Here is a 42,474-nt window from a genome sequence, read left to right as displayed (position 1 = left end):
GTGGTTTGGAGAGGGGGGTAACTGTCCTGGGAAAAAACCCCCTGGGGGGGGGAGGAACAGAATAAGCAGGCGGGGGGGGGGGGGGGGGGGTGCCCCGGGGGGAGGGCGCGGGGGCCACACCAGGGCACGTCAGAAGATGGTCTTGTACGCCTGCCAGCCGCCGCCGAGCAGCTTGGAGGAGCCGAACGAGCCCGCCCCGTTGCCGTCGTTGCGCCAGAGGTTGCCCGACGTGTCGCGGGAGACCAGATCGGCCTTGCCGTCACCCGAGAGATCGCCGATGCCGACGATCGTGTCGCGGTTGGCGCCCCAGTCCTTGAAGACCAGGACACGGCTCTTGAACGTGCCGTTGTTGCGGCCGTCGAGACGCCACAGCTCGTTCGAGCCGTCCTGCAGGAGCAGGTCCCCGTTGCCGTCACCGTTCAGATCGCCCACGCCGACGACCTTCTTGTACGCCGACCAGTTGGTGCCGATCTTCACCCCGGACTTCAGCCGGCCGTCCGCCTTGCCCGCGTACAGCCACATGTCACCCGTCGACGCCGCACGCGCGACCAGGTCGGGCAGCCCGTCACCGGTGATGTCACCCGGTGTGGTGAGCACGCTGTGGACGTTCCAGCCGGTGCCGAGCGAGGTGTACGAGGAGCCCGACTGCAGGGCGCTCATCTCGCAGCCGCCCTCGTAGCGGCGGAGCTCGCCGGCCGAGGTGCGCATCAGGACGTCGTTGCAGCCGTTGTCCGTCGGGTCGCCGAACGCCACCTGTGCGGTGATGTTCTTCCATGCCTGTCAGCCGATCCCGAACACGACCGTGCTCCGGAACGAGTCCTTGCAGTCACCAGGTCCGTGCCCTGAGGCCGGTGGGGCGGTCCGACCGGACCGCCCCACCGGAACGCGGAACTAGTAGATGCCGGAGAAGCGCTGCCATCCGGTGCCGAGAACGACTGTCTTGCCGAACGAGCCTGCGCCGTTGCCGCTGTTGCGCATCAGCTCGCCCGTCGTCCTGCGGGAAAGCAGGTCCGGCTTGCCGTCTCCAGTGATGTCACCGATCCCGATGATCACGTTCCGGTACGCCCCCCAGTTGTTGCCGAACACCAGCACCCGGGGCTTCAGCGTCCCGTTCGGCCGTCCGTCGTACCGCCACAGCTGGTTGGACTTGTCGACGGCCAGGACGTCGCCGATACCGTCTCCGGTGATGTCCCCGGCCCCCAGGACCTTCGGGTACGCCAGCCAGCCCGTACCGATCCTGACCCGGGGCTTGAACGACGACTTCCCCGTGGCGACGTACAGCCACATGTCGCCCTTGGTGTCGCGGGCCAGCAGGTCCGTGTGTCCGTCCAGGGTCACGTCACCGGGCACCAGGAAGTCCTTGTACACGTTCCAGCCGGTGCCGATCAGCACGGACTTGTTCTGCGCCTTGCTGAAATAGACCTGCCCGAAGCTGAGATACGCCCGCAGTGCACCCGTGCTGTCGCGAACCAGCAGATCGTTGTCGCCATCGGCGTCGATGTCGCCGAACGGCACGAGCCGCGACGTCGTCGGCCAGTCCGCGATGTAGCCGTAGTCGGTGAAGGTGCCCGACGGCGTGCCCTCGATCGAGTGCAGCTTCCCGTCGGACTTGAGACCGAGCAGATCGGGGTAGCCGTCGCAGTCGAGCGAATGGAGCACCGCCGTACCGCAGGACACGTCGAACTCGCCCGAGCCGGCGGCGACCTGGGCCGTACCGTCGTAGGTCTTGGCCGTGAGCTTCCATACGTAGCGACCGCTCGGTGCCGGAGCACCACCGGCTACGCGTCCGTCCCAGCGCGCGTCCGAGTACTCCCGCTCGGCACCGCCGGTGAAGGAGGCCACCTGACGGCCACTGCCCTTGTGAGCGACGGCAACCGTCCACGACTCGACCGGCCTGCTCCAGAAGAAGCGGGAGGACCACGGGTTGTCCGTCCTCCTCGGGGACACCGAGTCGTCCCGGTGCAGGACCAGTGCGGCGGCCGGCGATCCGGCGACGCCGATGCCACGTACCCGCACCGACTGGTCGGCAGCCACGAACGCCAGGTGCCCCGCGTGTTTGTCGACGGTCCAGGTGATGCCGCGCTCGTCCGCCACCGGTCCGGCCGGCAGATCGGCGACCTTCCGCTCGGTCGCGGCGGTGCCGGTGCGGACATCGGTGAGCAGCAGCTGACCCGACGTGCGGTCGTGCCGCACGACGAATCCGTCGCCGAGCAGAGCCTGACCTGACGGGACCGCGACCGAGGTCCCCTTGCGCAGGTCCAGCACCCCGGACGGGTGGCCTGCCCCACAGGACCAGTACAGCCAGCGCTCCGTGGCCTGGAGCTCGGTCGGGGCGCACTTCGTGCCGGTCTTCAGCGTGCGCACCGTCTTCCGCGTGTCCAGGTCGTACGCGTTCAGCGTGCCGGGCTCGATCCCGGTGCCGACCGACGTGCTCCACAAGGTGTGGTACCAGAGCGCCGCGCCCCGCACCGACTGGACGAGCGCGGTCGAGTTCCTTCCGAGTTCGAGCACGTACTGCTGCGCGGGGGTACCGCTCTCGACGATCACATGGCTGAGGGACGCGTCGACGATCCGCCCGCCGTCCGTCGGCAGGTCCTGTTCATCGTGGGAGGTGTTCGGCTCGATGCGGGTCTGGACCTGGACGTGGTCCCCCTGGTCGACCAGATACGCGACACCGTAGCTGTTGCCGTCCACCATCCTCACGCAGTCACTGCCGGTCTGGCAGCGGACGGTGGCCGTCTCGATGGCCATCGGCCCCGAGGCCGCACCTGCCTGCGGCACCGCGGAAGCACCCACGTCGTGGTTGAAGACGACGAGGCTCTCGGACCCGTCCGAGCGCCGGGACGACTCCGCCCTGCGCAGCAGCCCGCGGGTAAGGGTCAGGCCCACGACTTTCGAGGGCAGCTTGGGCAGTGGGAGCACGGTCGCGGCGTCGCCCGACGACGAACCGCCGAGGCGCCGGACACCCCAGTGGGCCGCGTCGTCGCCTCCCACGGCCAGCACGGTGCCGCCGGGCCCTTGCAGGAGATCCGGAACGGCCGGCCCCGCGCTGTGTGCCAGCACCTCGGCCCCGGCCTCGGTGCCGGCGGGCAGGCGGAACACGAACTCGCCGTAGCCGGCTTCCGATTCCTTCAGGGTCGCGAGCACCCGGTCACCCGCAAAGGCAAGCCGGTATGTCCAGGCGTCGGGAAGGCGGTGCTTCACCGGTGCGGCGGCGAGGTCGGCGCGCGGGAGCACGCTGACGTCCGTGCCTCGAAACGGAACCCAGCCGATCCGGTCCTCGGAGAGCAGAAACGTGCTCTCCAGCCCCTTCGGACCGGGCACAGGAGTCAGGTCCCCGGACGCCAGATCGATCAGGCCGAATCCCACGCTGCCGCCATACGTCTTGTAGGCCATGACCACCGACTTGGCGTCACCCGCGTAAGCGCGGCGCAGGAGGTACGTGCCTTGGGGCAGGCCGGTGACCACGACCGGTTCGGCAGACGCGTCAGCGATGTCCAGCAGCAGTACCCGACTGGTGGACGGGCTGTCCGGATTCTCCACCACGACGAGCTTGGAGCCGAACACGCCCGAGAACGCGGCGCCGGCGGGCAGGGCCCGTTCCGTGACCGTTCCCGTGGCGTGGTTGTAGAGGGCGACCGTGCCCGTGCCGGCGGTGGGACTGGGGTGGACAGCGATCGTGTCCGTTCCCGTTCCCGTGACGGCCTCGGCCTTCGTGGCCGCGGGGATGGGCGACACCGCACTGCGCGTGCCGTCGTACGTCGTCCACGTATAGCCGGTGGTGCCCTCCTGCTGGTGCAGGAACCCGGTCGCACCCGCGGCGAGGAGGGCGTCGGAGCGCGGCGTCACCCGCCCCATGGCAGGAATGGCGGCCTCGGGCGCCTCGGCGGCCTGTGCCGCCCCGGGGAGGAGGGGACTCACTCCCACGGCCATGCAGACGGACACTGCGATCGCGGCTGCCGTGCGGGCACGGCGGCCGCTCAACGCGAAGCGAGACAAGAAGGCCCCTTCCCTGGAACCGAAGCCTGGGTGCAGGGGGCCAAATGAGGCGGCGACGCACTTCGACGACCACGCGGTCGTCGAATGCCTTTGAGCGACGCAGCACCGAAACCGTGGCGTCTACAGTCGTTTCCTTGCCGTAGCCCCCCACCGCAAGTGGACGGATCGTAACAGCAACCTCACCTGCAACGTAAGACACTTTCGAACCCGTTCAAAGCCGCAGCGCGGCCTCGCCGCACCTGAGTGCCGCAGAGGCCGCGCTGGTCACGGAAGCTCAGTAGAGCCCCTTGTACCCCTGCCAGCCGGTCCCGATCCTCGCCGTCGCCCCGAAGGACCCGGCCCCGTTCCCGCTGTTGCGCAGCAGATCACCGGCGGTGTTACGGGACACCAGGTCGGGCTTCCCGTCACCGGTGAGGTCCCCGACGCCGACGAAGGCGTTGCGGTTCATGCCCCAGTTGTTGCCGAACACCAGCACCCTGGGCTTCACCGTGCCCGCCGCCGTGCCGTCGTACCGCCACAGCGAGTTGGCGCCGTCCACCGCCAGCAGGTCGCCGATGCCGTCGCCGTTGAGGTCCCCGGCCCCGAAGATCGCCCGGAAAAGCTTCCAGTTCGTGCCGATACGGACCCGCGACTTCAGCTTGCCGGCGCCGTCGTCGGCGTACAGGTACATGTCCCCGGTCGTCGTCTGCCGTGCGACGAGATCCGGACGTCCGTCACCGGTCAGGTCGCCGGGCGACGTCAGCACGTTGTACTGGCTCCAGCCGGTGCCGATGGAGGTGTACGACGTCGTCGGCTTCAGCGCCGCGCCGCACTTCGGCTTGTACGCTCGCAGTTCGGACCCGAGCCGGACGAGCAGGTCGCTGCACCGGTCGCCGTTCAGGTCGCCGACGGGCACCGGAACGGCGGAGGTGGACCAGCCACTGCCCGAGAGCTTGCCGGAGAGGCCCTGCGAATCGAACTCCGTGGCGAAATGCACCGACAGCGTGCCCGAGGAGCTGAGCGTCAGCAGGTCACCGACGCCGTCGGGACGCCCTGGGTCACCGAAGTAGTCGCGGTGCACCGCCGCGCCGTCGCCGAGCGTGCCGCGGCCCGAGGCGAGCGTCACGGCGCTCGTGCCGCCGCCCGCCGGGACCGCGGCCAGGGACCAGCTGAACCGGCCGTTGGGCGCGTACGCGCCCGAGTCCGTGCGGCCGTTCCAGGACGCGGAGATCTCGGCGTGCGCATCGGTGCCGGTCAGCTTGCGCAGCACCTTCCCGGCCGTGTTCCTGATGGTCAGGGTCCACGAGGCGGCGGGACGCGAGAGCGTCCAGGACCCGTCCCACGTGGTGTAGCCGGTCACGCGGAGCCACAGCCCGTCCTCCACGTCCGAGTGGATCACGGTCGGCGGCGTCGACGGGCGGACGACGGCACCGATGACGTGTACCTGCTCCAGCGCGCCGGCATAGGCCACCATTCCGGTGTACTCGTCCACGGCCCAGCGGTAGCGGCGGTCCATGGTGAGGGCGGTGGCAGGCAGGGTGGCCAGGGCACGGGTGACGGCCGTACCGGACGTCACGTCGTTCAGCAGCAATGCGCCGGAGGCGTGGTCGTGCCGCACGGTGAAGCCGTCGCCGAGCAGCACATCGCCCGCAGCCACCGCGACCGACGTCTTCTTCACCGTGTCGTACACACCGGCGGGACCGGCACTTCCGCAGCTCCAGTAGAGCCACTTGCCCGCGGCCTGCAGTTCCTTGGGCACGCACGAGGCGCCGCCCACGGTCACCGTGCTCGTGGTCTTCGACGTGCGCAGGTCGTACGAGGTGAGCTGTCCCGCCGTGGTCGTCGGGCGCCACAGCACGGGGCCGGCGAGCGCTGCCGCCCGAACGGTACCGGTCAGCTGGACGGTCCGGCCGAGCTCGCCCACGTACTGCTTGGGGGCGGAGCCGCCGGAGTTGTAGACGACGTAGCCGTCCGACACGTCGACGATCCTGCCGTCGGCGGTGCCCGCGGGGAATTCGAGCCCGCCGCCGGACGACCCGTCGTCGTCCATGGGGGCCGCCCAGTCCAGGTTCTCCTCGTACCGGTGCTCCAGCTTGACGTCGCCGCCGGTCGCGTAGTTGCCCCAGATCTCCCGGCACTTGAGAGTGCCGACCGGGCATTTGGAGGCTGCCCCGGGTCCGGCGACCGGGACCTTGGGCACGGGCTTGCCCGTCGTGCCCAGGTTCCAGGAGTTGGTCTTGAGCGAGCTCCCGGACTCGTAACCGACGCGCAGGTGGCCCCGGCTGAAGGCGAGGGAGCCCTTGGCGGTCTCGTACGGCGCGAGCTTCAGCAGTTTGGTGAGGCCGAGCGAGCCGTCGCCGCCCTGCCTGATGCGCCAGGCCCACCAGTTCGTCGCGCTCGTGCCGCCGGTGACCAGGGCAGAGCCGTCGGGCGCGGGCTGGACGCCCTGGCCGGACCGGGCCAGCAGGGTCTTCGCGGGACCGCCGTCGAGTGGCAGGGCCGTCACCGGGTCACCGGCGTCCGCCTCCGTACTCTTCGCGGCGAGTACGAGCCAGTCGTCGACGAGCGCCGCGTCGGAGCCGTACGCGGCGCTTCCGGCAAGGGCATGCGTCGCCGCCGGGGCGGTCAGCGCCGTCCGCTGCTTGAGGTGCAGGGTGGAGGCGGCGGTGTCGTACCAGCCGATGCGTCCGTCGTCGAGCACCGTCTCGGGCGGCTCTCCGTCGTACTGATCAAGGTCGCCGAGGCCGGCGAACGCCTCGGTCATGGTCGCGGTGGCGAAGTCCACGTAACCGAGCCGGTAGTCGCCCTCGGCGACGGCGTACAGAACGACGACTCCGTCGCGGTCACCTGTGGTCACGGAGATGTAGCCGGATCCGTCGCCGGCGTCCGGGAAGCCGGTGACGGGACGGGTCCGCTCTTCCCCCTCCACGATGTCCATCAGGGAGAACGAGTCCCGGTGGTAGCCGGCGACGACCACGGACCCGAAGGTTCCCTGGTAGGCGAGATCGTAACTGTCGAGCTGCCGGGTCGCTCCGGTCGACATGTCCCGCAGTGTGACGGGGAAATCGCCGGCCGAGGGATCCCCGGGCATGGCGACGGTGTCGCCCCCACGGCCGAACTCACCGTCGCGGCAGGAGCTGTAGATGTCGTAGCAGTCGGACCCCGCCCAGGGCCCCTTGTGGATGGCGCCGCTGTCGTCGCGGACGGAGACCGTGGTGGAGCCGTCGTACGTGCTCCACAGCATGCCCTCGCTGTCCCGCCCGCCCTGGCGGTAGAGGAAGCCGGTGTCGCCTGCCGCCAGGAGCTGTGCCGTGGTTCTGCTCGGATTGTCCAGCACCACTTCTGGTGTGACGGTCTCCGCCGCGGCTGTACCGACGGCCGCCGGCAGCAGGCCGGCCGCGACACAGGTGGTGATGAGTACGGAAGCGAGCGCACGACGGCGCACGCGAAGTCTCGCCAGGAAAAGACCCCCCAAGGTCCCCGGAAAATCCCCGACTGTCCCCGAAAGGGGAGCGGGAAGGCGCCCGACCCCCCAGTCGTCGCCGATCGTCGCCGATCACCCGCACAAGTGCGCGGATCATAACAACGGGCCCGGACACCACCGCTCTCGCGGTGCTGTCCGGGCCCATGAGTCCGGTTACGCGTCAGCCGTTGCGCTTCCAGCGCGGCTTGTCGTCACGGCGACCGCCGAACGAGCCGGTGCCGGAGCCCGAGCCACGGTGGTCGTCGCGGCGGCCGTACGGGCGGTCGTGGCCGGAGCGGAAGCCGCCGCCCGAGGGGCGGTCGTCGCGGCGGTCGCGGTTGAACGGGCGGTCGCTGCCACCGCGGTGGTCACGGCGCTCGATGCCACGGTCGTTGTCGCGGCGCTGGAAGCCGCCCGAGGGGCGGTCGTCCCGGCGGAAGCCGCCACGGTCGTTGTCACGGCGCTCGAAGGAACGGCCACCGCGGTCGTCGCGACGGTCGTTGTCCCGGCGGAAACCGCCCGAGGGACGGTCGCCGTCCCGACGGTCGTCACGACGGTCGTTGTCCCGGCGGAAACCACCCGAGGGGCGGTCGTCGCGGCGGAAGCCGCCACGGTCGCCGCCACGGTCGCCGTCCCGACGGTCGTCACGACGGTCGTTGTCCCGGCGGAAACCGCCCGAGGGACGGTCGTTGTCACGGCGGTCGTCACGACGGTCGTTGTCGCGGCGGAAACCACCGGACGGACGGTCGTTGTCACGGCGGAAGCCGCCACGGTCGCCGTCACGGCGGTCGTCGCGACGGTAGCCACCGCGGTCACCACCACGGTCGCCACCGCGGTCGCGGCGCTCGTAGTTGCCCCGCTCGTCGCGGTACGCCGGCCGCTCCTCGCGGGTCTCGCGCACCGGCTCCGCCACGACCGCAGCCGCGGCCGCAGCCTCGACCTCCGCCTCGGCCGCCTCCGTCACCTCGGCGACCGCGGCCTCCGGGTCCTCGCCCCGCTCGCGCGCGGCGCGGGCGATCAGGCGGTCGGCCTCCTCGCGGAGTTCGGCGGCACGGCGCTGGACGCGCTCCAGCTCCTTGGTGAGCTGGGCGACCTCGCGCTCGGCCTGCTTGGCGGCGTTGTTCGCGGAGTCGGCCTGGACCTCGGTCAGCGAGCGGGCGCCGGTGATCTCGGCGACCTCCGGGTCGAACGCGCCGGCGCCGCCGACGATGTGGCGCGAGGCGTCGACGCCCGCGTCCTCCATCAGGCGGAAGATCTGGCGGCGCTGGTGGGGAAGGGCGAGGGACACCACCGTGCCGGACTGGCCGGCACGGGCCGTGCGGCCGGAACGGTGCAGGTAGTCCTTGTGGTCACCGGCCGGGTCCACGTTCAGGACCAGGTCGATGCCGTCGACGTGGATACCGCGGGCGGCGACGTCGGTCGCGACGAGCGCGTTGACGTAACCGTCCTTGAAGTCGGCGAGGACCCGGGTACGGGCACCCTGCGTCATGCCGCCGTGCAGCGCGTCTGCCTTCACGCCCGCCTCGACGAGCTGCTCGGCGATACGGTCGGCGCCCAGCTGCGTACGGACGAAGATGATCGTGCGGCCCTTGCGGGCGGCGATCGCGGCCGTGACGGGCGCCTTGTCCTTCGGCTTCACGACGAGGACGTGGTGCGTCATGGTCGTGACGTTGCCCTGGGCACTGTCGACCTCGTGGCTGACCGGGTTGTTCAGGTAGCGCCTGACCAGCGTGCCGATCTCGTTCTCCATGGTGGCGGAGAAGAGCATGCGCTGGCCGCCCTCGGGCACCTGGTCGAGCAGCTCGGTGACCTCGGGCAGGAAGCCCAGGTCGGACATCTGGTCGGCCTCGTCGAGGACCGCGACCTGGACGTTCTCGAGGGAGCAGGCGCCGCGGTTGATGATGTCGCGCAGTCGGCCCGGGGTGGCGACGAGGATGTCGACGCCGCGCTCGAGCGCGTAGATCTGGTTGCCCATGGACGTACCGCCGCAGACGACCTTGATCTTCAGACCGAGGACATCGCCGTACGGCTGGAGCGCGTCCGCGACCTGCATCGCGAGCTCACGGGTCGGGGTGAGGATGACGGCGCGGGGCTTCTTCTTCTCGGTGTGGCCGCCGGCCAGCGTGGCCAGGGTCGGCAGACCGAAGGAGAGGGTCTTGCCGGAGCCGGTACGGCCACGGCCGAGGATGTCCTTGCCGGCCAGGGCGTCCGGGATGGTCGCGGCCTGGATCGGGAACGGGACGGTGACACCGTTCTGGGCGAGCTTGCGGACGACGCCCTCGGGGAGGCCCAGGTCGCCGAAGGTCACCTCGGGAGCCTCGGCCTCAGCGGCCTCGGCCTCGGTGGCCTCGGCCTCGACAGCCGTGTCGGCCGTGTCGGCCTCGACAGCGTCGACGATCTCGTCGTTCTCGGGCAGGACGGCACGGTCAGAACTGGAAATGGACATGCGAAATGCGAAACCTTCCGGAGTCTCGGCACGCGCCCAAACTCCGTGAATTCGCAATTCGACCGCCTCAATGCGGTCAGCCACGGCTAGGGAGAGTACGCGCCACGCGGCGCTCTTCTGTGTCGGCGCCGGGCAATGGGATCAAACGATCTACCACCATACGCACCCGGACCCACCGGAGGCAAACCACCACACTGCGGCACTCGTCACACCCGCCCTCTTCCCGACAGGCCCCGAGGCTCGTCGGGCACCCCTCACGCGGGCCCCATCTGCGGCGACGCCGTCGGCTCCGCGCGCATGCCCTGCCCGTCGTCGTCGGCCGCCCGCATCGCGCCCATCTGGGTGTCGGCCGCCGGCGACGCGGACGGCGGGTCGGTCGGCTCCTCCGTCGGGCCCGGGCCCGGGTCCGACGGCGTCGGCTCCACGGTCGGGGTGGGTTCACCGGGCGGAGACGTGGGCTGCCCCGGCGGGGTCGGCTCACCGGGGGGCGGCGTGGGCCCCTGCGGATCGACGGGCTTCACGCCTCCGCCGCCCCCGCCGCCGCTGGGCAGCCGCACGGACGGCGCAGTGGACACGCTCGGGCTCGCCCCGGCCCCCGCGTCCTCGCCCCCACCCTTGCCCGCGGCCCCGCCTGACCGCGCCGCTCCGCCCATGCCCGTACGCCCCTGTCCGCCCGCACCGCCCGGCGCGGCTCCGCCGCCGTCGGGCTCGGCCGCGGCCCCTTTGCGCTGCGGGGACTTCGCGGGCTCCCGCCCGCCGTCGTCGTCGCCGACGCTCATACAGCCTGCGGAGGCCGCGACCGCCAGTGCGGTGGCGATCCATACGGCACAACGGCCGGGAACGGACAACTGGCGCACGAGCGGCACCTCCGGGGCACGGGACGCGGGTTTCCCTGCCCAACTCCCTTCGCCCCATGGGGGACACGCCCGGAGCCCGCCGGGCGTGCCTCAGCGCGAGGACCGGCTCATCCGTACCCCAGGGCGTGCAACCGCTCGTCGTCGATCCCGAAGTGATGGGCGATCTCATGGACCACCGTGATCTCGGTCTCGACGACGACGTCCTCCCGGGACTCGCACATCCGCAGCGTCGGTCCCCGGTAGATCGTGATCCGGTCCGGCAGCACCCCCGCGTACCACTCACCGCGGTCGGTCAGCGGAGTCCCCTCGTAGAGGCCGAGCAGCTCGGGATCGTCGGCGGTGGGTTCGTCCTCGACGAACACCGCGACGTTGTCCATCAGCCGCGTCAGCTCCGGCGGGATCCTGTCCAGCGCCTCGGCGACCAGTTCCTCGAACTCCTCGCGCGTCATCTCCAGCACGGGGCCATTGTCACGCACACACGTCCAGGGGCGCGGGCATAGCCCGCCCCGAGCCTGGGCATACGGGACCAATGGCCCGCGCTCGTGAACGGTTCCGTGCCCTCCTCACCGGCATCACGCGCCGATACCACCGGGCTCGGTCGCACGACCACCGGTCGCACCACCAGCGACCGAGCCCCACCCAGCCCCTCGCCGACACCTCCGCCCTCGCCCCCGCCCACCCCGCCCACCCCTCGCACCCCTACGCCCGCGCACTCGCACTGCTCGCCGTCGTCCTGACGGGTGCCTGGCTCGGCCTCCTCGTCGTGGGGGCCGTCCGTACGCCCGTGGGGCCGATGGACACGACCATGACGCTGCGCCCGTCCCTCACCGGCGGCACGAAGATCAACGTCTCCCCGCTGGGCGCCCTCGAACTGGACTCCCATGTGGCGCCCATCCGTCTCGACGTCGATGTCGACCGGCTCGACCCGGTCCGCTCCCAGGCCCTCGTCGAGCACCCCGAGCGCCTCTCCGGCCTCCAGGACGAGGTCACCCACGACGTCGCGGCCGGCACCCGCGAGCTGGCGTGGCGCTCGTGCGTCGCCGTCGTCTCCGGCGCCACCGCGCTCGGCCTCGCCGTCTACCGCCGCCCGCGCCGCGCCCTCGCCGCGGGCGGCCTCGCGCTCGTCCTCCTCGCGGCCTCCGGCATCAGCGCGTACGCCACCTGGAACCCGAAGTCCGTACTGGAACCGAAGTTCTCCGGACTCCTGTCCTCGGCCCCCTCCGTCGTCGGCAACGCGCGCTCGATCGTCACCGAATTCGACGTCTACCAGAAGGAGTTGGCGCGCCTGGTCACCAACGTCACCAAGCTGTACGACGCGACGTCCACGCTCCCCGCCTACCAGCCGGACCCCGGCACGATGCGCGTCCTGCACGTCTCCGACATCCACCTCAACCCGGCGGCGTGGCACATCATCGGCTCGCTCGTGGAGCAGTACGAGATCGACGTCGTCATCGACTCCGGCGACACCATGGACCACGGCACCGCCGCCGAGAACACCTTCCTCGACCCGATCCCCGACCTCGGCGCGCCCTACGTCTGGGTCCGCGGCAACCACGACTCGCTCACCACCCAGCGGCACCTGGAACGCCTCAGGAACGTCCACGTCCTCGACGACGGCCGCGCGGTCACCGTCGCGGGCCTGCGGGTGGCCGGCACGGGCGACCCCCAGTTCACCCCGGACCGCACGACCCGGCCCCAGGGCGACCCCGCCGAACGCATGGCCGGCATCCGGCTCGCCTCCGCCCTCCGCGACCAGCACCGCGCGGGCACCCCCGTCGACATCGCGGTCGCCCACAACCCCGTCGCCGCCCGTGAGACCGACGGCGAGGTCCCCCTCGTCCTCGCCGGCCACGTCCACCACCGCGAGACGGAACTCCTCCCCCTCGGCACGCGCCTCAAGATCGAGGGCTCCACGGGCGGCGGCGGCCTGCGCGCGGTCCAGAACGACGAACCCGAGAAGGTCCGCGCCTCCGTCCTCTACCTCGACCGCGACACCCGCCGCCTCCAGGCCTGGGACGAGATCACCCTGGGCGGCCTGGGCCTCACCACGGCCGAGGTCAGCCGCCACCTGGCCGGCCCCGAACCCTCCGGCGGGTCGTCGCCCGCGTCCCCCTCGGGGACGCCACCCGAGTGATCTCGGCCGTGTCTTTCCGCAGGCGTCCCCCGGCCCCCGCGGTACGTGTCGAGGGGGCGCCCCCCGGATCCCCGCTGCGCCTGCCCGGGGGGCGCCCCCGGACCTCCCCGAAAAGCGTTTTGGCGATAGCTCCCCGCATCCCATATGCTTCTCACGTCCCCGACGCGCTGAGAAGCGCCCAGGTGGGCCCTTAGCCCTCATCGTCTAGTGGCCCAGGACGCCGCCCTTTCAAGGCGGTAGCACGGGTTCGAATCCCGTTGGGGGCACGCATCACTGTGTGCGAGACTATGTCTCGCACAATGCATCACCTCTGGTCCTGTGGAGCAGTTTGGAGTGCTCGCCACCCTGTCAAGGTGGAGGCCGCGGGTTCAAATCCCGTCAGGACCGCCGCAGCTCGCAAGAGCTGCGTGGCTGGGTAGCTCAGTTGGTACGAGCGTCCGCCTGAAAAGCGGAAGGTCGCCGGTTCGACCCCGGCCCCAGCCACCGCCCCTGAAAAGGGAAAACGCCCGCCCCGAGGCTTCTCGGAGCGGGCGTTCTGCTGTTCGCGCCAACAGTCCGGGCCCTGTGGCTACGATCCGGTGCCGCCGGTCGGGTGCCGGCCGCTCGGGGTGACAAGGGGTGCACGGTGGGTGCGGGGCGATGGAGCACGCGGCGGCGGGTGACGGCCGCGATCCTGGCGGTGCCGGCCGCCCTGTTGGGCTGGGGGATGTTCGAGACCCTCGTATGGGGGTGGGACGGGCGCGGCGAGATCAGCTGCGCGTCCGCTCTGAAGTTCGCCCACGGCACGCTTCCTGACAGCGCGACGGACCAGGCCTGCGAATCCGTCTACTGGCAGGAGCAGGCGGCAACGGCACGTTCCGCATGGACCGGTCCGAGGTCGCGCCCTGGCTGAAGGCCGCGTATCCGGAGTTGGAGCCGGAGCAGGAGCAGGAGTGTGCCGAGGACCTGTGCCTGCGCCACAGCTTCGGAACGTCCGTGATGGCGGACGGCGTCCAGCTCTCCTTCCGGTACGAGGCCGGCGGCACCGCCCTTGTGACTCTCCACGCGATGCAGAGCTGAAGACCCACCCGGGCGGCGGGTGAGGGATCCGCACCCGCGGGCCCCTCACCACCGGCGTCAGACCCGCTCGCGGCGGCGCCATCCTCGTACCGCCAGCCCGATCGCGGTGACCGCGACGACAAGGATGAGCAGGGCCGGGTCCGGGACCGCGCGGCCCAGGCCGGCGGCCCATTCCTCGGCGGCGAACGAAGCGTCGGCGGAGAGCAGACCCGGGAGGGCCGTGGTGCCGTCGAAGGCGAGGAAGAGGGTGCCCAGGGTGATGAAGAACAGCCCCGACAGGGCGGATGTCGTGTGGAGCTCGAAGCGGCCCGCGACGCGGACGGTGCGGCCGCGCAGCCATGGGCGCGCGCCCAGGTCGTAGCGCTCCCACAGGAGCGCGAGGGCGAAGAGCGGTACGGCCATGCCGAGGGCGTAGACAGCGAGGAGGAGTCCGCCGTAGGCCGGGCTGCCGCTCAGGGCCGCCACGGTCAGGACGCTGCCGAGGATCGGGCCCGCGCAGAAGCCGGCCAGGCCGTAGACCATGCCCAGGGCGTAGACCGAGACCGCGGTGGTGGGGCGGATCCGGCCGCTGACCTCGGCGAGGCGGCGGGACGCGAAGCCCAGGCCCGCGATCTGGGCCAGGCCGAGGGCGATGATCAGCCAGCCGCCGGCGGTGACCAGCAGATCGCGGTGGCCGTAGAAGAGCCGTCCGGCGTACGAACCGGCGGCGCCCAGCGGGACCAGGGTGGTCGCGAGGCCCGCGTAGAAGATGCCCGTCCGGGCCACGAGCCTGGCCGCGGCGTCGATCGAGTACGCGAAGAACGCGGGGAGCAGCAGGGCGCTGCACGGGCTGAGCAGCGCGAGCAGGCCGCCGAGGAAGGCGGCCAGGTAGCCGATGTCCGTCATCGCCGGGCCGCCGCCTCGATCGCCTCGGTGAAGGTCCGCGCCGGCTGCGCGCCCGCGATCGGGCGGCCGTTGACCAGGAACGACGGCGTGGACGTCGCGCCCAGTCCGTACCCCTCCTCCCGGTCCCGCTCCACCGCCTCGCGTGCCGCGTCGCTGTCGGCGTCGTGCGCGAAGCGGTCCAGGTCCCGGACCCCCGCCTGCTCGGCGAGCTCGCGCAGCCGCTGCCCGCCGAAGCCCTTCTCCTTCGCTCCGTCCGCGTACGCGGCCTCGTGGAACTGCCAGAAGCGGCCCTGCTGCCCGGCCGCCCACGCAGCGCGGGCCGCGGCCTCGGACTCCTCGCCGAAGATCGGGAAGTTGCGCCACTCGATGCGCAGGGTGCCGTTGTCGACGTACTTCTTCACCAGCGCTGGCTCGGTGTCGCGCGCGAACGTGCCGCAGTAGCCGCACGCGAAGTCGGCGTACTCGACCATCACGACGGGCGCGTCCGCGCGGCCCAGGGCGAGCGGGTCCTTCGCGTCGCGCCGGGCGAGCTTCTCCAGCTCGGGGTGGACCCCGGCCTGCGGGTCGGCCGGCACCGCGGCGACCGCGCCGCCGGCGGCCGCCGCGGGCTCGGCGGGCTGGGTGGGCCTGGTTGCGGTGTACGAGACGACGCCGAGCAGCACGGCCGCGGCGGCGACTCCTGCGCCGAGCGCGAAGGGCTTCATCTGCGTGCGGGAACGGGACATGGGCATGACTGTGGGTTCTCTCCGGGCGCGAAAAGGCGAGCAGGACGTAGGCAGTACGGCCGTGCCCCGCCTATACGCGCAGGACGGAGAGGTCTGTCGGGCTCGGTGCGACGACGGGCGGCGGTCCGCGCTCCGGCGCGACCTCCAGCACGATGTCGTCCACCGTCCGGCAGCCGGAGGCAGAGGTGGCGTGGGCGGTATGGAGAGCCGGGAGCAGTTCGTACGAGGACGAACCGCGCGGCGGGACGGCGGGCCTCGGCCCGCCGTCGTCCTGGGAGCCGTTGTCGCATCCGGGCGGCCCGTGCTCACCGGCCGGGGCGGCCACGACCACCGATGGGGGGACATCCGCCACCACCTGCGTGGCAACATCCGCCACCACCGGCTCGGGAGCACCCGCGACCGCCGACGCGGAAACGCCGGCCGCCACCCACGACGCGACACCATGCGCAGCCGCGCCGCTCGTCCCCGTACCCAGCAGGACCCCGAACAGCACCGCCGCCGACGCGACCATGACCGCGAAGGCGTCACGGCCCCGGCGGCTGCGCGCACTGGGCATGGGCGGGCGGTCTCCTGGTCGTCGGTGTGCCGCAATCGTAAGGGCCCCTGGACCCCCGGACCCGGGCCGCCGGGCCGCGGTCGGTACTGGGGCCGGCGCCGGGGCCGGCCGGGGGACCCCGCCCCGCCCACCGGAAATGGGTTCGCCAGTCCGCTCGCGCGGGTGCGATCCTGGGTTCCGTATGTCTACTTCCTTCGCCGATCTCCAGACCCAGCTGGCCGAGCTCTCGCTGCGCGACGCGCACCGGCTCGGCCGGCGGCTCGAAGGCACCCGCCGGATCCGTAAGCCCGAGGCGCGGCAGGCCGTGCTGGACGAGATCGCGGCCGAGGCCGCCAAGGCCGCCGGCCGCACCGCCGAGCGCGCGGCGCGGGTGCCCGAGGTCACATACCCCGCGCAGCTGCCGGTCAGTCAGAAGAAGGACGAGATCCTCGCGGCGATACGGGACCACCAGGTCGTGATCGTCGCGGGTGAGACCGGCTCGGGCAAGACCACGCAGATCCCCAAGATCTGTCTGGAGCTGGGCCGGGGCGTGCGCGGCATGGTCGGGCACACCCAGCCCCGCCGGATCGCCGCCCGCACGGTCGCCGAGCGCGTCGCCGAGGAGCTGCGCACCCCGCTCGGCGAGGCCGTCGGCTGGAAGGTCCGCTTCACCGACCAGGTGGGGCAGGACACGTTCGTCAAGCTCATGACGGACGGCATCCTGCTCGCGGAGATCCAGACGGACCGCGAGCTGCGCGCGTACGACACGCTGATCATCGACGAGGCCCACGAGCGCAGCCTCAACATCGACTTCCTGCTCGGCTATCTGGCCCAGCTGCTGCCGAAGCGGCCGGACCTCAAGGTCGTCATCACCTCCGCGACGATCGACCCCGAGCGCTTCTCGCGCCACTTCGGCGACGCGCCGATCGTCGAGGTCAGCGGGCGTACGTACCCCGTGGAGGTCCGCTACCGGCCGCTCCTGGAGGAGGACGGCGAGGAGTCCGACCGCGACCAGATCACCGCCATCTGCGACGCGGTCGACGAGCTCCGGTCCGAGGGCCCCGGCGACGTGCTGGTCTTCCTCTCCGGTGAGCGCGAGATCCGCGACACCGCGGACGCGCTCAACAAGAAGAACCTCCGCAACACCGAGGTCCTCCCCCTCTACGCCCGCCTCTCGCACGCCGAGCAGCACCGCGTCTTCCAGCCGCACACCGGCCGCCGCATCGTCCTCGCGACGAACGTCGCCGAGACGTCGCTGACGGTCCCCGGCATCAAGTACGTCATCGACCCGGGCACCGCCCGTATCTCCCGCTACAGCCATCGCACCAAGGTCCAGCGCCTCCCCATCGAGGCCATCAGCCAGGCCAGCGCCAACCAGCGCAAGGGCCGCTGCGGCCGTACGTCCGACGGCATCTGCATCCGGCTGTACAGCGAGGAGGACTTCCTCTCCCGGCCCGAGTTCACGGACGCGGAGATCCTCCGTACGAACCTGGCCTCCGTCATCCTGCAGATGACCGCGGCCGGCCTCGGCGACATCGACAAGTTCCCCTTCATCGACCCGCCGGACCACCGCAACATCCGCGACGGCGTGCAGCTCCTCCAGGAGCTGGGCGCGCTCGACCCGGCGCAGAAGGACCCGAAGAAGCGGCTCACGCAGATGGGCCGCAAGCTGGCCCAGCTGCCCGTCGACCCCCGCCTGGCCCGGATGGTGATCGAGGCCGACAAGAACGGCTGCGTCCGCGAGGTCATGGTCATCGCCGCCGCGCTCTCCATCCAGGACCCGCGCGAGCGCCCCGCCGACAAGCAGGCGCAGGCCGACCAGCAGCACGCCCGCTTCAAGGACGAGACGAGCGACTTCCTCGCCTTCCTCAACCTGTGGCGGTACATCCGCGAGCAGCAGAAGGAGCGCGGCTCCTCCAGCTTCCGCCGGATGTGCAAGCAGGAGTACCTGAACTTCCTGCGCATCCGCGAGTGGCAGGACATCTACGCGCAGCTGCGCACGGTCGCCAAGCAGATGGGCATGCACCTCGAGGAGCCTTCGGCGGGCACTGACGCGCCCGACCAGTCCGTGCACATCTCGCTGCTCGCCGGCCTGCTGTCCCACATCGGCATGAAGGACATCAAGGAAGGCGCGAAGAACGAGTACCTGGGCGCACGCAGCGCGAAGTTCGCCGTCTTCCCCGGGTCCGCCCTCTTCAAGAAGCCCCCGCGCTTCGTCATGTCCGCCGAGCTCGTCGAGACGTCCCGCCTCTGGGCCCGGGTCAACGCGAAGATCGAGCCGGAGTGGATCGAGCCCCTCGCCGGGCATCTGATCAAGCGCACGTACAGCGAGCCGCACTGGGAGAAGGACCAGGCGGCCGTGATGGCGTACGAGAAGGTCACCCTGTACGGCGTCCCGATCGTCGCCCAGCGCAAGGTCAACTACGGGCGGATCGACCCGGAGACGAGCCGCGAGCTGTTCATCCGCAACGCGCTCGTCGAGGGCGACTGGCGCACGCACCACAAGTTCTTCGCGGACAACCGCAAACTCCTCACCGAGGTCGAGGAGTTGGAGCACCGCGCCCGGCGCCGCGACATCCTCGTCGACGACGAGACGCTGTTCGACTTCTACGACCAGCGGGTGCCCGAGCACGTCGTGTCCGGGGCGCACTTCGACTCGTGGTGGAAGCACAAGCGCCACGAGGAGCCCGAGCTCCTCGACTTCGAGCGCGAGATGCTCATCAACGAGAAGGCCGGGGCGGTCACCAAGGACGACTACCCCGACTCGTGGCGGCAGGGACAGCTGAAGTTCCGGGTCACGTACCAGTTCGAGCCGGGCGCGGACGCGGACGGCGTCACCGTCCACATCCCGCTCCAGGTCCTCAACCAGGTCACGGACGAGGGCTTCGACTGGCAGATCCCGGGGCTGCGGGAAGAGGTCGTCACGGAACTGATCCGCTCCCTCCCGAAGCCGATCCGCCGCCACTACGTGCCCGCGCCGAATTACGCGAAGGCGTTCCTCGAGCGGGCCGTGCCGCTGCAGGAGCCGCTGCCGGTCACACTGGCGCGTGAGCTGAAGCGCATGGTCGGCGTGCCGGTCACGGGCGACGACTTCGATCTCTCGAAGGTCCCGGACCACCTGAAGATCACGTTCCGGATCATCGACGAGCGTCGGCGCAAGCTTGCAGAGGCCAAGGACCTGGAGGCGCTCCGGCTCCAGCTGAAGCCCAAGGCCCGCCAGGCCCTCTCCGAGGCCGCCGCGGCCACCGCCGAGCGCCCGGGCGGGACGGCCGTCGAGCGCACGGGCCTCACCGACTGGACGATCGGCACGCTGACGAAGGTCTTCGAGACCCGGCGCGCGGGCCAGCCCGTCAAGGCGTACCCGGCCCTCGTCGACCAGGGCGAGACCGTCGCCGTACGCCTCTTCGACACCGAGGCGGAGCAGGCGCAGGCGATGTGGCAGGGCACGCGGAAGCTGATCCTTCTGAACATCCCCGTCAACCCGGCGAAGTTCGCGTCCGAACGGATGACGAACCAGCAGAAGCTCGCCCTCTCGCGCAATCCGCACGGCTCCGTCCAGGCGCTCTTCGACGACTGCGCGACCGCGGCGGCGGACAAGCTGATCGCCGACCACGGCGGTCCCGCGTGGGATGAGGAATCGTTCCGGAAGCTGTACGACAAGGTCCGCGCGGACCTCGTGGACACGACCGTACGGACCGTGGACCAGGTCGGGCAGATCCTGGCCGCCTGGCAGGCCTGTGAGCGCCGTCTCAAGGCCACGAACAGCCTGGCCCTCATCAACAACGTCCAGGACGTACGGGAGCAGCTGGCGGCCCTCGTGCCGGCCGGCTTCGTGACGCGGACGGGCCTGCGGCGGCTGCCCGACCTGATGCGCTACCTGATCGCGGTGGACCGCAGGCTGCAGCAGATGCCGACGGCCGTCCAGCGCGACACGACGCGCATGGAGAAGGTCCACGAGATGCAGGACGAGTACGCCTGGCTCCTGGAGCAGCTGCCCAAGGGGCGGCCGGTGCCGCAGGAGGCCCTGGACATCCGCTGGATGATCGAGGAGCTGCGGGTGAGCTACTTCGCCCACGCCCTGGGCACGGCGTACCCCGTATCGGACAAGCGCATCGTCAAGGCGATCGACGCGGCGGCGCCGTGAACGGCCGTGACGCGGCCGTCGCCTTGAGTGAGTTCGACCGGACCGTCTGACCTGCTGTACAGTCTCTTTCGCAGCCGAGGAAGTACGGAGCTGCGAAACCTGGTCCTGTGGAGCAGTTTGGAGTGCTCGCCACCCTGTCAAGGTGGAGGCCGCGGGTTCAAATCCCGTCAGGACCGCAGTAAGGAAGGCCCCCGCACCGTCTGGTGCGGGGGCCTTCGGCATGCGGGACCTCGTGCCGGCCAGGCTGCCGCGCCCGCGGCGGAGCCGCAATCGACACGGCAAATCCCGTCAGGACCGCAGCAACGAAGGCCCCCGCATCATCGGGTGCGGGCCTTCGGCAGGCCGGCCCTGGCGCCCGCCAGGCGGCCGAACAGATGTGGAAGGCCCCGAACCGCTTGGTGCGGGGCCTTCTGGCGTATTGACGGGGCCACTTGCCGCCGGTACCCAGTCAAGACAGGGGTAGGGGGCCCCCGACCGCGGAGGTGGCGCATGGCGGCATCCACAGCGAGGCACGAGACCAGGGCGCTGCTGCGCGCCCATCTGGCGGCCGTCTCCGGCTATCGGCATCTCACCCAGCACTGTCCGGTCTGCCATCGGCTGCTGCGCCTCGCCATGAACACCGTGGACACCGTGGATGCCATGGACGCCGTGGACCCGATGGACTCCCTGGAACCCACCGAGCGGGAGGAGCGGGACGAGCGCGAGGAGACGACCGCCGAGGACGCCCCCTCGACCCGGCCCCCGGGCATGTGACGGGAGTCACTCAACGAGTTTTCAGAACGGCGGAACTTACACACCCCCTACAACCACCCAATTTAATATGTGCAATTGCACCTGCCTGGGAGGGGTTTTCGCCACTCCGCGCAACCCCTTGGCCAACGTATCGCCGCCCCGCACCGCCGGCCGCGCGCGCACAAAAAAGATCGCGCTGGACCCGGCGGAGTCCAGCGCGATCGACGACGAAACCTGTTGGGGCAGGCGCCCGCCGTGTCGAGCTCTGTTCGGGCTTGCGGGGTTGGGGGACCCGGCTATGCCCTGCTATCGGGGTGTCAGGCCTCGCTGCGCTGCTGCGGAATACCCGCAAGCAGTGCGCGGACCTCTGCCTCGCGGTACCGGCGGTGTCCACCGAGCGTACGGATGGACGTGAGCTTGCCAGCCTTGGCCCAGCGAGTGACCGTCTTCGGGTCCACGCGGAACATCGTGGCAACCTCAGCCGGGGTCAGCAGCGGCTCGGCATCAGGGGTGCGAGCGGTCATGAGCGGCCTCCTCGGGAGAACCGAACCTTCTCGGTTCTTTCCTCTAAATTCTGCACCTTGACCCGCGTTGCCCGAAATGGCAGACGCGGGCCGAGTCGGTTATAGGACGAACGGCTTGTCCTCGGCACTACAACTACACCATCTGTCCAGCCACGTCGGCCAAACCGATGGAATTGCCCTCTCAGGTGTTCATCAGCGGCGGAAGCCGATGGACCATGCCATAACGGACAGTCACGTCACAGTGACGATCAGTCACAGAGCGATCAGGAGTCATCAGACCCCCCATAGAGTGCAATGCTGAGCAATCCACCTTTTATGTAGGCGGAAGGAACCCTCCCCGGACTCCTTGTCCTATTTTGGCACGAGGGTGGGTGATGGACGCAAGGAGCGACTTAGTGCTGTCCGTCACCCTTGAGCCAAAGGCCCGGATCGGGACCTACGTCCCGTCATTGCCCGTTCAGCAGTTCGCCGCCGGGGCGTCAGTTCGCGAACTGACGATCCCGCACCGCCCTCCACCGCTCGCTCAGCCGCCCGTATGCCTCGCCCGCGACGTCGCCGTCGCCGGCCCTGAGCGCCGCGATCCCCTCGGCGAGATCCGCCGCCGAGCGGTCGTCGGCGAGCTCCTCCGGGGAGAGGGCGTGGACGAGCCCGCCGTAGTCGAGCTCGACCAGTGAGCGGGGGTGGAATTCCTCCATCCACTTGCCCACATCTACCAGGCCCTCGGTCAGCGGCCCCTCGTCGATCGTGTCCCGCAGCGTCTTCAGCGCCCGCGCGAGCCTGCGTCTGGCCTGCACCATCGGCGTCCGGTAGCGCAGCGTGGGCGGCACCCCGGCCACGTCCCCCGGCTCGTACTCGCGCTCCTCGTCCGCGAAGAGCGCGAACCAGCGCACCGGCACCTGCCACACCGCCGTCCTGATCCACGGCCTGGCATCGGGGTTGCGCTCGCGCCACGCCTCGTAGTCCGCCGCGGCCTGCCCGCGCACCACCGGCGGCAGCACCGCGTCCAGCACCGGAGACGGCAGCAGGGTGCCCAGCTCCTCCAGCGCCAGCCAGCCGCGCAGCCGGGTGCGCCAAGGGCACACGCAGACCACCCCGTCCACCTCCGTGACGAAGGCGTCCGCGCTCTCGTGGACCGGCACCGGCACGGGAGGGGTCGGCAGCAAGTCCGCCAGCGAACGTCGGAGTTCATCCTGCGCCGTGGGCGTACGGCCTTCGCGGACGTAGCGGGCCCAGTGACCCCGCTCCGACTCGGGAAACGCGGCCAGCGGCTCGTACACCCGCAGGTAGGACGCATAAGGGACGAGCACAGAAGTGACGGCCGGCATGTCGCAAATCCTTCCACGCACGTACTCCGGGAGGGGGTGATCCTGGGCACCGGGTCGGATCTACGCACCCGTAGGACTTACTCTCTTGCCCACCGGGTCCCTCCCCACCCGCAGGAGGGTCCACAAATCGCCGCTTCGTACTTGGGAGTCACCACCGTGACCGATGTGACCGACGGCGTCCTGCACACCCTGTTCCACTCGGACCAGGGGGGCCACGAACAAGTCGTGCTGTGCCAGGACCGCGCCAGTGGCCTGAAGGCCGTCATCGCCATCCACTCGACCGCCCTGGGCCCCGCCCTCGGCGGCACGCGCTTCTACCCCTACGCCTCCGAGGAAGCGGCCGTCGCCGACGCGCTGAACCTCTCGCGCGGGATGTCGTACAAGAACGCCATGGCCGGTCTCGACCACGGCGGCGGCAAGGCCGTGATCATCGGGGATCCGGAACTGATCAAGACCGAGGAGCTGCTGCTGGCCTACGGCCGGTTCGTGGCCTCGCTCGGCGGCCGGTACGTCACGGCCTGTGACGTCGGCACGTACGTCGCCGACATGGACGTCGTCGCGCGCGAGAACCGCTGGACCACGGGACGGTCCCCCGAGAACGGCGGCGCGGGCGACTCCTCCGTCCTCACCGCGTACGGCGTCTTCCAGGGCATGCGCGCCTCCGCGCAGCACGAGTGGGGCGACCCGACGCTGCGCGGCCGCAAGGTCGGTGTCGCCGGCGTCGGCAAGGTCGGCCACTACCTGGTCGAGCACCTGCTGGAGGACGGCGCCGAGGTCGTCATCACGGACGTGCGGGAAGAGTCGGTGCGTCGCATCACCGAGAAGTTCCCGCAGGTCCAGGTCGCCGAGGACACGGACGCGCTGATCCGCACCGAGGGCCTGGACATCTATGCCCCGTGCGCGCTCGGCGGCGCGCTGAACGACGCCACCGTGCCCGTGCTGACCGCGCGGATCGTCTGCGGCGCGGCCAACAACCAGCTCGCGCACCCCGGTGTCGAGAAGGACCTCGCCGACCGCCACATCCTCTACGCACCGGACTACGTCGTGAACGCGGGCGGCGTCATCCAGGTCGCCGACGAGCTCCACGGGTTCGACTTCGACCGGTGCAAGGCGAAGGCGTCGAAGATCTTCGACACCACCCTGGCCATATTCGCACGTGCGAAGGCGGACGGTATTCCGCCGGCCGCCGCGGCCGACCGGATCGCCGAGCAGCGGATGGCCGAGGCGCGCGGCCGCTGAGCCGACGGCCTTGGGCACGGCTGCGACACGGCCATGACACGGTCGGGGAACAGCCGGGGGACGGGTCACCGCCGACCGGGGAGACAAGACTCACGCCGGTCGGCGGGTCGACCGTCCAGAAGAGGTTAAAATCGCAGTTGACCAGCGAGGACAGGGCACCTTGCCGGTTCTGCGAGGTGGCACGTCATGCGGGCGGCGTACCGTATGGCCGCGGAAGCAGGTACCGTTGAAGCTCTACGGACCGGTCTCTCCGAGGAGAGCCCGTTCCGAATCATGAACGCGTGTCAAGACTCTGGGGCCGTCGAGCCCCGTCACCGAGGGGGTCGAGCCATGGGGCGCGGCCGGGCCAAGGCCAAGCAGACGAAGGTCGCCCGCCAGCTGAAGTACAACAGCGGCGGGACTGACCTGTCGCGTCTGGCCAACGAGCTGGGCGCATCGACTTCGAGTCCGATTTCGAGCCAGCCGCCGAACGCTGAGCCGTTCGAGGACGACGAGGAAGACGACCCGTACGCCCGCTACGCGGAGCTGTACAACGATGACGAGGACGACGAGGAGGACGACGAGTCCTCGCCCTCGCAGCGTCGCGGCGCTTGACGCCAGCACACCTTGAAACCCGGTCCGGGGCCTCACCCCGGACCGGGTTTAGTGCTGTTCAGCTCGCGACGGCACTAATGTGAATACGTCCCGACCAGGGCCGCGCCGGTGGTGTGCTCGCCACGCTCCGTGATCTCGCCGGCGACCCAGGCGTCGACGCCACGGTCGGCGAGGGTCGTCAGCGCGACGTCGACCGACTCCTCCGGAACGACGGCGATCATGCCGACGCCCATGTTGAGGGTCTTCTCCAGCTCCAGCCGCTCGACCTGGCCGGCCGAGCCGACGAGGTCGAAGACCGCGCCCGGCGCCCAGGTGGACCGGTCGACGACCGCGTGCAGGCCGTCGGGGACGACGCGGGCCAGGTTCGCCGCGAGCCCGCCGCCGGTGATGTGGCTGAAGGCGTGCACCTCGGTGGTGCGGGTCAGCGCCAGGCAGTCCAGCGAGTAGATCTTGGTCGGCTCCAGCAGCTCCTCGCCGAGGGTGCGGCCGAACTCCGGAATCTCGCGGTCGAGCGTCCAGCCGGCGCGGTCGAAGACCACGTGGCGGACGAGCGAGTACCCGTTCGAGTGAAGGCCGGAGGACGCCATCGCGATGACCGCGTCCCCCGTACGGATACGATCCGCGCCCAGCAGCCGGTCGGCCTCCACCACGCCCGTACCGGCGCCCGCGACATCGAAGTCGTCCGGACCCAGCAGGCCCGGGTGCTCGGCGGTCTCACCGCCCACGAGGGCCGTTCCGGCCAGCACGCAGCCCTCGGCGATGCCCTTCACGATGGCGGCGACGCGCTCGGGATGGACCTTGCCGACGCAGATGTAGTCGGTCATGAAGAGCGGCTCGGCGCCGCACACGACGATGTCGTCCATGACCATCGCGACGAGGTCATGGCCGATCGTGTCGTAGACGCCCATCTGGCGGGCCAGATCGACCTTCGTGCCGACGCCGTCGGTGGCGGAGGCGAGCAGCGGACGCTCGTAGCGCTTGAGGGCGGAGGCGTCGAAGAGGCCGGCGAAGCCGCCGATGCCGCCGAGGACCTCGGGGCGCTGCGCCTTCTTCACCCACTCCTTCATGAGCTCGACTGCGCGGTCGCCCGCTTCGATGTCGACGCCCGCGGCCGCGTAGGAAGCACCTGTCTCAGACATTGCCTGGGATCTTTCGTGTGGAGATACGGGGCTTGATCACGGACGACGGAGCGCGTCGGCGGCGTCCGCGCCGCCCGCAAGCTCGGTCTCCAGCAGCTGCTTGCCCAGCAGCTCGGGGTCGGGCAGCTCCATCGGGTACTCGCCGTCGAAGCAGGCACGGCACAGGTTCGGCTTGGCGATGGTGGTCGCCTCGATCATGCCGTCGATGGAGATGTACGACAGGGAGTCGGCGCCGAGCGAGGTGCCGATCTCCTCGATGGTCATGCCGTTGGCGATGAGCTCGGCCCGGGTGGCGAAGTCGATGCCGAAGAAGCACGGCCACTTGACGGGCGGGGACGAGATCCGGATGTGGACCTCGGCCGCGCCGGCCTCACGGAGCATCCTGACCAGCGCGCGCTGGGTGTTGCCGCGGACGATCGAGTCGTCGACGACCACCAGGCGCTTGCCCTTGATGACTTCCTTGAGCGGGTTCAGCTTGAGGCGGATGCCGAGCTGGCGGATGGTCTGCGAGGGCTGGATGAAGGTCCGGCCGACGTACGCGTTCTTGACCAGTCCCGCGCCGTAGGGGATCCCGGAAGCCTCCGCGTAGCCGATCGCCGCGGGGGTGCCGGACTCCGGAGTCGCTATGACCAGGTCGGCCTCGACGGGCGCTTCCTTCGCCAGGCGGCGGCCCATCTCCACACGGGAGAGGTAGACGTTCCGGCCGGCGATGTCGGTGTCGGGACGCGCGAGGTACACGTACTCGAAGACACAGCCCTTGGGCTTCGCTTCTGCGAATCGAGAGGTGCGCAGACCGTTCTCGTCGATGGCGATGAGCTCGCCCGGCTCGATCTCGCGGACGAAGCTCGCACCGCAGATGTCGAGGGCGGCGGTCTCGGACGCGACCACCCAGCCGCGCTCCAGCCGGCCGAGGACCAGCGGGCGGATGCCCTGCGGGTCACGGGCGGCGTAGAGCGTGTGCTCGTCCATGAAGACGAGCGAGAAGGCGCCCCTGACCTCGGGCAGGACCTTGGTGGCCGCCTCCTCGATGGTCAGCGGCTTGCCGTCGGCGTCGGTCTGCCCGGCGAGCAGGGCGGTGACGAGATCGGTGTCGTTGGTGGCGGCGACCTGGGTGGCCCGGCCGTCCTTACGAGGCAGGTCGGCGACCATCTCGGCGAGCTGCGCCGTGTTGACCAGGTTGCCGTTGTGGCCGAGCGCGATCGAGCCGTGGGCCGTGGCCCGGAAGGTCGGCTGAGCGTTCTCCCACACGGAGGCACCCGTGGTCGAGTAGCGGGCGTGACCGACCGCGATATGACCCTGGAGGGAGCCGAGGGAAGTCTCGTCGAAGACCTGGGACACAAGGCCCATGTCCTTGAAGACGAGGATCTGGGAGCCGTTGCTGACCGCGATACCCGCGGATTCCTGGCCCCGGTGTTGGAGGGCGTAGAGCCCGAAGTACGTGAGCTTGGCGACCTCTTCGCCCGGAGCCCAGACACCGAAGACGCCGCAAGCGTCCTGGGGGCCCTTCTCGCCGGGGAGCAGGTCGTGGTTGAGTCGTCCGTCACCACGTGGCACGCCACCGAGTGTAGGCGAGATCGACCACTGGTCCGAATTGGGGACGGGCGGCGGGAGGCGGCCACCACGGTCGGATGTTCGTCCAAAAGCCGCGTAATGAAGCCTTTGGGGGGTCCTACGGGCGAGTAAGAGGGTTCTGGGGGCGTGCCGCACATCACTCTCCGCACGGTCCTTGCGGGCGTGCACACTCCGGGAACAGTCGTTGACAGGTTCACGCGACCTCGACAAGGCCCCCGCCCCATGCGCCCCTCGGTGACCACACGGTCACGCTCGTGCAGCGCCGCCACGTCGACCTCGTCCGTGTCGCGAGCGCCATCTGTCGCTGCGCGTAGGGGTGGCTTCACGGCGGCGCCCGGGCCACGACGTACGCGAGCAGGCGGACCGGGCCGCAGCCGAGCCCGCGCTGCTCGCCGAGCTGCGGGCCTCGTGGGAGCGGACGGACGCGGGACTGCTCCCGTACGCGCGGGACACGTACGCGTAGGCAGGCAGGCGACCCCCGGCCCTTCCGGGCCGTGCCCCGGCTCAGCCCGCCGTCGCCGCCAGTCCCTCGCCGCTCTTTGCAGTGAGGGACAGGCCGCGGTGCTGCTGCTCGTACGTCACCGTGCCCCGCAGGACTTTGGCCACGGCCCGCTCCAGGGTCATCTCCGGGCCCGGGCACATCCTGCGCGTGGTGGCCAGCCGGCCGAAGGTGATCTCGGATCCGGAGATCTTCGCGGTGCCGCTGAAGCTGTTGCAGCCGAGGCTGCCGCGTACGAAGCCGTCCTCGCCGAAGACGAAGTGCGCCTTCTTCTCCGTGCCGGCGGGCAGCGAGGCCGCGGTGTCGCCCGTCACCAGGGACGTGACCGTCCATTCGGTGCCGACGAGCGGGGCGTCGGTCTGCCTGGTCAGGGCGATGGAATCACCGTTCGCCGCCGTCAGCGTGAGGTCCTTGTCCGCCCGCTTCAGCGTGAGCTTGCCGGAGAACGCCTTGGTCATCGCCTTCTCGAAGGCCTCCAGGTCCTTCGGGCAGCCGATGAGGGTCGTATCGGCCGGTTCGACGGTGATCGTGTCACCCTCGACGGCGACGTCGGCGCCGAAGTGGTTGCAGCCGAAGTTGCCTGTGGCCCTGCCCTTGGCGCCGATCTCGATATGGGCACCTTCGGGGGCTGCCGTCTTCTTCCCCTCGACGGTGACGCTCTCGACGGTCCAGTGGATGCCGGTGACGGGCACCTCGGGTCCTACGGAACCGCCCGCGCCGTCCGAGCCCGCACCGGACCCCGAGCCGGACTCCGAGCCACAGGCGGTGAGCGTGAGGACGGCGGTCACGGCGGCCGCGACAGGGACGATCAGCTTGGTTCGCATGTCGGTCTGACGGTACGGCTGAGACACCGGTTCCCTCCTCAGCCCAGCAGCGGGAGCAGCCCGGACAGATCGGCGCGCTCCCCGCTCGCGCTCACCTGCGCCGCGCCGAGCGCCTCGCCCCATTCCGTACGCCCCGTCGCCAGCCGGATCCAGGTCAGGGGGTCGGTCTCGACGACGTTCGGCGGGGTGCCACGCGTGTGCCTGGGCCCCTCGACACACTGCACCACTGCGTACGGGGGGATCCGCACCTCCACCGAGCCGCCGGGTGCCTTCACGGCGAGCGCGTCCGCGAGCAGCCGTACACAGGCGGCGACCGCCTGCCGGTCGTACGGGACGCCGAGACCGGTCGCGTCGTTCAAGTCGTCTGTATGGACGACGAGTTCGACGGTGCGGGTGACCAGGTAGTCGCCGAGCCGCATCGCGCCCGTCCGGGCCTCGACCAGCCGGTCGTCGGAGGTCGCCGCAAGGGTGTCGGCGAGCTCCGCCGCGGTGCGCTCGTACAGCGCGTGCAGGGCGTCGAGGTCCTGGGCCGCGTCGGCGATCGCGCGCGTGTCCTCGTCGATGGCACCGGCCCGCCCTGCCGTCATGGACGGCCAGTCCAGCAAGCCGACTTCCCGCTGCGCCGGCTCCGGCCGTTCGACGCTGCGGACAACGGAGCCGACCGCCAGCGCGAAGTGGGCGGCCAGCTCGCGGACGGTCCAGTCCCCGAGCCGGGTCGGCAGGGCGAGCTGCTCGGGGGTCAACGTCCGCACCGCCTCCCGCACATGCCCGAACTGCGCGAGCACGGCGGCGCGGATCTTGGCGGAGTCGTAGCTGCGGGTGCGTTTCCTGGCCGGTGGCATGGGGGGAGGCTAGCCTCCCCGGGAGCTTCGTCCGGGAGGTGCCTCATCCGCCTGGCAGGTCGTACGGACCCGGCGGAGGATGGGAGAGGGCGGGACACCAGCGATGAACCGGTTACGAAAGGCGTGAAACGATCATGGCTGAGCACCCGGACAGCGCCCTCGTGCGTCGCGGCTACGAAGCGTTCGGCAAAGGCGACTGGGACACCCTCGCGTCCATGATGACGGCGGACGTCGTCCACCACGTCCCCGGTGACAACCCGATCTCCGGGCACCACAAGGGCCGCGACAAGGTGCTGGAGCTGTACGGCAAGGTCGGCGAGCTGACCCATGGCACCTATCGGGCGGACCTCAGAACGGTCGCCGCCGACGGCCGCGGACACGTCATGGCCTTCCACCGGACCTTCGCCGAGCGCGGCGACCGCGGGATCGAGATGAACAACGGACTGTTCTTCACCATCGTCGGCGGCAAGATCACCGATGTCGACGAGTGCGTCCAGGACATCGACGAGTCGGACGCGTTCTGGAACGCGGTCGCCTGAGCCGAGCCGGGCCGGACGTACAGCGGCCCCGCTCCCACCCGGGGAACGGGGCCGCAGGCGTGTTCGCCGGGCGTCAGGCGAGCAGAGCCGGAATCGTTGCCGAGTGCGCGGTACGCAGCTCGTTCAGCGCAATGCCGAACGCGCCCTGCACCTCCACCGCGTCCCCGTCGACGACACCGATCCGCGTCGCCGGCAGCCCCCGCGCACCGCACATGTCGGTGAAGCGGAGTTCCTCGCTGCGCGGGACGGCGACGACCGCACGGCCCGCCGACTCGCTGAACAGGAAGGTGAAGGCGTCCAGGCCGTCGGGGACGACCAGGCGAGCACCCTTGCCGCCGCGCAGGCACGACTCGGTGACCGCCTGGATCAGGCCGCCGTCCGACAGGTCGTGCGCCGCGTCGATCATGCCGTCGCGGGAGGCGGAGATCAGGATCTCGCCGAGCAGCTTCTCCCGGTCCAGGTCGACCTTCGGCGGCAGACCGCCGAGGTGGTCGTGGATCACCTGTGACCAGGCCGAACCGCCGAACTCCTCGCGCGTGTCGCCCAGCAGGTAGAGCAGCTGGCCCTCCTCGGCGAACGCGATCGGCGTACGGCGCGTGACGTCGTCGATCACGCCGAGCACGGCCACGACCGGGGTCGGGTGGATCGCCGTCTCGCCCGTCTGGTTGTAGAGCGAGACATTGCCGCCGGTCACCGGCGTGCCGAGCGTCTGGCAGCCGTCCGCGAGACCGCGCGTGGCCTCGGCGAACTGCCACATGACGGCCGGGTCCTCGGGCGAGCCGAAGTTCAGGCAGTCCGAGATCGCCAGCGGCTTCGCACCCGACGCGGCGACGTTGCGGTACGCCTCGGCCAGCGCGAGCTGCGCGCCCGTGTACGGGTCGAGCTTCGCGTACCGGCCGTTGCCGTCCGTGGCGACCGCGACACCGAGGTTGGTGTCGGGGTCGATCCTGACCATGCCGGAGTCCTCGGGCTGGGCGAGCACGGTGTTGCCCTGCACGAAGCGGTCGTACTGGTCCGTGACCCACGCCTTGGAGGCCTGGTTCGGGGAGGCGACCAGCTTGAGGACCTGCTCGCGCAGCTCCTCGCTCGTGGCCGGGCGGGGCAGCTTGCCCGCGTCGTCGGCCTGCAGCGCGTCCTGCCACTCGGGGCGCGCGTACGGACGCTCGTACACCGGACCCTCGTGCGCGACGGTCCGCGGCGGTACGTCGACGATCTGCTCGCCGTGCCAGAAGATCTCCAGGCGCTCGCCGTCCGTCACCTCACCGATGACGGTGGCGATGACGTCCCACTTCTCGCAGATCTCCATGAAGCGGTCGGCGTACCGCGGCTCGACGATCGCGCACATGCGCTCCTGCGACTCGCTCATGAGGATCTCCTCGGGCGAGAGGGTCGCATCGCGCAGCGGGACGGTGTCGAGCTCGACCCGCATACCGCCGGAGCCGGCGGACGCCAGCTCGCTCGTGGCGCAGGACAGACCGGCGCCGCCGAGGTCCTGGATGCCCGCGACCAGCTGCTCCTTGAAGATCTCGAGCGTGCACTCGATGAGGAGCTTCTCCTGGAAGGGGTCACCGACCTGGACCGCGGGCCGCTTGGCAGGGCCGGTCGACTCGAAGGTCTCGGAGGCGAGGACCGAGACGCCGCCGATGCCATCGCCGCCGGTGCGGGCGCCGTAGAGGATCACCTTGTTGCCGGCGCCGGACGCCTTCGCCAGGTGGATGTCCTCGTGCTTCATGACGCCCACGCACAGCGCGTTGACCAGCGGGTTTCCCTGGTAGCAGGGGTCGAAGACGACCTCGCCGCCGATGTTCGGCAGGCCCAGGCAGTTGCCGTAGCCGCCGATGCCCGCGACGACGCCCGGCAGGACGCGCTGGGTGTCGGGGTGGTCGGCAGCGCCGAAGCGCAGCGGGTCCATCACGGCGACCGGGCGGGCGCCCATGGCGAGGATGTCGCGGACGATGCCGCCGACGCCGGTGGCCGCGCCCTGGTAGGGCTCGATGTAGCTGGGGTGGTTGTGCGACTCGACCTTGAAGGTGACCGCGTACCCCTGGCCGACGTCCACGACGCCCGCGTTCTCGCCGATGCCGACGAGGAGCGCGTCGTTCTCGGGGGCCTTCTCGCCGAACTGGCGCAGGTGGACCTTGCTGCTCTTGTACGAGCAGTGCTCGGACCACATGACGGAGTACATGGCGAGCTCGGCGCCGGTCGGGCGGCGGCCGAGGATCTCGCGGATGCGCGCGTACTCGTCCTCCTTGAGACCGAGCTCCTTCCAGGGCTGCTCGACCTCGGGCGTCTCGGTTGCGTGCTTGACGGTGTCCAGAGTCATGCGGCGACCAGCTTCTTGATGATCGAGGTGAAGAATCCGAGGCCGTCGGTGCCGCCGGTGCCGATCAGCGGCTCCACGGCGTGCTCGGGGTGCGGCATCAGGCCGACGACGTTGCCGGCGGCGTTGGTGATGCCGGCGATGTCGCGCAGCGAGCCGTTGGGGTTGCCGTCCAGGTAGCGGAAGGCGACCCGGCCCTCGGCCTCGAGCTCGTCGAGGACACGCTCGTCGGCGACGTAGCGGCCGTCCATGTTCTTCAGCGGAACGGAGATCTCCTGGCCCTGCTCGTAGTCGGAGGTCCAGGCCGTCCCCGCGTTCTCCACCCGCAGCTTCTGGTCGCGGCAGATGAAGTGCAGGTGGTTGTTGCGCAGCATCGCGCCTGGCAGCAGATGGGCCTCGGTGAGGATCTGGAAGCCGTTGCAGATGCCGAGGACCGGCAGTCCGGCCTTCGCCTGCTCGATGATCGTCCCCATCACCGGCGAGAAGCGGGAGATGGCGCCCGCCCGCAGATAGTCGCCGTAGGAGAAGCCGCCCGCGAGGACGACCGCGTCGACCTGCTTGAGGTCCTTGTCGCGGTGCCACAGCGAAACGGGCTCGGCGCCCGCGATGCGGACGGCGCGCAGGGCGTCCTGGTCGTCGAGCGTTCCAGGGAAGGTGACGACTCCAATGCGAGCGGTCACGACTCCACCTTTACGACGAAGTCCTCGATCACGGTGTTGGCGAGGAACGTTTCGGCCATCTCGTGGATGCGGGCGAGGGCGGCGTCGTCGACGGGCCCTTCCACCTCGAGTTCGAAGCGCTTTCCCTGACGTACGTCGGCGATCCCCGCGAAGCCCAGGCGGGGCAGTGCGCGCTGCACCGCCTGTCCCTGCGGGTCGAGGATCTCCGGCTTGAGCATGACGTCGACTACGACGCGTGCCACTGGCACTCCCGGTGGTGTGGTGCTGAAGGCGGTTCCCTCAGCGTACCCGCCCGGAAAATCTACGCGCATAGATATCCCGAGAGCCCCAGCGAAACCCCATGTGAAAATCCAGAGAAAAACCGCCCCGGCCCATTGCGGAAGACACGCTGATGCAATTGGCTGGGCTTCACAATGCGACGCCGACCGCTGTACAAAGGAATACAGCGGAAAGCAGCATTGCCCCGCATCAGCCGGAATACCGGTATCGCTGCATGTCAGCACCGAACGGGTCGCAATCCGGTTGCGATCCGACCGGCCCGGCACGGCGAAACCGCAGGAAAGGACCGATATCCGTGGCTCAGCGCGTAGTGGTCACGCTCTTCGACGACATCGACGGCGGAGAAGCGGCGGAAACGGTCACGTTCGGCCTGGACGGGAAGTCGTACGAGATCGACCTGAATCCCGCCAATGCAAAGAAACTGCGCAACGCCCTCGCGCCTTACGTGGCGGCGGGACGCAAGGCGTCCAGGCACGCGGGGAAGGCACGCAAGGAGTACCGGCACACCGCACTCGAGCCCGACCCGGCGGCCGTCCGCGCCTGGGCCCAGTCCAACAAGATGGACGTGCCGGCCCGCGGCCGGATCCCCAAGCGGGTCTACGAGGCGTTCCGCGAAGCGAGCTGAACACGCCCCGGAACACCGGCAGAAGAACCCGCGGGACCTCGCCCTGGTCAACGGAGTTGCACTGCACCCCCGCACGTGGGCTAGAGTCTGGATCACGCCGAGGGGCGAGGCCGGAAGGCCGGACCTCACGGAGCGTGCGGGTGTAGTTCAGTAGCAGAACAGCCCTCTTCCAGAGGGAAGGCGCAGTGTGCAATTCCTGTCACCCGCTCCGCACCGCGTACCAACCACCCCGGTGGATCAGGTACAGTGGTGAGCGCACCGCCCGGTGAGAGCCGAGCGGCAGCAATGCGGACGTGGCTCAGTTGGTAGAGCATCACCTTGCCAAGGTGAGGGTCGCGAGTTCGAATCTCGTCGTCCGCTCAGAGATTGAAGGCCCTGGTCATCACGACCAGGGCCTTCGTCATTCCCCCGCCCATGCACCGCCCCCGCACGGACATTTGTCATCTGCGGCGATAAGGCCGTGAGCGGAATCACTCCTTGCCTTGCGCGCGGCGAGTTCTGCCGGAGTGCCTGGCCGCGCCGAGGTGCTGCACGAGCGGCGCGCACCTGGTGGACGAGGTGCTGGACACCTGGGAGTTGGTGCGGCGACTCCGCCACGGCGGTACGACCGCGCTGCTCATCGCGCACTGCCTGGAGGGGGCCGGATCGCTCGCCGCCCGGCTGCCGATCACGCTGCGGGCAGAGCGGCGGGAGCAGCGGATCGGGATCCGCACGCACGACGTGCGGGGCGCGCTCGGTCAACTGCTGCGCCGGGCCGCGGAGTCCGGCGTACGGCTGGAGGGGCTCGACGCCGTTCGGCCTCGCTCGAAGAGGCCTTCTCGACATCACCGGGACGGCGCGGGCGGAAACGGTGGGTCGATCTCGTCGTCGCCGAGGCGGCCTCCGCCCGGGAGGAGGCGCTCGCGATGGTGCGGACCGGCGCACCGGCCCGATGTGGCGGTGCTGGATCTGCGGATACCGGGAGCCGACGGTGTGAATGAGGCCACATCGCCACACACCGAGCTGCCGGAGTGCCGGAGCACCGGAGCGCCGGACCATGATCGTGAACAGTCATGGCCGCCCGGGACATCTGAAGCGGGCCCTCGTGGCCGGGGTGCGTGGATTCGTCCAGAAGACCGTCAGCGCCCGGCGGCTCGCCGAGATCATCCGCACGGTCCACGCGGGAAACCCCGTTACGTGGACCCCGAATTCCGGCCGCGGACGCGATCTCCGCGGGCGACTCCCCGCTGACCGCGCGCGAGGCCGAGGTGCTGGAGCCGGCCGGGGACGGGGCACTCGTCGCGGAGATCACGCAGCGTGCCTCGCTGTCCCAGGGCACGGTCCGTGACCATGTCGTCGGCGGCCGCGAAGCTCGGCGCCGAGAACCGGCACGTCGTGGTGCGTCTCGCACGCGAGCGAGGTTGGGTATAGTGGTTCCCGCGCTACGGCGCATGCGGACGTGGCTCAGTTGGTAGAGCATCACCTTGCCAAGGTGAGGGTCGCGAGTTCGAATCTCGTCGTCCGCTCAGTGAAAGCCCCCCGGCCGGTCGGCCGGGGGGCTTTGTCGTGCTTACGACCAGCTGGTGCCGGTCAGCCGCTCGTACGCCTCCACGTACTTGGCGCGGGTCGCGTCCACGACCTCCTGCGGCAGCGGGGGCGGCGGCTGCTCGCTCCTGCGGTCCCAGCCGGAGGCCGGGGAGGTCAGCCAGTCGCGTACGTACTGCTTGTCGTACGAGGGCTGGGCGCGGCCGGGCTGCCACTGGTCGGCGGGCCAGAAGCGCGAGGAGTCCGGGGTCAGCACCTCGTCCGCGATGATCAGCTCCTCGCCGTCGAAGCCGAACTCGAACTTGGTGTCCGCGAGGATGATCCCGCGCTCACGGGCGATGTCCCGGCCGCGGCGGTAGACGGCGAGGGTCTTCTGGCGCAGCAGGGCAGCGGTCTCGGCGCCGACCTGGTGGGCGACTTCCTCGTACGGCACGTTCTCGTCGTGGTCGCCGACGGCCGCCTTGGTGGCGGGCGTGAAGATCGGGGCCGGGAGCTCGGAGCCGTCCACGAGGCCCTCGGGGAGGGCGAGGCCGCAGACCGTGCGGGACTTCTCGTACTCGGCGAGACCGGAGCCGGTGAGATAGCCACGGGCGACACACTCGACGGGCACCATGTCCAGGGCCTTGCAGACGAGCGTGCGGCCCGCCCAGGCGTCGGGGGCGCCGGCCGGGAGGTCCGTGGAGAGGACGTGGTTGGGGACGAGGTCCGCGAGGCGCTCGAACCACCAGAGGGACAGCTGGGTGAGAACCCGCCCCTTGTCGGGGATCTCGGTCGGCAGCACCCAGTCGTACGCGGACATGCGGTCGCTCGCGACCATCACGAGGTCACCGGCCTCGGTCTCGTACAGCTCGCGCACCTTGCCCGTGTGGAGGTGGGTCAGACCCGGAACCTGAAGCGGCTCGGGCTTTTCTACAAATCCGGACACGGTTCCTCCGCGTAGATTGATCCAGGAGCGCTTCAATTCTCCCGTACGGGACGCGGACCGGCGCGGACGGGGTCGTCGGCCGTGCCGACGGAGTTGCGATCGTGGCCGGCGGAGTCCTCAGCCGCGCTTGCAGATGCGGTCGAGGAGATTGGCCGTCGCCCGCTGGATGCGCGTGTCCACATGGCCGGGGCGGTCGAGGGCCGGGGACCAGGCGAAGGTGCCGGAGGCGAAGACGAGGGCGCCGGAAGGGGCGCGGTAGAGGGACGTCTCCTGGTGGCGGGTGACGCCGTCACTGTCCTGGTAGGGCGAGTGGGCGAGGAGGATGCGGCCCTCGTGCTCGGGGAGCGGGGTGCGCGGGAAGTAGCGGTCGGCCTCACCGGCGACCAGGCCCGGGATCTCGTCGCCGTCGTCCGCACCGGTCGCCTCCCAGAGCCAGTGCTCCGCGTTGCGCACCACCAGCGGGTGGGGCTCGGGGACCCGGCCCACGTACTGGATGCCGAGCAGCTGCTGCTCCGGTCGGTCGATCTCGCGCCAGAGCGCGGGGCGGCCGGGGCCGCGGCGTTTGCGGCAGGTGAGGAGACGGTCGGGGACGCCGGACGGGGACGGGCCGAGCTCGACCTGCCAGTACATGGTGTTGGCGGAGAGGAAGACGAGGGACGTGCCGTGCTCGCGGGCGAGCTCGGCGGTCCGGCGCATGGGCGCCGACCAGTACTCGTCGTGGCCCGGGAAGACCAGGCCCCGGTAGCGGGTGGGGTCGACCCGGCCGGCGTGCAGATCGCGGGTGTCGGCGTAGGCGACGTCGTAGCCGTACCGCTCGGCCCAGCGGATGAAGTCGTACGCGTGCCCGACGTGGAGGGGCAGGCCCGCACCCGCGTACGGACGGTCGAAGGAGACCGTGATCGCGGCGTCCTCCTCACCGAGGAGCCGGCCGTGCTCGTCCCAGGCGTGGTAGAGGCTGGCGCCGGTGCGGCCGTCCTCCGGATAGAGGTTGTACGCCTGCCAGGTGATGTCGGGGAGGAGCAGGAGCAGATCGGCGGGGTGACTGTCGCGGACGGTGAAGGGGATGTGCGAGCGGTACCCGTCGGCGGTGGTCAGGACGGCGACGTACGCCCCGATCGACCAGTAGGAGGGGATCTGCAGCCGCCAGGAGAGCCACCAGTGGTGGCAGGAGACCGTGCGCTCGGCGGTGAGCGGGGGCGGCTGGACGATGCCGGAGAGGCGGGGGCTGGTCGTGATCTTGGCGGCGCCGTCGCCGCCGTAGTGACCGATCCGGTAGACGTCGACGGAGAACTGCTGGGGCGGGTCGACCGTCACATGGAAGTCGATGGCCTCGCCGGGGGCGACGGCGCCGCTGGAGGCGAAGCCCTTGATCTGGCGCCGTACGTCGTCGGCGGTGCGGGGGCCCCGGGCGCTCTTGCCACGGTCGGGGTCCGCGTACCAGGGAACGACCTGGCCGGTGTCGTCGAAGTAGTGCTCGCTGCCGCGGAGCCAGGGCAGCGGGCCCTGGCCGAAGGGGTCACTGACGGCATGGGCGAGGGCGCCCGATTCCCACCGTCGGATCTGCTCCGCCCCCATGGCGCCCCTCCTTCGATTCCCCCGCGATCGCTGGTGATTGGTGATCAAGGCCGTTTGATGTAGCCGGTGAAAGCCGATGATGAAAGCGCCTGCTGTCAGCGCCTGTCCCCAGCACATCACATAACGCGCGCACTCCGTCACCGTTCGTCGCGAATTGACGTGAACGGAACGTGCTATTCCGCTCAGGTTCGGTCGTCAGACCAGGCGGACGGGCTTCTCGGAGCGGATTCCCACGGCCGTGAACCAGTCGCGCAGGGGCCCGGGATCGCCGTCCTCGACCAGGCTCAGCACGCGGCCGCCCAGATCCGCGCTGCGCTCGCCGCGGATGAGGAGGGCCGGGCCGTCGAGCCAGTCGAGTCCGGGCACAGCGCCCGCGGTGTCGACGGCCGCGCAGCAGACCATGGCGGTGACATGGTCGGCGAGCAGCTCGCGGCCGGTGCGGGGCGGCAGGAGCGGGAGGAGAGGGAGCGGGTCCGTGCCCCACATGGCCGCGGCGCCGCTCGCGGGATCGGCGGCCGGGGTGCCGCACCCCTTGAGGCCCGCGGCGCGCTCGCGCGCGGCCTCTTCGCGTGCCACCTCGGCACTGATCCCGGCGGCGAGCGCGGCGCAGGGGACGGCGGACGTGGGGAAACCGTCGGCGTCGTCGTCGATCTCCGCGTCATCGCCGATTCCGGCGTTTTCGACTGCGTCGGCGGATCCACCCGCGCCGGCGGATGCACCCGTGTCGGCGGATGCACCCGTGTCGGCGGCTGCGGCGGCCTCGGCCGCGAAGGCTTCGTGCGCCCCGGTGACGTGGCAGGCACCGAGGCCCCCGGGAGTGTCATCGGTGGCGCAGGCGGTGTCCGCCTCGTCAGTGCAGCCGGGACCCGCGCCGGAGAGGTAGTTCACGACCCGGGCGAGGGTCGGCCCGGCGGGCGCCGCGACGGGGCGGACTCCCATCGCGTCCAGGACACGGTGCAGTCGGGCCGCCTCGGTGCGCCACTTACGGTCCACGACCTCTTCCGGATACGCCTGCCAGTCCACTGGGGACCAGTCGGCGCCACCCTCGGCCGGGCCACCGTGGAAGAGGCGTGCGGCCAGCAGCGATGCGGCCTCGTCGACCGCGCCGGGCTCCTCCAGGAGATCGCAGGCGGGTCGCTCGCCGAGCCGGGACGCGAAGCCCTCCGCCAGCCGGTCGCGGCGGGAGAGCTCGGTCAGTGCGGAGACCACGCCGGCGTCGAGGCGGGACGGCCAGCGCCCCATCCGCCAGGCGGGGAGCGCGACCCGGGTCAGCAGGCGGTCCCAGCCGGCGTAGGCGAGCCCGACCTGCTCCTGGGCGACGATCCGCAGACCGTAGTCCACAGCCTGTGCACGCTCGGACGCGGCGGCGGCGACGCCCCGCTCCATCTCCGCGGCATGGCCGCGGCAGCTGCGCAGCAGGAGCTTGGCGATCGCACCGGCCAGGCCGAGCGCCGGGCCGCGTATCGAACCGAGCCCGGGCCCGGCGGCAGTTCCCACCGCGGCGTCCAGCCCGCGCACGAAACGGCGGGCGGCGGCTATGTCCGGGTGCGCGGACGGGCCCGTACCGGCGACGACCGGGGCGAGCACGGCTCTCAGCTCGGCCACCCGCATCCACCACAGGAAGGGCGAACCGATGACCAGCACGGGTGCGTCGGCGGAGCGGCGGACGCCGCCCGGTATCGCGCCGGAGTGGCGCGCGCCGGGGTGCGTGGGGGCCTGCTTCACATGGGTCGCCGGGTGCGAACGGTCCTCGAGCCAGCTGTCGCAGTCCGGCGTGAGGGCTATCGCGGAGGGCATGGGGACGTCCAGCCGGCCCGCGAGGTCCTCCACCAGCCGGTACAGATCCGGGGCCGCCTCTTCCGCCAGCTCCACGGTCGGACTGACGGCCGGCCTGGCCCGGGCTATCACCGCGGCAACGGCCGCAGCGACGAGCAGCACCACGACCGCGACGACCGTCACGACCCAGCGGGCCGTGCCCCAGCTTCCGCCGCCGATACGTCCCGTGGCCTCGCCGGCGAGCAGAACGACGGCGACGGCCGCGGGCAGCAGAGCCACGGCCAGCGCCCTGCTGCGGATGCGCAGCACGGCGAGGGCCCGGGAGCGCGCGGCCAGCGCACCCGCCTCCTCACCGATACCGGTTCCGGACACGGCCGGACTCACCCCCTCTGCCCTGCGGCGGTGTAGCTCACTCCCCCACTGTGGCACCCGCCCCTGACATCGCAATGCCGGTGGGCCAAGTGCCGGAACGCCTGCGCCGCACCCTAGTTGGGGCTTCGGCGGCCGTCATCCGGATGGGGCAGCCGTCACTCGATGGAATGGCTTTGGGCAAAGGTGATGACGGTCGTCCGGGTCGTGGGTTCAGGCCTGGATCAGGCCGTCGTTCAGGGCCCGGTTCAGGCCGTGGTTCAGGCCGTGGTTCAGGCCGTGGTTCAGGCCGTGGGCTCGGCTCCCGCGGCCTTGCGTGCGATGTCCGTACGGTGCTGCGAGCCGTCGAGCCGGATACGGCCGACTGCCGCGTAGGCACACTCGCGAGCCTGCGTCAGGTTCTTTCCGGTCGCGGTCACCGAGAGCACACGGCCGCCGGCGCTCACGATCGCGTCGCCTTCCTGCCTGGTCCCTGCGTGGAGGACGTACGCGTGCGGCGCGTCCTCCTCCGCGACCGTGTCGAGTCCCTCGATCGGGTCGCCGGTGCGCGGCGTACCGGGGTAGTTGTGCGAGGCGATGACGACGGTGACGGCGGCGTCGTCGCGCCAGTTCAGCGGGGGCTCGACGTCGAGCGTGCCGCGCGCCGCGTGGAGCAGGACGCTCGCGAGCGGGGTCTTGAGGCGGGCCAGGACCACCTGGGTCTCGGGGTCACCGAAACGGGCGTTGAACTCGATGACCCGTACGCCACGGCTCGTGATCGCCAGACCTGCGTAGAGGAGCCCGGCGAACGGGGTGCCGCGGCGGCGCAGCTCGTCCACGGTGGGCTGGAGCACGGTCGCCATGACCTCGTCGACGAGCTTGGGGTCGGCCCACGGGAGCGGCGAGTACGCGCCCATGCCGCCGGTGTTCGGCCCCTCGTCGTCATCCAGAGCGCGCTTGAAGTCCTGGGCGGGCTGGAGGGGGAGCACGGTCTCGCCGTCGGTGATGGCGAAGAGGGAGACCTCGGGGCCGTCGAGGTACTCCTCGATGACGACGCGGTCGCAGGCGAGCGCGTGCTCGCGGGCCTTCTCCAGGTCGGCGGTCACGACGACGCCCTTGCCGGCGGCGAGTCCGTCGTCCTTGACGACGTACGGGGGCCCGAAGGCGTCGAGGGCCTCGTCGATCTCCTCGGGGGTGGTGCACACGTACGAGCGGGCGGTGGGCACGTTCGCCGAGGCCATCACCTCCTTGGCGAAGGCCTTGGAGCCCTCCAGCTGCGCGGCCTCGCGGGACGGGCCGAAGCAGGCGATGCCCGCGGCCCGTACGGCGTCGGCGACACCGGCGACGAGGGGAGCCTCGGGGCCGACGACGACCAGGTCCGCTTCGAGCTCGGTGGCGAGCGCGGCCACGGCGGCGCCGTCGAGGGCGTCCACCGGGTGCAGCTCGGCCACCTCGGCGATTCCGGCGTTGCCGGGAGCGCAGTGCAGAGCGGTGACGTCGGGGTCGAGGGAGAGAGAGCGGCACAGGGCGTGTTCGCGGGCGCCGCCGCCGATGACGAGGACCTTCACGGCAGCCAGGGTAGCCCGCGCGGCGACGGCGACCTTGTGCGGGCCGCCGAAGCCGCCGCACCTACTCGTTCGTGTATTCCTCCACGACCGTGGCGCCGAGCTCCCGGACGATCAGGTCGTGGCCGGAGAGTGCGGAGTCCACAAGGTCCGGATCGTCCTCTTCCGGGATGTCGTCCTCGGGCGCGACGGGCTGCGGCTGAGGCTGTGCGTACCCCTGCGACGACTGCGGGACCGCGGCAGCGGGCACGGCCGATGCCGAGGCCGATGCAGCCGCGGCCTGAGGTGGCCGCGGTGCGCTTGCGGCGTGCGGGGGCTGGGAGGTGGGCGACTGCGGGGCGGGCGCGGACTGCGGCTGCGCCTGGGGCGCCGGGGCCGGGGCGGGGCGCGCCGCGGGGGCGGGGCCCTGCCGGCCGCCGTAGCTGCCGCCACCGCCGGGACCGGCCGGGGGCTGACCGGCACCACCCGACGGGTCGATGATCGCCTCGATCTTCCACTGGACGTTGAACTGCTCGGCGAGCGCCTGCTTGAGCACGTCCTCGCTGCCGCTGCTCGCGAAGTTGTCGCGGGCGCCGGCATTGATGAAGCCGAGTTGGAGGGTCGTGCCGTCGAAGCCGGCCACCTGCGCGTTCTGACTGAGCAGGATCCAGGTGAAACGGCGGCGGTTCTTGACCGCCTCCAGGATGTCGGGCCACATGTTCCGCACCTGGGCCGCGCCCTGGGCGGCTGCCGGCGCGGGGGCCTGGGCCGCTGGCTGCGCCGCGGGCGCCGCGGGTGCGGAGGGCGCGGGTGCGGGCGTCGC

31 protein-coding genes, 7 tRNA genes and 3 pseudogenes are annotated in these 42,474 nt (G+C 70.8%); 18 read left to right on the top strand and 23 right to left on the bottom strand.

Features of this window, described 5'->3' with window-relative positions; genetic code table 11:
• Nucleotides 1-129: 129 nt before the first annotated feature.
• The 6 genes from ACFV9O_RS24290 to ACFV9O_RS24265 all read right to left on the bottom strand — a co-directional run bounded on the left by ACFV9O_RS24290 (nt 130) and on the right by ACFV9O_RS24265 (nt 11,202).
• On the bottom strand, nt 130-753 hold the full coding sequence (locus tag ACFV9O_RS24290) for an FG-GAP repeat domain-containing protein (RefSeq protein WP_385421119.1): 624 nt from the start codon (nt 751-753) through the stop codon (nt 130-132).
• Between the two features lie 138 nt (nt 754-891).
• The gene (locus ACFV9O_RS24285) at nt 892-3,921 is read right to left on the bottom strand and encodes an FG-GAP repeat domain-containing protein (protein ID WP_385421118.1); all 3,030 of its coding nucleotides are present in this window, start codon (nt 3,919-3,921) and stop codon (nt 892-894) included.
• A gap of 352 nt (nt 3,922-4,273) precedes the next feature.
• Nucleotides 4,274-7,423, bottom strand: a complete 3,150-nt coding sequence (locus tag ACFV9O_RS24280) for an FG-GAP-like repeat-containing protein (RefSeq protein WP_385421117.1) — start codon at nt 7,421-7,423, stop codon at nt 4,274-4,276.
• 199 nt (nt 7,424-7,622) lie between these two features.
• Nucleotides 7,623-9,887: a DEAD/DEAH box helicase gene (locus ACFV9O_RS24275; RefSeq protein ID WP_385421115.1), complete on the bottom strand. Its 2,265-nt coding sequence runs from the start codon at nt 9,885-9,887 to the stop codon at nt 7,623-7,625.
• A 254-nt stretch (nt 9,888-10,141) separates the two neighbouring features.
• Nucleotides 10,142-10,744 carry a hypothetical protein gene (locus tag ACFV9O_RS24270; RefSeq protein WP_385421113.1) on the bottom strand — a complete coding sequence of 201 codons (603 nt, stop codon included), beginning with the start codon at nt 10,742-10,744 and terminating at the stop codon, nt 10,142-10,144.
• 107 nt (nt 10,745-10,851) lie between these two features.
• Nucleotides 10,852-11,202 (bottom strand): metallopeptidase family protein, encoded by a 351-nt coding sequence (locus ACFV9O_RS24265; protein WP_385421111.1) that lies wholly within the window; start codon nt 11,200-11,202, stop codon nt 10,852-10,854.
• Between the two features lie 71 nt (nt 11,203-11,273).
• On the opposite strand from ACFV9O_RS24265, the gene ACFV9O_RS24260 reads away from it, so the two are divergent.
• The 5 genes from ACFV9O_RS24260 to ACFV9O_RS24240 all read left to right on the top strand — a co-directional run bounded on the left by ACFV9O_RS24260 (nt 11,274) and on the right by ACFV9O_RS24240 (nt 13,937).
• Nucleotides 11,274-12,878 (top strand): metallophosphoesterase, encoded by a 1,605-nt coding sequence (locus tag ACFV9O_RS24260; RefSeq protein WP_385421109.1) that lies wholly within the window; start codon nt 11,274-11,276, stop codon nt 12,876-12,878.
• Nucleotides 12,879-13,071: 193 nt separating this feature from the next.
• Nucleotides 13,072-13,144 (top strand) — tRNA-Glu (locus ACFV9O_RS24255).
• Between the two features lie 46 nt (nt 13,145-13,190).
• Nucleotides 13,191-13,265, top strand: a tRNA-Asp gene (locus tag ACFV9O_RS24250).
• Between the two features lie 22 nt (nt 13,266-13,287).
• Nucleotides 13,288-13,361: transfer RNA gene (locus tag ACFV9O_RS24245), tRNA-Phe, on the top strand.
• Between the two features lie 378 nt (nt 13,362-13,739).
• On the top strand, nt 13,740-13,937 hold the full coding sequence (locus ACFV9O_RS24240) for a hypothetical protein (protein WP_385421108.1): 198 nt from the start codon (nt 13,740-13,742) through the stop codon (nt 13,935-13,937).
• A 57-nt stretch (nt 13,938-13,994) separates the two neighbouring features.
• Here ACFV9O_RS24240 and ACFV9O_RS24235 read toward each other — a convergent pair whose 3' ends face one another.
• The 3 genes from ACFV9O_RS24235 to ACFV9O_RS24225 form a co-directional block, all read right to left on the bottom strand.
• Complete coding sequence (locus ACFV9O_RS24235) at nt 13,995-14,822, bottom strand: cytochrome c biogenesis CcdA family protein (protein WP_385421106.1); 828 nt, start codon at nt 14,820-14,822, stop codon at nt 13,995-13,997.
• Nucleotides 14,819-15,547, bottom strand: a complete 729-nt coding sequence (locus ACFV9O_RS24230; protein ID WP_385421104.1) for a DsbA family protein — start codon at nt 15,545-15,547, stop codon at nt 14,819-14,821. Before ACFV9O_RS24230 ends, ACFV9O_RS24235 begins: the two co-directional genes overlap by 4 nt.
• Nucleotides 15,548-15,617: 70 nt before the next feature.
• Complete coding sequence (locus tag ACFV9O_RS24225; protein ID WP_385421103.1) at nt 15,618-16,103, bottom strand: hypothetical protein; 486 nt, start codon at nt 16,101-16,103, stop codon at nt 15,618-15,620.
• 181 nt (nt 16,104-16,284) lie between these two features.
• Here ACFV9O_RS24225 and hrpA point away from each other — a divergent pair, with 181 nt between their 5' ends.
• From hrpA to ACFV9O_RS24210, 3 genes are all read left to right on the top strand, one after another.
• The gene (gene hrpA, locus ACFV9O_RS24220) at nt 16,285-20,226 is read left to right on the top strand and encodes an ATP-dependent RNA helicase HrpA (protein WP_385421101.1); all 3,942 of its coding nucleotides are present in this window, start codon (nt 16,285-16,287) and stop codon (nt 20,224-20,226) included.
• 101 nt (nt 20,227-20,327) lie between these two features.
• A tRNA-Asp gene (locus ACFV9O_RS24215) sits at nt 20,328-20,402 on the top strand.
• 313 nt (nt 20,403-20,715) lie between these two features.
• Entirely contained in the window at nt 20,716-20,979 is a 264-nt protein-coding gene (locus tag ACFV9O_RS24210) for a DUF6274 family protein (protein WP_385421099.1), read from the top strand.
• 296 nt (nt 20,980-21,275) lie between these two features.
• On the opposite strand, the gene bldC is transcribed toward ACFV9O_RS24210, so the two are convergent.
• On the bottom strand, nt 21,276-21,482 hold the full coding sequence (gene bldC / locus ACFV9O_RS24205) for a developmental transcriptional regulator BldC (protein ID WP_003949541.1): 207 nt from the start codon (nt 21,480-21,482) through the stop codon (nt 21,276-21,278).
• A 479-nt stretch (nt 21,483-21,961) separates the two neighbouring features.
• On the bottom strand, nt 21,962-22,807 hold the full coding sequence (locus ACFV9O_RS24200) for a hypothetical protein (RefSeq protein ID WP_385421097.1): 846 nt from the start codon (nt 22,805-22,807) through the stop codon (nt 21,962-21,964).
• Nucleotides 22,808-22,963: 156 nt separating this feature from the next.
• On the opposite strand from ACFV9O_RS24200, the gene ACFV9O_RS24195 reads away from it, so the two are divergent.
• Entirely contained in the window at nt 22,964-24,046 is a 1,083-nt protein-coding gene (locus tag ACFV9O_RS24195; protein WP_385421096.1) for a Leu/Phe/Val dehydrogenase, read from the top strand.
• Nucleotides 24,047-24,376: 330 nt separating this feature from the next.
• Nucleotides 24,377-24,640, top strand: coding sequence for a DUF3073 domain-containing protein (locus ACFV9O_RS24190; protein WP_360445526.1), 264 nt, complete (start codon nt 24,377-24,379; stop codon nt 24,638-24,640).
• Nucleotides 24,641-24,714: 74 nt separating this feature from the next.
• On the opposite strand, the gene purM is transcribed toward ACFV9O_RS24190, so the two are convergent.
• Complete coding sequence (purM, locus tag ACFV9O_RS24185) at nt 24,715-25,779, bottom strand: phosphoribosylformylglycinamidine cyclo-ligase (protein ID WP_385421094.1); 1,065 nt, start codon at nt 25,777-25,779, stop codon at nt 24,715-24,717.
• Between the two features lie 36 nt (nt 25,780-25,815).
• Entirely contained in the window at nt 25,816-27,333 is a 1,518-nt protein-coding gene (gene purF, locus ACFV9O_RS24180) for an amidophosphoribosyltransferase (protein WP_385421092.1), read from the bottom strand.
• A gap of 263 nt (nt 27,334-27,596) precedes the next feature.
• Here purF and ACFV9O_RS24175 point away from each other — a divergent pair.
• Nucleotides 27,597-27,665 (top strand): annotated as a pseudogene (locus ACFV9O_RS24175) (putative leader peptide); the annotation flags it as partial.
• A 2-nt stretch (nt 27,666-27,667) separates the two neighbouring features.
• Entirely contained in the window at nt 27,668-27,814 is a 147-nt protein-coding gene (locus tag ACFV9O_RS24170) for a hypothetical protein (protein WP_385421162.1), read from the top strand.
• A 41-nt stretch (nt 27,815-27,855) separates the two neighbouring features.
• Here the strand turns inward: ACFV9O_RS24170 and ACFV9O_RS24165 are convergent, their stop codons facing one another.
• Entirely contained in the window at nt 27,856-28,674 is an 819-nt protein-coding gene (locus tag ACFV9O_RS24165) for an META domain-containing protein (RefSeq protein ID WP_385421090.1), read from the bottom strand.
• Between the two features lie 38 nt (nt 28,675-28,712).
• Complete coding sequence (locus tag ACFV9O_RS24160; protein WP_385421088.1) at nt 28,713-29,516, bottom strand: sterol carrier family protein; 804 nt, start codon at nt 29,514-29,516, stop codon at nt 28,713-28,715.
• Nucleotides 29,517-29,650: 134 nt separating this feature from the next.
• Here ACFV9O_RS24160 and ACFV9O_RS24155 point away from each other — a divergent pair, with 134 nt between their 5' ends.
• Nucleotides 29,651-30,055 carry a nuclear transport factor 2 family protein gene (locus ACFV9O_RS24155; protein WP_385421087.1) on the top strand — a complete coding sequence of 135 codons (405 nt, stop codon included), beginning with the start codon at nt 29,651-29,653 and terminating at the stop codon, nt 30,053-30,055.
• A 73-nt stretch (nt 30,056-30,128) separates the two neighbouring features.
• Here the strand turns inward: ACFV9O_RS24155 and purL are convergent, their stop codons facing one another.
• Genes purL through purS form a run of 3 tightly spaced genes read right to left on the bottom strand, consistent with a single transcriptional unit; the run spans nt 30,129 to nt 33,297 of the window.
• A complete protein-coding gene (gene purL, locus ACFV9O_RS24150; protein WP_385421085.1) occupies nt 30,129-32,378 on the bottom strand; it encodes a phosphoribosylformylglycinamidine synthase subunit PurL in 2,250 nt (749 codons plus the stop codon).
• Complete coding sequence (purQ, locus tag ACFV9O_RS24145; protein ID WP_385421084.1) at nt 32,375-33,055, bottom strand: phosphoribosylformylglycinamidine synthase subunit PurQ; 681 nt, start codon at nt 33,053-33,055, stop codon at nt 32,375-32,377. The genes purL and purQ overlap by 4 nt, the downstream gene beginning before the upstream one ends.
• Nucleotides 33,052-33,297, bottom strand: a complete 246-nt coding sequence (purS, locus tag ACFV9O_RS24140) for a phosphoribosylformylglycinamidine synthase subunit PurS (RefSeq protein ID WP_015035032.1) — start codon at nt 33,295-33,297, stop codon at nt 33,052-33,054. Before purS ends, purQ begins: the two co-directional genes overlap by 4 nt.
• Before the next feature lie 332 nt (nt 33,298-33,629).
• Here purS and ACFV9O_RS24135 point away from each other — a divergent pair, with 332 nt between their 5' ends.
• The 5 genes and pseudogenes from ACFV9O_RS24135 (at nt 33,630) to ACFV9O_RS24115 (ending at nt 35,464) form a co-directional block, all read left to right on the top strand.
• Entirely contained in the window at nt 33,630-33,959 is a 330-nt protein-coding gene (locus tag ACFV9O_RS24135; RefSeq protein WP_385421082.1) for an Lsr2 family protein, read from the top strand.
• Nucleotides 33,960-34,095: 136 nt separating this feature from the next.
• Nucleotides 34,096-34,167: transfer RNA gene (locus ACFV9O_RS24130), tRNA-Gly, on the top strand.
• 79 nt (nt 34,168-34,246) lie between these two features.
• Nucleotides 34,247-34,319, top strand: a tRNA-Gly gene (locus ACFV9O_RS24125).
• A 500-nt stretch (nt 34,320-34,819) separates the two neighbouring features.
• Nucleotides 34,820-35,369: pseudogene (locus ACFV9O_RS24120) on the top strand (response regulator); the annotation flags it as partial.
• Between the two features lie 22 nt (nt 35,370-35,391).
• A tRNA-Gly gene (locus tag ACFV9O_RS24115) sits at nt 35,392-35,464 on the top strand.
• Nucleotides 35,465-35,508: 44 nt separating this feature from the next.
• Here ACFV9O_RS24115 and ACFV9O_RS24110 read toward each other — a convergent pair.
• The 5 genes and pseudogenes from ACFV9O_RS24110 to ACFV9O_RS24090 all read right to left on the bottom strand — a co-directional run.
• Nucleotides 35,509-36,408: a phosphoribosylaminoimidazolesuccinocarboxamide synthase gene (locus ACFV9O_RS24110; RefSeq protein WP_385421080.1), complete on the bottom strand. Its 900-nt coding sequence runs from the start codon at nt 36,406-36,408 to the stop codon at nt 35,509-35,511.
• 117 nt (nt 36,409-36,525) lie between these two features.
• Nucleotides 36,526-37,983: a N,N-dimethylformamidase beta subunit family domain-containing protein gene (locus ACFV9O_RS24105; RefSeq protein WP_385421078.1), complete on the bottom strand. Its 1,458-nt coding sequence runs from the start codon at nt 37,981-37,983 to the stop codon at nt 36,526-36,528.
• Between the two features lie 195 nt (nt 37,984-38,178).
• A complete protein-coding gene (locus ACFV9O_RS24100; RefSeq protein ID WP_385421076.1) occupies nt 38,179-40,131 on the bottom strand; it encodes a hypothetical protein in 1,953 nt (650 codons plus the stop codon).
• A gap of 281 nt (nt 40,132-40,412) precedes the next feature.
• The gene (gene purD, locus ACFV9O_RS24095) at nt 40,413-41,675 is read right to left on the bottom strand and encodes a phosphoribosylamine--glycine ligase (protein WP_385421074.1); all 1,263 of its coding nucleotides are present in this window, start codon (nt 41,673-41,675) and stop codon (nt 40,413-40,415) included.
• Nucleotides 41,676-41,736: 61 nt separating this feature from the next.
• Nucleotides 41,737-42,474: pseudogene (locus ACFV9O_RS24090) on the bottom strand (DNA polymerase III subunit gamma and tau); the annotation flags it as partial.

Source organism: Streptomyces sp. NPDC059909 (genome assembly GCF_042730885.1).
Classification (GTDB): domain Bacteria; phylum Actinomycetota; class Actinomycetes; order Streptomycetales; family Streptomycetaceae; genus Streptomyces.
This window is presented reverse-complemented; position numbering and strand designations above follow the sequence as displayed.

Coding starts and splice junctions, on each gene's coding strand:
- ACFV9O_RS24275 (WP_385421115.1), bottom strand. CDS start 9,887: ATGTCCATTTCCAGTTCTGACCGTGCCGTCCTGCCCGAGAACGACGAG.
- ACFV9O_RS24260 (WP_385421109.1), top strand. CDS start 11,274: ATGGCCCGCGCTCGTGAACGGTTCCGTGCCCTCCTCACCGGCATCACG.
- ACFV9O_RS24240 (WP_385421108.1), top strand. CDS start 13,740: ATGGACCGGTCCGAGGTCGCGCCCTGGCTGAAGGCCGCGTATCCGGAG.
- ACFV9O_RS24235 (WP_385421106.1), bottom strand. CDS start 14,822: ATGACGGACATCGGCTACCTGGCCGCCTTCCTCGGCGGCCTGCTCGCG.
- ACFV9O_RS24230 (WP_385421104.1), bottom strand. CDS start 15,547: ATGTCCCGTTCCCGCACGCAGATGAAGCCCTTCGCGCTCGGCGCAGGA.
- ACFV9O_RS24225 (WP_385421103.1), bottom strand. CDS start 16,103: ATGCCCAGTGCGCGCAGCCGCCGGGGCCGTGACGCCTTCGCGGTCATG.
- hrpA (WP_385421101.1), top strand. CDS start 16,285: ATGTCTACTTCCTTCGCCGATCTCCAGACCCAGCTGGCCGAGCTCTCG.
- ACFV9O_RS24210 (WP_385421099.1), top strand. CDS start 20,716: ATGGCGGCATCCACAGCGAGGCACGAGACCAGGGCGCTGCTGCGCGCC.
- bldC (WP_003949541.1), bottom strand. CDS start 21,482: ATGACCGCTCGCACCCCTGATGCCGAGCCGCTGCTGACCCCGGCTGAG.
- ACFV9O_RS24200 (WP_385421097.1), bottom strand. CDS start 22,807: ATGCCGGCCGTCACTTCTGTGCTCGTCCCTTATGCGTCCTACCTGCGG.
- ACFV9O_RS24190 (WP_360445526.1), top strand. CDS start 24,377: ATGGGGCGCGGCCGGGCCAAGGCCAAGCAGACGAAGGTCGCCCGCCAG.
- purM (WP_385421094.1), bottom strand. CDS start 25,779: ATGTCTGAGACAGGTGCTTCCTACGCGGCCGCGGGCGTCGACATCGAA.
- ACFV9O_RS24165 (WP_385421090.1), bottom strand. CDS start 28,674: ATGCGAACCAAGCTGATCGTCCCTGTCGCGGCCGCCGTGACCGCCGTC.
- ACFV9O_RS24160 (WP_385421088.1), bottom strand. CDS start 29,516: ATGCCACCGGCCAGGAAACGCACCCGCAGCTACGACTCCGCCAAGATC.
- ACFV9O_RS24155 (WP_385421087.1), top strand. CDS start 29,651: ATGGCTGAGCACCCGGACAGCGCCCTCGTGCGTCGCGGCTACGAAGCG.
- purL (WP_385421085.1), bottom strand. CDS start 32,378: ATGACTCTGGACACCGTCAAGCACGCAACCGAGACGCCCGAGGTCGAG.
- ACFV9O_RS24105 (WP_385421078.1), bottom strand. CDS start 37,983: ATGGGGGCGGAGCAGATCCGACGGTGGGAATCGGGCGCCCTCGCCCAT.